This is a genomic window from Paenibacillus castaneae, from assembly GCF_002884445.1.
Classification (GTDB): Bacteria; Bacillota; Bacilli; order Paenibacillales; family Paenibacillaceae; genus Pristimantibacillus; species Pristimantibacillus castaneae.
This window is the reverse complement of the sequence record NZ_KZ614144.1, coordinates 3,006,237-3,063,907: the sequence shown is the minus strand read 5'-3', so window position 1 is coordinate 3,063,907 and position 57,671 is coordinate 3,006,237. Positions and strand designations below refer to the sequence as shown.

At 41.6% G+C, this 57,671-nt stretch carries 57 protein-coding genes and 1 pseudogene (2 of these 58 cut by a window edge); 8 read left to right on the top strand and 50 right to left on the bottom strand.

From position 1 onward, the window contains the following. The 4 genes in view from CEF13_RS13570 to CEF13_RS13555 are tightly spaced (at most 35 nt apart) and all read right to left on the bottom strand, a layout consistent with a single transcriptional unit that may run on beyond the window. A protein-coding gene (locus tag CEF13_RS13570) for a hypothetical protein (protein ID WP_102711184.1) crosses the window boundary here: on the bottom strand, window positions 1-17 show its 5' end (the start). The gene continues 571 nt to the left of window position 1, outside the view; only the first 17 of its 588 coding nucleotides appear in the window; the start codon lies at window positions 15-17; its stop codon lies off the left edge, out of view. Between the two features lie 2 nt (window positions 18-19). Then, window positions 20-556 carry a DinB family protein gene (locus CEF13_RS13565; protein WP_102711183.1) on the bottom strand — a complete coding sequence of 179 codons (537 nt, stop codon included), beginning with the start codon at window positions 554-556 and terminating at the stop codon, window positions 20-22. 35 nt (window positions 557-591) lie between these two features. Next, window positions 592-1,287, bottom strand: a complete 696-nt coding sequence (locus CEF13_RS29580; protein WP_341806281.1) for a CD3324 family protein — start codon at window positions 1,285-1,287, stop codon at window positions 592-594. Window positions 1,288-1,298: 11 nt separating this feature from the next. Next, complete coding sequence (locus CEF13_RS13555) at window positions 1,299-2,003, bottom strand: hypothetical protein (protein ID WP_102711182.1); 705 nt, start codon at window positions 2,001-2,003, stop codon at window positions 1,299-1,301. 285 nt (window positions 2,004-2,288) lie between these two features. On the opposite strand from CEF13_RS13555, the gene CEF13_RS13550 reads away from it, so the two are divergent. The 3 genes from CEF13_RS13550 (at window position 2,289) to CEF13_RS13540 (ending at window position 4,665) form a co-directional block, all read left to right on the top strand. Continuing rightward, the gene (locus CEF13_RS13550) at window positions 2,289-2,726 is read left to right on the top strand and encodes a LytTR family DNA-binding domain-containing protein (protein WP_102716373.1); all 438 of its coding nucleotides are present in this window, start codon (window positions 2,289-2,291) and stop codon (window positions 2,724-2,726) included. A 14-nt stretch (window positions 2,727-2,740) separates the two neighbouring features. Continuing rightward, window positions 2,741-3,172, top strand: a complete 432-nt coding sequence (locus CEF13_RS13545) for a DUF3021 family protein (RefSeq protein WP_102711181.1) — start codon at window positions 2,741-2,743, stop codon at window positions 3,170-3,172. Window positions 3,173-3,363: 191 nt separating this feature from the next. Beyond that, window positions 3,364-4,665 (top strand): alpha/beta hydrolase family protein, encoded by a 1,302-nt coding sequence (locus CEF13_RS13540; protein ID WP_102711180.1) that lies wholly within the window; start codon window positions 3,364-3,366, stop codon window positions 4,663-4,665. 62 nt (window positions 4,666-4,727) lie between these two features. Here the strand turns inward: CEF13_RS13540 and CEF13_RS13535 are convergent, their stop codons facing one another. The 6 genes from CEF13_RS13535 to CEF13_RS13510 all read right to left on the bottom strand — a co-directional run bounded on the left by CEF13_RS13535 (window position 4,728) and on the right by CEF13_RS13510 (window position 9,467). Further along, window positions 4,728-5,621, bottom strand: coding sequence for an alpha/beta fold hydrolase (locus CEF13_RS13535; protein WP_243864453.1), 894 nt, complete (start codon window positions 5,619-5,621; stop codon window positions 4,728-4,730). A 37-nt stretch (window positions 5,622-5,658) separates the two neighbouring features. After that, a complete protein-coding gene (locus CEF13_RS13530; RefSeq protein ID WP_102711179.1) occupies window positions 5,659-6,666 on the bottom strand; it encodes a phosphotransferase enzyme family protein in 1,008 nt (335 codons plus the stop codon). 129 nt (window positions 6,667-6,795) lie between these two features. Next, entirely contained in the window at window positions 6,796-7,299 is a 504-nt protein-coding gene (locus CEF13_RS13525; protein WP_102711178.1) for a peptide ABC transporter substrate-binding protein, read from the bottom strand. Between the two features lie 103 nt (window positions 7,300-7,402). Next, window positions 7,403-7,822, bottom strand: a complete 420-nt coding sequence (locus CEF13_RS13520; protein ID WP_102711177.1) for a VOC family protein — start codon at window positions 7,820-7,822, stop codon at window positions 7,403-7,405. A gap of 89 nt (window positions 7,823-7,911) precedes the next feature. Beyond that, the gene (locus tag CEF13_RS13515) at window positions 7,912-9,009 is read right to left on the bottom strand and encodes a VOC family protein (RefSeq protein WP_102711176.1); all 1,098 of its coding nucleotides are present in this window, start codon (window positions 9,007-9,009) and stop codon (window positions 7,912-7,914) included. 74 nt (window positions 9,010-9,083) lie between these two features. Next, complete coding sequence (locus CEF13_RS13510) at window positions 9,084-9,467, bottom strand: nucleoside 2-deoxyribosyltransferase (protein WP_102711175.1); 384 nt, start codon at window positions 9,465-9,467, stop codon at window positions 9,084-9,086. Window positions 9,468-9,774: 307 nt separating this feature from the next. Between CEF13_RS13510 and wecB the strand changes: the two genes are divergently transcribed. Continuing rightward, entirely contained in the window at window positions 9,775-10,929 is a 1,155-nt protein-coding gene (gene wecB, locus CEF13_RS13505; protein ID WP_166742782.1) for a non-hydrolyzing UDP-N-acetylglucosamine 2-epimerase, read from the top strand. Window positions 10,930-11,135: 206 nt separating this feature from the next. Here wecB and CEF13_RS13500 read toward each other — a convergent pair whose 3' ends face one another. The 8 genes from CEF13_RS13500 to CEF13_RS13465 form a co-directional block, all read right to left on the bottom strand. Beyond that, the gene (locus CEF13_RS13500) at window positions 11,136-12,818 is read right to left on the bottom strand and encodes a glycoside hydrolase family 13 protein (protein ID WP_102711173.1); all 1,683 of its coding nucleotides are present in this window, start codon (window positions 12,816-12,818) and stop codon (window positions 11,136-11,138) included. A gap of 38 nt (window positions 12,819-12,856) precedes the next feature. Next, window positions 12,857-13,675 carry a carbohydrate ABC transporter permease gene (locus CEF13_RS13495; RefSeq protein ID WP_102711172.1) on the bottom strand — a complete coding sequence of 273 codons (819 nt, stop codon included), beginning with the start codon at window positions 13,673-13,675 and terminating at the stop codon, window positions 12,857-12,859. Continuing rightward, window positions 13,675-14,541: a carbohydrate ABC transporter permease gene (locus tag CEF13_RS13490; protein ID WP_102711171.1), complete on the bottom strand. Its 867-nt coding sequence runs from the start codon at window positions 14,539-14,541 to the stop codon at window positions 13,675-13,677. The genes CEF13_RS13495 and CEF13_RS13490 overlap by 1 nt, the downstream gene beginning before the upstream one ends. A 76-nt stretch (window positions 14,542-14,617) precedes the next feature. Continuing rightward, complete coding sequence (locus CEF13_RS13485) at window positions 14,618-15,856, bottom strand: ABC transporter substrate-binding protein (RefSeq protein ID WP_102711170.1); 1,239 nt, start codon at window positions 15,854-15,856, stop codon at window positions 14,618-14,620. Window positions 15,857-16,042: 186 nt separating this feature from the next. After that, a complete protein-coding gene (locus tag CEF13_RS13480; RefSeq protein ID WP_102711169.1) occupies window positions 16,043-17,065 on the bottom strand; it encodes a LacI family DNA-binding transcriptional regulator in 1,023 nt (340 codons plus the stop codon). 222 nt (window positions 17,066-17,287) lie between these two features. Further along, on the bottom strand, window positions 17,288-17,611 hold the full coding sequence (locus tag CEF13_RS13475) for a hypothetical protein (protein ID WP_102711168.1): 324 nt from the start codon (window positions 17,609-17,611) through the stop codon (window positions 17,288-17,290). Window positions 17,612-17,786: 175 nt separating this feature from the next. Beyond that, window positions 17,787-19,076 carry a DUF4179 domain-containing protein gene (locus tag CEF13_RS13470; protein ID WP_102711167.1) on the bottom strand — a complete coding sequence of 430 codons (1,290 nt, stop codon included), beginning with the start codon at window positions 19,074-19,076 and terminating at the stop codon, window positions 17,787-17,789. Then, window positions 19,069-19,614: a sigma-70 family RNA polymerase sigma factor gene (locus CEF13_RS13465; RefSeq protein WP_102711166.1), complete on the bottom strand. Its 546-nt coding sequence runs from the start codon at window positions 19,612-19,614 to the stop codon at window positions 19,069-19,071. Before CEF13_RS13465 ends, CEF13_RS13470 begins: the two co-directional genes overlap by 8 nt. 153 nt (window positions 19,615-19,767) lie before the next feature. Between CEF13_RS13465 and ligD the strand changes: the two genes are divergently transcribed. Beyond that, window positions 19,768-21,033 (top strand): DNA ligase D, encoded by a 1,266-nt coding sequence (ligD, locus tag CEF13_RS13460; protein ID WP_102711165.1) that lies wholly within the window; start codon window positions 19,768-19,770, stop codon window positions 21,031-21,033. 63 nt (window positions 21,034-21,096) lie between these two features. On the opposite strand, the gene CEF13_RS13455 is transcribed toward ligD, so the two are convergent. Beyond that, complete coding sequence (locus CEF13_RS13455; protein ID WP_102711164.1) at window positions 21,097-22,572, bottom strand: protein adenylyltransferase SelO; 1,476 nt, start codon at window positions 22,570-22,572, stop codon at window positions 21,097-21,099. 311 nt (window positions 22,573-22,883) lie between these two features. Here CEF13_RS13455 and CEF13_RS13450 point away from each other — a divergent pair, with 311 nt between their 5' ends. Then, complete coding sequence (locus CEF13_RS13450) at window positions 22,884-23,492, top strand: zinc dependent phospholipase C family protein (protein WP_102711163.1); 609 nt, start codon at window positions 22,884-22,886, stop codon at window positions 23,490-23,492. Window positions 23,493-23,529: 37 nt separating this feature from the next. Here CEF13_RS13450 and CEF13_RS13445 read toward each other — a convergent pair whose 3' ends face one another. From CEF13_RS13445 to pdhA, 20 genes are all read right to left on the bottom strand, one after another. Further along, window positions 23,530-24,357, bottom strand: a complete 828-nt coding sequence (locus CEF13_RS13445) for a GNAT family N-acetyltransferase (protein WP_102711162.1) — start codon at window positions 24,355-24,357, stop codon at window positions 23,530-23,532. 19 nt (window positions 24,358-24,376) lie between these two features. Next, window positions 24,377-25,396, bottom strand: coding sequence for a phosphotransferase (locus CEF13_RS13440; protein WP_102711161.1), 1,020 nt, complete (start codon window positions 25,394-25,396; stop codon window positions 24,377-24,379). A gap of 350 nt (window positions 25,397-25,746) precedes the next feature. Continuing rightward, a complete protein-coding gene (locus CEF13_RS13435) occupies window positions 25,747-26,289 on the bottom strand; it encodes a GNAT family N-acetyltransferase (protein ID WP_102711160.1) in 543 nt (180 codons plus the stop codon). A 56-nt stretch (window positions 26,290-26,345) separates the two neighbouring features. Continuing rightward, window positions 26,346-27,353, bottom strand: a complete 1,008-nt coding sequence (locus tag CEF13_RS13430) for a phosphotransferase enzyme family protein (protein ID WP_102711159.1) — start codon at window positions 27,351-27,353, stop codon at window positions 26,346-26,348. 378 nt (window positions 27,354-27,731) lie between these two features. Next, entirely contained in the window at window positions 27,732-28,334 is a 603-nt protein-coding gene (locus tag CEF13_RS13425; protein ID WP_102711158.1) for a histidine phosphatase family protein, read from the bottom strand. A 546-nt stretch (window positions 28,335-28,880) separates the two neighbouring features. Then, a complete protein-coding gene (locus CEF13_RS13415) occupies window positions 28,881-29,786 on the bottom strand; it encodes an NAD(P)/FAD-dependent oxidoreductase (RefSeq protein WP_102711156.1) in 906 nt (301 codons plus the stop codon). Window positions 29,787-30,141: 355 nt separating this feature from the next. Beyond that, the gene (locus CEF13_RS13410; RefSeq protein WP_102711155.1) at window positions 30,142-30,426 is read right to left on the bottom strand and encodes a DUF2277 domain-containing protein; all 285 of its coding nucleotides are present in this window, start codon (window positions 30,424-30,426) and stop codon (window positions 30,142-30,144) included. 61 nt (window positions 30,427-30,487) lie between these two features. After that, window positions 30,488-30,949, bottom strand: a complete 462-nt coding sequence (locus CEF13_RS13405) for a GNAT family N-acetyltransferase (protein WP_102711154.1) — start codon at window positions 30,947-30,949, stop codon at window positions 30,488-30,490. Window positions 30,950-31,113: 164 nt separating this feature from the next. After that, window positions 31,114-31,542: a pentapeptide repeat-containing protein gene (locus CEF13_RS13400; protein WP_102711153.1), complete on the bottom strand. Its 429-nt coding sequence runs from the start codon at window positions 31,540-31,542 to the stop codon at window positions 31,114-31,116. Between the two features lie 89 nt (window positions 31,543-31,631). After that, window positions 31,632-33,893 carry a type IA DNA topoisomerase gene (locus tag CEF13_RS13395; RefSeq protein WP_102711152.1) on the bottom strand — a complete coding sequence of 754 codons (2,262 nt, stop codon included), beginning with the start codon at window positions 33,891-33,893 and terminating at the stop codon, window positions 31,632-31,634. A gap of 205 nt (window positions 33,894-34,098) precedes the next feature. After that, complete coding sequence (locus CEF13_RS13390) at window positions 34,099-35,217, bottom strand: lysozyme family protein (protein WP_102711151.1); 1,119 nt, start codon at window positions 35,215-35,217, stop codon at window positions 34,099-34,101. 51 nt (window positions 35,218-35,268) lie between these two features. Next, a complete protein-coding gene (locus CEF13_RS28795) occupies window positions 35,269-35,406 on the bottom strand; it encodes a hypothetical protein (RefSeq protein ID WP_166742781.1) in 138 nt (45 codons plus the stop codon). Window positions 35,407-35,548: 142 nt separating this feature from the next. Then, window positions 35,549-37,036: a glutamate synthase subunit beta gene (locus CEF13_RS13385; RefSeq protein ID WP_102711150.1), complete on the bottom strand. Its 1,488-nt coding sequence runs from the start codon at window positions 37,034-37,036 to the stop codon at window positions 35,549-35,551. Window positions 37,037-37,284: 248 nt separating this feature from the next. Further along, window positions 37,285-37,773, bottom strand: a complete 489-nt coding sequence (locus CEF13_RS13380) for a dihydrofolate reductase (protein ID WP_102711149.1) — start codon at window positions 37,771-37,773, stop codon at window positions 37,285-37,287. 33 nt (window positions 37,774-37,806) lie between these two features. Beyond that, window positions 37,807-38,763, bottom strand: a complete 957-nt coding sequence (locus CEF13_RS13375; RefSeq protein WP_102711148.1) for a thymidylate synthase — start codon at window positions 38,761-38,763, stop codon at window positions 37,807-37,809. A 56-nt stretch (window positions 38,764-38,819) separates the two neighbouring features. Next, window positions 38,820-39,308 carry an acyl-CoA thioesterase gene (locus CEF13_RS13370; protein ID WP_102711147.1) on the bottom strand — a complete coding sequence of 163 codons (489 nt, stop codon included), beginning with the start codon at window positions 39,306-39,308 and terminating at the stop codon, window positions 38,820-38,822. Between the two features lie 112 nt (window positions 39,309-39,420). Continuing rightward, entirely contained in the window at window positions 39,421-40,836 is a 1,416-nt protein-coding gene (lpdA, locus tag CEF13_RS13365) for a dihydrolipoyl dehydrogenase (RefSeq protein WP_102711146.1), read from the bottom strand. A gap of 3 nt (window positions 40,837-40,839) precedes the next feature. Next, window positions 40,840-42,174, bottom strand: coding sequence for a dihydrolipoamide acetyltransferase family protein (locus CEF13_RS13360; RefSeq protein WP_102711145.1), 1,335 nt, complete (start codon window positions 42,172-42,174; stop codon window positions 40,840-40,842). A 16-nt stretch (window positions 42,175-42,190) separates the two neighbouring features. After that, a complete protein-coding gene (locus CEF13_RS13355; RefSeq protein WP_102711144.1) occupies window positions 42,191-43,168 on the bottom strand; it encodes an alpha-ketoacid dehydrogenase subunit beta in 978 nt (325 codons plus the stop codon). A 20-nt stretch (window positions 43,169-43,188) separates the two neighbouring features. Then, on the bottom strand, window positions 43,189-44,256 hold the full coding sequence (pdhA, locus tag CEF13_RS13350) for a pyruvate dehydrogenase (acetyl-transferring) E1 component subunit alpha (RefSeq protein ID WP_102711143.1): 1,068 nt from the start codon (window positions 44,254-44,256) through the stop codon (window positions 43,189-43,191). Window positions 44,257-44,543: 287 nt separating this feature from the next. Between pdhA and CEF13_RS13345 the strand changes: the two genes are divergently transcribed. Next, window positions 44,544-45,281 (top strand): alpha/beta hydrolase, encoded by a 738-nt coding sequence (locus tag CEF13_RS13345; protein WP_102711142.1) that lies wholly within the window; start codon window positions 44,544-44,546, stop codon window positions 45,279-45,281. 67 nt (window positions 45,282-45,348) lie between these two features. Here CEF13_RS13345 and CEF13_RS13340 read toward each other — a convergent pair whose 3' ends face one another. Further along, on the bottom strand, window positions 45,349-45,852 hold the full coding sequence (locus CEF13_RS13340; RefSeq protein ID WP_102711141.1) for a low molecular weight protein-tyrosine-phosphatase: 504 nt from the start codon (window positions 45,850-45,852) through the stop codon (window positions 45,349-45,351). Then, window positions 45,852-46,337, bottom strand: a pseudogene (locus CEF13_RS13335) (trimeric intracellular cation channel family protein). The gene CEF13_RS13340 and the pseudogene CEF13_RS13335 overlap by 1 nt, the downstream one beginning before the upstream one ends. A gap of 228 nt (window positions 46,338-46,565) precedes the next feature. Here CEF13_RS13335 and CEF13_RS13330 point away from each other — a divergent pair. Continuing rightward, window positions 46,566-47,204: a thiamine diphosphokinase gene (locus CEF13_RS13330; protein WP_102711140.1), complete on the top strand. Its 639-nt coding sequence runs from the start codon at window positions 46,566-46,568 to the stop codon at window positions 47,202-47,204. Between the two features lie 772 nt (window positions 47,205-47,976). On the opposite strand, the gene CEF13_RS13325 is transcribed toward CEF13_RS13330, so the two are convergent. From CEF13_RS13325 to CEF13_RS13285, 9 genes are all read right to left on the bottom strand, one after another. Beyond that, complete coding sequence (locus tag CEF13_RS13325) at window positions 47,977-49,938, bottom strand: endonuclease MutS2 (protein WP_102711139.1); 1,962 nt, start codon at window positions 49,936-49,938, stop codon at window positions 47,977-47,979. Between the two features lie 537 nt (window positions 49,939-50,475). Further along, entirely contained in the window at window positions 50,476-51,252 is a 777-nt protein-coding gene (locus tag CEF13_RS13320; protein ID WP_102711138.1) for an MBL fold metallo-hydrolase, read from the bottom strand. After that, entirely contained in the window at window positions 51,249-51,920 is a 672-nt protein-coding gene (locus CEF13_RS13315) for a GNAT family acetyltransferase (RefSeq protein WP_102716371.1), read from the bottom strand. Before CEF13_RS13315 ends, CEF13_RS13320 begins: the two co-directional genes overlap by 4 nt. Window positions 51,921-51,937: 17 nt before the next feature. Continuing rightward, a complete protein-coding gene (locus CEF13_RS13310; protein ID WP_102711137.1) occupies window positions 51,938-52,600 on the bottom strand; it encodes a GNAT family N-acetyltransferase in 663 nt (220 codons plus the stop codon). Between the two features lie 41 nt (window positions 52,601-52,641). Then, window positions 52,642-53,502, bottom strand: a complete 861-nt coding sequence (locus tag CEF13_RS13305) for a carbon-nitrogen hydrolase family protein (protein ID WP_102711136.1) — start codon at window positions 53,500-53,502, stop codon at window positions 52,642-52,644. A 23-nt stretch (window positions 53,503-53,525) separates the two neighbouring features. After that, window positions 53,526-54,884 carry a HAMP domain-containing sensor histidine kinase gene (locus tag CEF13_RS13300; RefSeq protein WP_102711135.1) on the bottom strand — a complete coding sequence of 453 codons (1,359 nt, stop codon included), beginning with the start codon at window positions 54,882-54,884 and terminating at the stop codon, window positions 53,526-53,528. After that, entirely contained in the window at window positions 54,881-55,579 is a 699-nt protein-coding gene (locus CEF13_RS13295; RefSeq protein ID WP_102711134.1) for a response regulator transcription factor, read from the bottom strand. The genes CEF13_RS13300 and CEF13_RS13295 overlap by 4 nt, the downstream gene beginning before the upstream one ends. A 179-nt stretch (window positions 55,580-55,758) precedes the next feature. After that, window positions 55,759-57,306, bottom strand: a complete 1,548-nt coding sequence (locus tag CEF13_RS13290) for an ABC-F family ATP-binding cassette domain-containing protein (RefSeq protein WP_102711133.1) — start codon at window positions 57,304-57,306, stop codon at window positions 55,759-55,761. An 87-nt stretch (window positions 57,307-57,393) separates the two neighbouring features. Then, window positions 57,394-57,671 carry the end of a serine/threonine protein kinase gene (locus CEF13_RS13285; protein WP_166742780.1) on the bottom strand. Its footprint extends 1,342 nt past the window's final position, so the window shows 278 of its 1,620 coding nt (coding positions 1,343-1,620); its start codon lies off the right edge, out of view; its stop codon occupies window positions 57,394-57,396.

The following is a 57,671-nucleotide window of genomic DNA, read 5'->3' as shown; positions in this document are numbered from 1 at the left end:
ATATAAAAAAATCTCATTATCACCTCTTCCCCCCTACCTGTTCGTTTAAATACCACTTTCTAAGCTGATTAATGTGAGCCTGATGATAGCGACTATGGTCTGCCATATGCCATAAGCCCCAGCGTATGGTTGCTCGCTTTTCGTTTCCATGTCCAAAGGCGACAAATTTATCCAGATCAGCATCTGTTAATTGTGTACATGTTTCTTTCAACATTGTGAATACACCTTCATAGTTAGACATAAGTGTGATCAAAGACGACCCTTTGACCATCGGAAGCCTATTATTTACATCTATCATGGGGCCATATTGCTCTTTGAACGAATCTGGAAGTGGTTGTTCTTTCATTCTATATACCCAATTGAGATCAACATACGTGATATGTCTGATTAACTGAGCGGTACTATTAAAGTTGTTATCTGGACCCTTGTAATCTACTTCTTCTTGCAGCATGCCTTCAGTGATTGATTGTAGTCGTTGGCTATTCTCTTTCACTGCGGAATATAATATTCCCACAATAGGTGACATATTTGCTTCACCTTGTAAATCGTAAAGCATCCTAGCTCATCCTCCCTCGTTTTTATTTCACACAATCATACTTTATCAACAAAAAATAATATGTTTCCATAGTTTTTCATAAATCTTTTATAATCGGCATTTCCTTTTAAAACGATTATGGTAGGATAAGCATTTACTTTGCGTCGATTTAATGCGGCCAACAAATCTTTCTGTACGATACAATAAAATTTGCCTTCTTCATACTGAATCAGAAGCGGTGGAGTTGCGGCTACATCATTATCTTCATCTACATGGTTTTCCTCAATCTCTATTCCATCACGCTGAATGAGACGCAGTGGAAACTTAACGACTCCGAAATAAAGATGCTCTTCCTTGATGAAATCATTCAAAATGGGAGCAACTTTTCGAGTAAGCAGCACATAGCATTGAATCCATTCTTCTAACATACCGGCATTCGCATATTGTACAGCTGATTGTAAAGCAGGAAAATAGGTTAAATTTCTATCATTTTTCTTCGAATAGATAATTTTCTTAATGGAATCCAAAGATAACAGATATTCGTCCGCAAGTTCCGAAACCGTCACCCCATGGGCATACTTATTGCGAATCATTAGGTTGCGCCTTTGCAATTGATCTCGGTAACCGGACGTTTCGCCCCAAGCCTTTTTTTCCTCCCCTGAAGGAATATAGAGAAGTTTTCCTGCCGCGTATTTCTGGATTTCTTTCAATAATTCCTCTGGTAATACATCGTTGGCGTTTTCATATTTCATATCATCACCATCTATAAGACGTCTAGTCGATCTTTCAGTTCACTGATTGATTTCATTATGGACATGCAGGATACCGTGTCATCAATCGATGCATGCCAACGCAAGGTATCGATTCCTTTATAATAAGCCATACATAAGAATCTTTCTTTAAAATTGGGTATGACGATGTCCCTTTTCTTGCAATACTCAACCAACAATTCCGGTATGTTTAAGTAAGGTTTATTTAAGTCCATAATGGCAAAATCCAAAAGGAAATCGCAAATGCCGGATCTGCTCCAGTCAGGGAACCCGACCATTGTTTTTCCATCGGTGATCATATGGATGAAAAACGTATTATTATTAACCAAATCACGTTTTCCTTCACAATAATGGATTCTGTCCTCCATTTCCTTGAAGTATTTTTCGAAAAATTCACGCTCCAAAACCGTTGTTTGAAACATTTCCTTCCAGTTAAACCAATACCCCTCTTTATCTTCTGCAAATGTATCGATCAGAAATTCCCTGCAGCTCCCATACTCCGTTTTACAATCATCATTAAACTGACCATAGCCATCTACTCCCGCTATATCTGATGAACTGATTTCTAAAATGTTGTCAAAAAATAATTCATAGCAATCTGCGAATTGTGTTGGGCTTAATTGATCTGCAACAAATCCACTTGGTGTCATACTTACCTTATCAGAAAGCATCGATTTAATTAAATTGTCTTTGCCCATTTTTTTATCCCCTTTTCCATTTTCATATCCTGTTAACATCAGCTGCGCATCTGACATGTGAAAATCATAGCATAGGAAATGTCTGGGATATAGGCAGCGAATATATATAATCAACTTTACACAAATGATAGGAATCCTTGTTGATGATAACACCATTTGTGTCATAGATTACTTTATTAACTCGAATTGTATATCGTTGTACTATATTTTTAATTGTTTTGTTATAATCTTTACTGATTAGAATACGAAATGAAGCATCAATTATTTGAAACAGTGGGTGAGGATATGAAGGTTTCAATAGAAGAAATAAGCAAAGAAAAGGAAGAGGAAATCCTCATCAGATGTCATGAGGTAGATGACGAAATATACGAAATAGTAAATAAGCTGGAAACAGAAAACCTCATTCTGATCGGATATCATAATGATATTATTAACCGTATAAAACTTAGTGATATCTACTATTTCGAAGCAGTTGACGGAAAGGTTTTTATGTACAGCAAGGACAACGTCTTTGAGATAAAGCAAAAGCTGTATGAGTTAGAGGAATTATGCAAGGAAAGGAACTGCTTTCGTGCATCCAAATCAACGATTTTGAACATAGCTAAGATCTCTGTTATTAATCCGTCAATAAGCGGCAGATTTGAATCGTTGCTGGATAATGGGGAGCGTGTAGTAGTATCCAGACAGTATGTGCCTGTGCTTAAAAATATGCTCGGATTGTAAGAGGAGGAACGAATATGAAGCTATCTGAATTTGTAAAAAAGACAATAAATAATGCCTTGATCATCTTCGCATCCATAATCATTATTATTACTGTTTTGAGACAGTTTTTTTATCCCGAAATGGTCTTTGATGTGAAATCAATTTATATCATTATGTCATTTTCACTTTTAGGTGCATTAACGGGATTTATTTTGTATTCTCCTAATGATATAAGTGAGAAGAAAATGCGTGTAAGAATTGCTATTCATTTTTTGGCTTTAGAAATAATATTGATTTCCCTTAGTATTGTAAGTGGTATTGTGAATAGTGTATCAACGTTGCTCATTTTAGCATTGGAAATAGCTGTAGTCTATGCCGTCGTTCGTCTGTTGTCATGGCAAAATGATAAAAAAGAAGCACAAAGGATTAACGAAAAACTAAAGAAGTTAAAAAAAGAAAGCATTTGAGTTTCATCAACAAATTAATAAAGCAGCTGTTATCTGCAACCAATTATGCGGTAAGCTTTTTAGCTTACCGTTCTTTTTTGCAACTTATTTGCCTGTAGATACAGCTTATTGTTTTTCTATTTACTTCCTTTCAGCAGTTTTTTATGATGAAGCCATAAAAAATGAATAAATAAAGGAAGGAAGTAACAACTATGGGAACGTTGTTATTTATTATTGCTTTGATTATGGAGATTGCTTTTGCGTTATATAGCATTGTAAAAAAGCAAAACCATCAAAGAGCAAGGAACTGGGCTAGAATTGCTGTATTTATTGCATTTACAATTCTCATCTTATTTTCGGTTATTATTTGGAGTTTCCGCTGGATCTTACTTGCAATACTGCTATTCATACTGGCAGTATTCGGAACGGTTTCGCTTATCCGCAACAGAAATACTAAGGAATACAAAACCTCTCGTATCGTCAGAAACACAATTTTTATGTTAGTTGGATTGGCAATTGCACTTGCACCTGCACTTGTTTTTCCTCAGTATAAATTGCAAAAAGTGACGGGACAATATGAAGTCGCAACCGCTGCTTACACCTACGTTGACAAAAATCGCATTGAGGAATTTACTGACACGGGGAAAAACAGATTTGTTAATGTGGAATTTTGGTACCCCCAACATGCAGAGGGCACTTACCCACTTTTGGTATTCTCGCACGGGGCATACGGAATAAAGTCAAGCAATGCCTCCACCTATACTGAACTTGCAAGCCATGGTTATATCGTAGTGTCAATCGATCATCCCTATCATTCCTTTTATACGGCTTCAGATGATGGGACGACTGCTATGATTAATGCACAATATTATGAGGAAGTAAGCAATGTTAATAAAGATGGCATTTACACGATAGAAGAAGCCTATGGACTCATTCAAAAATGGATGAAGCTGCGAACAGACGATATGAATTTTGTCATTGATACGATACTTGAGAAATCCAAAAGTGACAATAACCCCATTTATCAACATATCAATACAAATAAAATAGGTGTGTTCGGGCATTCCATGGGTGGCGCAGCTAGTATTTGGCTTGGCAGAGAGCGTGATGATGTACGTGCAGTTGTCAATATTGATGCCCCGATGTTTAGTGAGATTCATTATGATAAGGAGACTAATGATTTAGTTGCAAATGGAAGCACCTATACGACCCCCATTCTTAATATCTATTCTGACGATGTTTGGGTACAGCTTGATAACAGCTCCACTTATGCGGCAAACAAAGCGGCTGATAAAATTTTCTCCGAGGTTTATAACGTTCATTTTCAAGGTGCAAAACATTTAAGCCTAACGGATTTACCGCTTTTTTCTCCTGTTCTTGCAAATATGCTGCAAGGTGGAAAAGCAGATATTGATAAATATTACTGTATTGAAACCGAAAATCAAATTATTGTTAATTTCTTTGATTATGTATTAAAGGGCATTGGTAGTTTCTCTCCCAAAGCAACATATTAGAAGAAGTATAATACAAGCTATGGCCAAGCAAGCATCTGCTATCTCGGTCATTGCTTGTTAGACTAATAGTTGACGCTGAGGAACTGTTTTATATCTATATTCATTTTCTTCAAAAATTGCTCTGATGGGAAGTGACCCATTTCATAAGTCGTTGCCGTTACTAAATTGGGAATGATTGCTTTCGCTTTTTCAATCGTGATTTTACCCGGGAAAAAAATATCTCTTTCACCTGTCACGACCATCGTAGGAGAGTGATAATTCAAAAGCTCTCTCTTTTCGGTTAACTTTGGCATGTCTTGTTCTAATTTTATATGCGTAAAAATTTCGCCGATAATATTTTTATCCAATTCTTTCATGCTATTAAACGACATCACATCCGCGATTTTTTGCAATTGTTTTTGTGACAAGTTCATATTATATAGGATCATTGGGATCAAAATCTTTTGTATCATTTTCATTTTTGAGCCTAGCTTTAATCCAGCCGGTGACACCAAAACGGAGCAAGCCATTTTCTCCGGCATAAAAGCTGCTATTCTCAGTATGATTCCCCCGCCATATGAGGGACCTATAAAAGCACTTTTTTCGACGTTAAAATGTTCCATTAAATCAGAAGTCCATAAAGCAAAGCTTTCATCTTGTGCAGAAACTCTCGTTTCCGCACTGTAACCAGGATGCCCGATAGTGTCTGGTGCGTATATCCGATACTCATCTAATAATGAAGAAAACCAGGATAATGTCATTGGATTTATGCAGTTGCCGCCCTGAAATATAAATATAGGCTTTCCGTTAACAGGTCCCGTCACTAATGTATGGGTTTTACCAAAACGCGTGTTTACAAACACCCTTTGAAATTCAACGTCAAATAGTTTTAAGTACGATTCATAATAATCTAGGATCTTTTTCTTTCCTTTTTCACTTTTATAAATTGTGTGTTCGCTCAGATCAGCACCACCCATAATTATCCAATCACTTCACCTTCGTTGTTTTCTGTAATTATGGGCTTCTCTCGTTTGTTAAGCCTACTTGATTGATATAATAAAAAACCGTCTTGCCTTTAAGCAAAGATTTACAAAGTTCAATCAGACTTGGTACATGTTCACGTATCCACATATGCTTTTCTTTTATACTTACCAGAAATGCGTAGTATTCGCATATATTCAAAAACATCAAGTCTTCTAGCTGAGCGATGTCAATTCTTCCGGAAATTATATTAGTGTAGCCGGAAAGCAGGTCATCCCGTAATTCATTTCTAGTAAAAAGGGCACCCAAAGCGATATCCATTGCATAATATCCAAACCCCGATAATCCAAAATCAATGAATGAAATTCCCCTTGGTGTGCGGATTAAGTTGCTATAGTGAATGTCGGCATGGATGAATCCCCATGTCTCGAAACTTCTGCTCAACCCTTTCATACGATCGGTTACCATCGAAAATGTATTTTCAAGGATTATAAATTCCTCGGTTGTGAAAATACCCATTTTTTCGCCTGCTCGCAATTTGGTCAACATGTTATTTATCCACTCTATCCCATATTCGGGTCTTAGAAAAGTTGATCCATGTTTAAAACTTCGCGAAAACTGATGTAAATATGCAATATTCTTCCCCAAGGCACTAACCATTTCCTCACTGATGAAATCTCTCTTGGACATGGTTTCCCCGAAAATCCATTTCAAGACGGAACAATACACTTCTTCGCATTCAATGACAACGCTTGTTACTAGTTCACCGTTTAAATTCGGTACAGGGATTTGAACAGGTAATTCGGAATGGGATGACCAAGCTAACAAATATTCTAGTTCCGCTTGAACCGCCTCACGCATGTTTTGTACACCCTGCATGTTTTTTGTAATTGGTTTATGTATTCGCAACAAGTAAGTATCTTCAGATCCCTTTTCTGTTACTTTGTAAGTAATGTTTTCATTATGACGAATCAATTCCACAATAGGGTCGATAAAAGAATATTTCAGTATAACTTCCTTAGAACACTTCGTATAATCCATAGAATGGAATGTCACTCCTTAGCTTAGTAAACATATCCCTGCGATTGAACTAGCCCTTTAGTTCAATGAAAAAGCAACAATCATTCACTGTACTTATCGTGTCCTGTCAGCGTAATGGAGTTTCCTTACTTAACTTTTCTGAGTCACTTTTGTATCTTTGATTACCCATTTTCCATTATGGTACTGTACAATACCCTTAACTGTAACAGAACCATCACCAGCTCTGTATTTAGATCCTTCAAACATAAAATCATTAGACACAAAATCAACTTTTTCAATCCTAAGAAGTACACCATTTAAAACCATCGTATCAGGATTGTATAAGCCTTTTTCTATCAGATTTTCATATGAAGCGTCCATTGCTTCGACTTTATATTTCCCTTCAAAATAACTTAAAATTTGAACCTTATTTGGCTCATTCAATTCTTGTTCATTCAACTCATCAAAATTACTCATATCAATAGCAATGAACTCCATATCGCTACTTAATGCTTCATCTTTTTCCATAATGGAATCCAGTGCAATGCTGTATATTTCCCCCAAATACTCCTTCGAATTTATTTCATTATTGTTGCTACAAGAAGTCAGTAATAGTAATGGAATCAATAGTATAGCAAAAAGACTTATCTTCAACTTTAACACCACCTTACTTGTATCGACGTTAAAGAGTCTGATTATGTTTCGTATTATTAAACTATCTACCATAAATCCTATAGCTCGAAGTTCTGCTGAACTATTATCCTTTATAAGGTGTGACAACAGAAAACTTATGCCCATCCAAATCTTTAAAGTGAAAGCTCCTTCCACAGTTGCCTCCATCCATAAGATCGGTCACTTCTACCCCATCCTCTTTCAATCCCTGGTACAGTGAATCAATTGATTCGTCATCTACTTCAAAATTTATTGTAAACATTTCGAAATCTGATCCATCTTCTCCTTTAGTGAGGAAGTTTAACGTTTTTCTATCCTTAACGGGTATTAAAAAAATTGCACCTTCACGCATGTATAGCATGGCACTGCTCTCTGGACCCGCTTCACCATCCCAATTAAATTTAAAATGTTTTACGTACCATTCAGCAGATTTCTTACAATCGGTGACAGGAATATAATTACAACACACCCTTCTAATTAGTCTCTCTTTCATAGGTTCGTGCATTATTTTTCCTTACTCTCACATTCTTATTTTCTTCTTTGAAAGCACCGACATATATAATCATTTATAAACCTCAACCAACTTTCACAATTTCATTCCCGATAAACGACTGTTTGTTCGGTGTCATACCAGCCTTCGCGCAGGAGAACTTGAAACGCTCGATCAGGATTTTGTTCGCAAAATTGATCTAATGATTCTAATAGTTTCTGTATTCCTTCAGGATCTATTTCGAGCATTTTATTATAATTCATGATCTGTACAACAGTTACAGACTCACGAAGATGATGCCCATTAAGCGTTTCCAAATACTCGTCCATCAGGCGCTCACCGAAATAATCGCAAAATAGGTACCGTTCTTTCCAATTAGAACTATCTGCTCCTTCATCCCTCCAATGTACCATCGTTTGCCTTTCCCAAATGTCCCACTTGTTTCCGTCCGGATCATATAACTGAAACTGTCTTCCACACCCTCCTCTATCCTGAATTTGATAAGATACTTTTAGTCCTTGATCAATCATTTGTCTATGCAGCTTGGAAAGCCCATTTACTTCAAACATGGCAAACGCCATATTCCGAATACTACTCGTCGCTGGTGTCTCAAAATTATACGTTTTGGGAGTTAGGGATTGAATAAAGTAAATTTCCTCACCTGCTTCTGTTACTGGTTGTCCCTTTTCATTCACTGGTCCCCCTAATGTCTCGGTATACCACAAATACGATGCCTCTGGATTACTGGATGGGAAGAATAGAGCTGCCACTCTAATAAAAGCATTAACTCCTTGCCGCATCGGTTGTGTTACGGTTTTAGAATTTTGCCACACTTGGAACTTGTGACCCTGCGGATCTTTAAAACAAAACATAAATCCTTTATTATCTACATCTATTAATGGCTCCACTTCCACGCCAGAACTGGCAATTCGCTCATACAGCTCCTCAATGCAATCTGTCTCAAAGCGTATAGAAAACATCTCGTAAGTTTCCCCAGGAATCCATTCATCGGTCAAGAAAGTGTTCGTCAAACCTTTCTTCTCGACTTCGTCCATAAATATATCCTGTTGCCGAGTGCCTGTTCCCGTTCTGGTTAAGGTGTTTTCATACCACGGCCAGACAATGTTCACTCCATCATCCACTGGCATGTACAAGCAACCTAATCTTTTGAGCGCAACTTTCGCAACGGTTAGCTGATTCATTGAAATCTTCCTTCCTATTTTTCAAAATGTTGTACTCCATTTTGTTCATTTCATTAACCTTTCGAATCATCTTCTCAGCTTGATGATACAATGGATATTAGTTCCTCCAGTGGACCAATGCACTGTTTAACTTCAGATAGATGATAAAAAGTACTTGTCGTTTCAATATCGTTGAATTCATCTGTTGGGGAGTACAAATATATTTTCTTTTTCGATCCTAGCGCTATTCCTAACTCTACATGGCTGCCATTCCCCGCTGGCATCATTACGATTACGACATCTGCCCCCAATACAGCAGCCATCTCCTCCTGTCCAATTATTCGAAGATTAGATATTGAATCTACCTTGGAGTGGTTTGTCCAATCGTATGTCTGTTTAAATCCACTAGACTCCAAAGCCTTGGCAACAAACCGAACGTTATCAACATTTTTAAAACTTGACGCTATGTAAAAATTCAAATGTTCTCCTCAATTCGTTAGGATCTTGATCAATAATTTCTTTAATAATAATGCCTTGTCAATTGAATAACCTTTAACTTATTTGGAATTTTATGATACATAAATTTTACCATAGCTATAATCTGATGAGAATAGGTTTTCCTTTTTCTAAATAAACACGAATTAACGGCAGCCAGATTCATGGCTGTCGTTTTCTTAACTCACAGGCAGTAGAGTGCAACTTTCTGACCAATACTTCGTCCAATTTTATAGGAATAGTGATATTTGCTAGTTTTTGGAGAGTATTCCTAAATTGGAGGGTTCATTGTTGAACAAAAAGAAGATTATGGTCATTTTTGGTACAAGACCGGAAGCAACGAAAATGTGCCCAGTCGTACAGGAACTAAAAAGGCATCCGGAATGGTTCGAATCAAAAGTTGTCGTGACAGGGCAGCATCGAGAACAGCTGCATCAATCGCTTTCGCATTTTGACATCCAACCAGATGTTGATTTAGCACTGATGAAAGACAACCAAACGTTAGCCTATTTCACTTCTTCGGCTATAGCCGGCCTTGATCATATTGTAGCAGAGGATCGGCCGGACTTAATATTAGTACACGGGGATACTCAAACTGCATTATGCGGCGGGTTGGTTGCTTTTTTCAATAAAATACCAGTTGGTCATATTGAAGCAGGATTGCGTTCCCATAATAAATATTCACCGTGGCCTGAAGAGGCAAACCGGCAAATCGTTGATGTCGTAACCGATTTATTATTTGCACCTACATCAATAGGTAAGGATAATTTATTGCGGGAAGGGTATCGTGGCAATCATATCTTTATTACAGGTCAAACCGCAGTTGATGCAGCAATACTAACTAATAAAACAGACTACCAATTTAAAGAGCATAGGTTAATTAGCTTAATTCAAAGTGAAAAAAGAATTGTTACCATGACAGCACATCGTAGGGAAAATTACGGACGCCCCATGGAAAATATGTTTGCAGCGATACGTCGCGTTGTGGACGAACAGCCGGATGTATCGGTTATTTATCCGGTTCATTTAAGCCCTACAGTTCGTGAACTGGCTTTTAAAATGCTTTCTGGGCATGAGAGAATTCATTTGCTTGATCCCTTGGATTATCCAGATATGATTAATCTCTTATCCCGGTCCTATCTCATATTAAGTGATTCGGGCGGGCTGCAAGAAGAGACAACTGTTTTTAATAAGCCGCTTGTTTTAATGCGTGACACTACGGAACGACCAGAAGCTATTGCCGTTAATGCGGTCTATCTAGCGGGAACCGAGGAGTCTTCGATTTACGAAATTACATCTAGACTACTTGGGGATTCAGACTTTTATGATAGGATGACAAAGGCAAGAAACCCGTTCGGAGACGGACAAGCTTCAAAACGTATTGTGAACATACTTGCACACTTCTTCGGGTTTATCTCCATCCTTCCAGCCAAATTCGAGGGATAGTCTAGATAATTAATAGTTGATCTTACTCTCTAGCTAATGGAGAAGTTGGCACTTAAAACGAAAATACAATGACTGGATTCTTTATCCCTCTGTGCAATTTTAGTAAATCAAGAATAAGAAAGAGGCTACCGTCCCCCGGTAGCCTCTTTCTTAAAATCCATTATAATTCATATCAACCTGTCATCTATATAATAGTTCACGTTCAGCTATTTCAAACGATAAACCCTGGCTTCATAGGGTTTCAGGTTAAAGGAAGCTATCTCTTCGCCAGAATCAACCTCGTAGTTGGCAATAAGCAGCTCCTTTTCCTTAAATGTGATGTCTGCCGGTAAGTCAAAGCGGACTATTTCTTGTGAAAAGTTGCAAATAACTAGGATCAAATCATTATCCAGACTTCGGGTAAACGCATAGATTTGTTCGTCTTCAGCCAGAATTAGCTGATATTTTCCATATACGATATTGAGGTGCTGCTTACGCAGTTTAATTAACCTTTTATAATAATGATAGATTGAATTGGAATCCTTGACCGCATCTTCCACATTAATTTCTTTATAGTTCGGGTTTACGGATATCCACGGCTTTCCTGTAGTGAAGCCAGCATTGTCATCCTTAGACCATTGGACGGGAGTCCGTGCGTTATCTCTGCCACGTTCATGAACGGCATGCATGATCTCTTCCGGGGTAAGCAGTCCCGCTTCCGTAAAATCCTTATACGCATTCAAGGTTTCAATGTCCCGGTACTCCTCAATCGCTGAAAAAGCTACATTGGTCATGCCGATTTCTTCACCCTGATAAATGTAAGGCGTTCCTTTCAGCATATGAAGGCAGGTGGCGAGCATTTTTCCAGAAAGAACTCGGTACTGTTCCTTATCATTCCCAAACCGCGAAATGGCCCTTGGCTGGTCATGATTGCTCCAGTACAAGCTGTTCCATCCATCCTCTTCAAGCCCGACTTGCCATCTGGAGAAGATCGTCTTGAGGTCGGTCAACTTCCATGGCTCCGGTGTCCATTTACCGAATCTGCCACTGCCGACATCAACGTGTTCAAAGTGAAAGACCATATTCAGTTCATTACGCGCCCCGCCTGTGTAGAGCTTCCCCTCTTCCGCGCTGACGCCAGGCATTTCACCAACGGTGATAGTATCGTATTTGGATAGGACCTCATGGTTCATCTCCTGCAAAAATTCATGGATACGGGGCCCGTTCATGTAATAGGGGCTGCCGTTGCCATACAAATTGCCCGTTACCACTCCATCCGGAAAACGTTGATCCTTGGAAATAAAATTAACCACATCCATCCGGAAACCGTCGACGCCTTTGTCCAGCCAGTACAACATCATATCGTAAACAGCTTTTCTTAAATCCGGACTTTCCCAATTTAAATCAGGCTGCTTTTTGCTAAACAGGTGCAAATAATACTCATCCGAAGATGGATCATACTCCCATGCACTGCCTCCGAAAGCCGCGCCCCAATTGGTCGGCGGCTTTCCTTCTTTCCCCGGCCTCCAAATGTAGTAATCACGGTAGGGGCTATCCTTCGACGAACGTGATTCCATGAACCAACTATGCTCATCCGAGGTATGATTCACGACCAGATCCAGCATGATTTTGATCTCTCGTTTATGCGCTTCCTCCAGCATTTCCTCGAAATCGCCCATTGTCCCAAAATCATCCATAATACCTCTGTAGTCACTGATATCATAACCGTTATCATCATTTGGGGATTGATATACAGGCGACAACCAGATGACATCAATGCCAAGATCCTGCAGATGATCCAGCTTCTGAATAATCCCTTTAATGTCACCAATGCCATCACCATTGCTGTCCATAAAGCTGCGAGGGTAAATTTGATAAACTACACTTTCTTTCCACCATTTTCTCTCCATCTCTAGCCTCTCCTGACCTTAAGTATTAGAAACTTTTATTATTTAATTGCGCCTTGGGTAATACCGTTAATGATCCACTTCTGTGCGAACAGATAGACAACGACCATTGGCGATAAGGCCAGCAGGTATGAAGCGAAGGCCAGATTGAAATCAGTGCCGAACTGTCCCTGGAACACATACTGCACCAGTGGAAGTGTATAGGAATTCTGATCGCCCAGCAGAATGAGCGGCAACATGAAATCATTCCATGATGACAGGCAGGATAAAATTCCGATCGTAGCGTTGATTGGGGCAAGCAGCGGAAAAATAATTTTCCAATAGGTCCCCCAGACCGATGCTCCATCAACGTTTGCCGCCTCTTCAAGCTCGTAGGGAATGGAGCGAATATATCCAACATAAACAAAAACATTAAATGCTAATCCATATACGATATACAGAATGATCAGACCCGCCACATTGTTCATATGCAGGTCTGTCGTCACCTTGACCACGGGCAGCATAATGATCTGGAACGGAATGAACATAGCGCTGATAAAATAAAAATACAGTCCTTTGAAAAATTTCATATTCATATTTCTCGCTATTGCATAAGCCACCAAAGAGTTAGTCAGCAAAATGACTACTACTGATATAGCAGTCACCATCGCACTATTCTTAAAAGCATTAAAGAAATTCGTTGCCTCAATCGCGCGAGTGAAATTTTCAAAATGCAGTCCCGTTGGTAATGCAAAGATCGAGGCGGCCATTTCCTCGGAATTCTTCAGCGCAATGCTGATCGTCATATACAGCGGAAACAAAATGAGCAGTGAGCCAAGCGCAATGAGTACAGTCAGAAGCCAATTCGTCGGTTTTCTCATCACAAATCCATCTCCCGTTTCTGTAAAAATTTAAGCTGGAGCACGGAGATCACGACAATAACGATAAAGTAAATCACAGCATTCGCCGACTGATAAGCAAATTCCCCACCCTGAAAGCCTCCTGTGTAAATAAGGAGCGCAATAGATTGCGTAGACCGTCCTGGTCCGCCTCCTGTCAGAGCAACAACCTGGTCGAACACCATCAAAGCCCCTTTCATCGCAAGCACCATGTTAATGGTAAAAGACGGAGCTAGCAATGGGAAGGTGATGCTCCAGAATTCTCTCCAGCGGCTGGCTCCATCCAGACTTGAGGCTTCATACAAGTCTTGGGGAATGGTCTGGAGTCCTGCGAGATATAGAATCGTGTTAAACGCAATCCCCTGCCATACGGCTACTATAACAATCCCGACCCACGCCCAATTGGCGTTTCCGAGAATATTTTGCGATAGAAATTCACTTCCAAGCTTGGCTCCCCATACGGTAAATACGTTAGAGAACAAGTAATTGAAGATAAATCCAACGATTAGCACGCTCAAAATATTCGGCAGGAAATACACCCCGCGGAAGAAGTTCTTGAATTTGATCTTGGAGTTCAGTCCCAGCGCAATCATTAAGCTGAGAATATTAATAAAGATGGTCACAACAATAGAGTACTTAAATGTAAACATATACGAATTAATTACATTATCGTCTTGAAAGATATTCACAAAATTTTTGAAGCCTACAAAATCGTAGCTGCTGCTGAATCCATCCCAATTCGTAAACGAATAAAAAATCCCCTGAAGCGCGGGGTACGTATGGAACGCAAAAAACAACAGCAATGCTGGTATGGTCATCAAATAAAAGGCGGTACGGCGTTTAGCCATGAGCAAATCTCCCTTCTCAAAAGCAGAGAACAATAGGACAGATCAGTTTCCGCCCTATTGTTCGCACATGTTCGTGTTATTTGCGATTAGCTACTTTATCCCATTCGGTATCCAGTTTGGTTAAGTAAGCATTGATGTCTTTCTTTTGCATGAAGTCCTGAAAGATCGTCTCCACTTTCATCGCTGCGGGGATATAATGATCGGCAAAGTCGACTAGGTTTCCGCTTTCCAACGATTCCTTAAGGTCAGCAACACTGGCATCGTCTTGCGTAACTCCCGTCACAGCCGAAAATGATTTTTGCTCGGAGATGTATTGTTTAACATTATCCGGTTGCAATAGAAAGTCTACAAACTTCTTAGCTTCCTCTTTATGTTTCGAGCTCTTGGCAACGGTCAACAGCGTATCCACACCGGATACAAGCTTGTTCTTGGCTGGGTCATTTGTTCCAGGGAAGGGGAATACCCCTAGATCTATATCTGGATTGGCCTTTTGAATTTCCGGAATAGCCCATACGCCCTGCAGGTACATTGCTGATTCACCCTTAGCAAATGCGGTATTGCCATCATTATAGCCTTTTCCATACATATCCTTTTGAGCATAATCCAACAACTTCAACTGCTTTTCGGCGACCTCACGATACGTATCCTTGAAAGTTACAGTGCCTTGCGCACGTTCCTTGAAGAAATCAAGGCCTACAACGTTGCTCTCCAGAGCGTTAAAAGCAGGCAGCGTTGTCCATGCATCCTTCAGGGTCAAATAAAAGGCATTCTTGCCGGAATCCTTTACCTTTTGCGCAACAGCAATGAACTCATCCCATGTTTTTGGAATTGTAAGGTTCAGTTCCTTGAAGATCGCTTTGTTATAAATTACACCGTTCGCATTCGTGGAGAATGGAATGCCGTTAATTTCAGTAAGTCCGGTCATGCGTTTCAGCATATCGAGATAAGCGGGCTGAATGTTAGCAATGAGCGGGTCCTGTGAGAAATCTTCGAATAGTCCGCTTTTGGCAAGAGTCGAGAATGTATCGGTTGCACCAAGTCCAACTACATCGGGAATGTCTTTTTTCGCTACACGTGTCTTGAGAACGGTCTCCGCATCCGGCGGATTGACCTGGGATACCTTGATATTGGGATTTGCCTCATTAAACTTGGCAATCAGCTTGTCGAAGGACGCCTTGGCTTCAGACTTGTTCTGGAAGAACTCAATCTTTACCGTACCAGCCGCAGCGCCTTCCGAAGCCTTGTTATTTCCGCATGCACTAAGTAAAGAGGTAGCCAGTAAGCCAGCCATAATAAGTTTAAATCCTTTTTTCATCCTTGAATCCCCCTAAGAGTTTTTTGGGTTTTACCTTATTATCTGCTATTAATCACATTTCATGTAGGGAAGGTAAACGTTTACGTAAATTCAATAAGCCATCCCGTATATTACACGCCCCCTCTCTGTCATTTGATAAAATTACTTGATGTGAACGTAAACGTTTACTCAATATTGAAAAAAGACTCAGGTAAGTCTCCTTACCGTTTGTCTTTCGACAACCCTGTGAGGCACGATGGTACTATCTGCAACATGACCACTGTTAATCATGTAAATAAGCTTTTCTGCAGCAGATTTGCCCATTTCATAAAGTGGTTGATTCATTGTGGTCAACGGTGGCACAACCATTTCCGCAAGCTTTAAGTTATCATAGCCGATAATAGAAAGATCCTCTGGCACCTTCAATCCATGCTTGGCAGCCACCGTGAGAACACCAATCGCCATCTCGTCACTGGCTACAAATATTGCTGTCGCTTCCGGCGCAGTCTGCAGGAGACTCTCCATTGCAACACACCCACCATGAAAATTGAAATTTCCATACGCCAAATAATGCTCCCTAAAAGGAATCCCATTATGCTCTAATGCCTTTTGATATCCTTTTATTCTCGGTGTTCCAGCCACTTCATCTTTCTTTGACCCACCGATCATGGCAATCTCCCGGTGGCCGTTGTCAATCAAATATTCCACTGCATCATATGCAGCCTGCTGATCGTCCACCTTAACATATGGTACGGAAGCATAATCAGCCTTAGTAGAGACTAGCACTACAGGGATCTCCATCGCTTGCATGACATCATAATACTCCTTCTTCAGCTTCTCGCTGGAGAAAACAATACCGTCCACCTGCTTTTCCCGCAGCACCTGCAGGTATTTCATCGTTCGCTTGCCATCTTCATCGGTATTGCAGACGAAAACACTGTAGTTGTTATCATTGGCATACTCTTCGATACCATGCAGAATTTCCGAAGAGAAATAACTTGATACACTCGGAAACAATACGCCGATTGTCTGAGTACGCTTATTGATGAGACCGCGAGCGATTGCATTGGGCTGATAACCCATTTCCTGAATAACGTGATTCACCTTATGCTTCGTCTTGTCCGAATACCCAGAAAGATTATTAAGCACCCTTGAGACCGTGGCGATAGAGACATTGGCTCTCTTAGCTACATCTTTAATCGTTGGATTGTTTGGATATTTGGGCTGCATATCAATCCCTCTTTTATCCGTCATAGATACCGCAAACGTTTATAGCGAGATTTAAATAACAAATCCGATTACGTAAACGATTACTCAAAATATAAATGCTGCAGCTTTTTTTGTCAACTCTCAACATTTTTATTTGTTGTTCCAAACACGAGGACAATAAAGCAGACCGAATATTATGCTAATCCCACTGGTAATCCGAACTGCTTTATTTTCGTTTCAAAATTAGTGACTTGTTTTTGGTTCCCATACTTTAAACTTATTATTATCAAGATCATAGAAATCAAATTCAACAAACCATCCGTGATCCTGCAACTCTTCAGTGCGTACATCATTTAATACCAAGTCATGATAAAGTGTTTGTATCTCTTCTGCGCGGAAACAAAATGCTGGCATGACAAAGTGATCGTTACCCAATGACCAGTCTTTCGTTAATATATTTGTAGTTGAATCATCTAAAGTTTCTAAAAAGAACACTTCTACATGCCCAATCTTTAATCTGTTCTCATCATCTTGTTCCAAACAAAAATGTTTTTTAAACCATTCCATCGATTGTCTTCGATTATGCACAGCCAGATAAATGCTATCAACATGAGTAAGACGTGGTTTCAGAAGAAAACCTCCTTTAAAAGTGAATTTCCGCTAAAAAATGATACATTCGCGAAAATGAACTAATAACCTCTTTTTAGGTGGTTTCCTTCTGCTATTTCCACAACTCCCGTTATTAATCTACTTTTAATTTAATTACGTTATTGTATGCTTTCATGTAATGCATACCTTTTATTAGAAGATATTCCGGCTCAATTACTGTATCAAATAACAAAGTACGTTCCTTCATTAATTGCCCGTTTTTTTGCTCCGAAACGTTCTGATTTACTGTCGTTTTTAAAGACGTTATCTCGTTTTCCGTTTCTATAGATACACCATCAAGCATCACATCCTCAGCAGTAGCGATTGTGATTTCAACTCCTTTTGAAGTCGTTGACACCTTCTTCACCCATAATTCTTTTCCATCAAGTATTAACGGTTCATCGCTTAAGGACGCAAGTGATATCCTTTCGTTTAGCTTCTCGTAACCTACAAACTGTTTCATTACAAGTTCTAATGAATCCAGCTGTTTGGGCAATGTATCATAGCTAATGTCAAACTTCATTCCTCTAAATGAAGATTGAATGCCAGAACCGATTATTTCGATAGGAATTCCATTAGCCTTTAATTCAATGCTGTCTAACGCCAATCTGACTCTATCAAAATTTGCTACATTCAACGTTCCATCTATTACGGTCATTGTTGGAGTAGCTGTTATCGAGCGAAATGTGATCGAACCTTTGTCGACTTTAAAGCTCTTATTTATCGACTGTTTAATCTTCGTTTGCAACGCAGCATTTGGATTATAAGGAAAAGTAATCGTACCCTCAGCCATCTGACCGTTCTGTACAATCTGCCAAAAGTGCAGCGTTAATTTTTTGGAAAATGGACTTACGCTATCGAAAGACATTGTGCCTTTCATCTCCGTATGATCCTCATTGATTAATGATGTGCCGCCTCCTACGTTTGAATCTGTAAGAAAACCACTGATTTTTGATAGTCGAAAATGGTCACCCTGCTGTTCCTCAATTCCATTTGGATTGGTTAACGTGTAATACATGATTAGTTGATTGGCATCTGTCATAATACCGTTAATGATAAGTTCGGTTCCATCTTCTAAATGGGTCCTTTCATCTACGATTTGTCCCATGCCTTCATCATTTAGTTGTTTTAAAGTACCATGAATTAATTCATCAAATCCAAGCAGCTGCTTACCGTAATAAGCAAAAGCATTGTAATTATTGCCAGATAAAACGACAACTACTAATATGACTGCTGCAATCTTCCATACTGCTGCTATTCGTTTCTTTCTTTTTGGTGCAGCCGTATTTAAAGCACTTCTTAATCTCATTTCTAATTCATCAGGTACGGTTATGGACTCCATTCGCATCCTCTCTTCAGCTAATCGTTTCTCGATGTTATTCATGAACATCACCCCTATAATGATCTCTCAGCCTTTTCAATCCTTGAAAGATCCTAGATTTAACGGTCACAATCGAAACATTAGTTATGCCAGCTATCGTTTGGTAATCGAGATCATGCAAATATTTTAATTGGATCGCTTCTCTTTGATGGTTATTGATGTGCATTAACAATGCTTGCATATCCATTTGCTGATCGCTGCTGCTATAAGGATCGCTGGTCAAGGCATGAGGGAGTACCTTCTCGTTCGTCGTATTCCAATCATCGAATAACACCAGCTTATTTCGCTTTTGAAGCAAGCTTTTGCAGCTATTTACCAAAATGGTTTTACTCCAGCTGTAAAAAGCTTCTTCTTTCTTCAACTGATCGATCTTCTCATATAATCTAACAATCATATCCTCCATCGCATCCAAAGCATCATGCGAATTACCCATATAGGTGAAAGCGAGCTTATAATAAACGTCTTTTTCAGACATTATTAATTGAAGTAATGCCTCTTTACTTCCCTTTTTCGCTCTTCTCACCAATCGGACTACATTCATGCCTTCACCTCTCTCCCCTATAAGAGTAATGATAGTGAAAAAAAGTTCATTTTCAAAATAATTAATTTTAATATGGTTAAGGAAACAGCATTCTTTTGTATGTAGAGGGGCAATCTAAACACATATGCGATGAAATGGATGAGGAGAAGATTTATGGAAGAGAATAGAATCGCTAAGTTTCTGCTTCCCAGAAGAGTGAGCTTGTATCAGGGTGTTTTTATTGTAATGGGCTATCATACCTTGGATGAAAGCTTTATGGTTGGTCTCCATTTTGAGGATGAGGTACAGCCGTTTGGAAGCTTTATTCACGGAATTAAGCAGGCCGAGAGGCAAACCTTGAAAGAGACTGTTCTAGCCAATTCCGTTCGGACTCAACATCCTATGGTTTGGGTTAGCCCTGGCATTTGTGTTGAATTAACGTTTGAATCGATTGAAAACGGAAAGCTAATGAACCCTGCATTTCAAGCGTTCCGCTTTTCTATGGATTGGAAGGCTTGTACGTGGAATAAAATGATAATTGAAAACGCCGCCGTTCAAGAACCATTCAATCTAACTCATCCCGATAAAGTGATATGGGATAATCCACGAATCGATAAAGAAAGCTTTGTTGCTTATCTCATACAAATTTCCCCATACATGCTGCCCTTTTTGCAGAACAGAGCTTTAACTACGATTCGTTATCCGAAAGGAATACACGGAGAATCCTTCTATCAGCGGAATTGCCCAGATTATGCTCCAGACTTCATTAAAACCTCGGAAAGAAACGGCATTGTAAATATTGTTTGCAATGAATTATCAACATTAATCTGGCTGGGCAACCAATTGGCGATCGAATACCATATTCCATTCCAAACGATTGATACGGATTTGCCCTTGGAAATCGTTCTGGACCTGGATCCTCCAAGCCGTGACCACTTCCCTCTTGCTGTGAAGGCAGCTCTGGAATTGAAAACCGTATTCGACAGCTTCGGCTTCATCAGCTACCCCAAGCTGTCAGGCGGCAAAGGGCTGCAAATCCATATCCCGCTCCCGAGAAGCTCTTCCCTAACTTATGAAGATATAAGAATATTGACATCCTTCTTAGCGGATTATTTGGTACAGAAGCATCCTGAGGATTTTACGATTGAAAGGCTGAAAAAAAACCGTGGTGCTAGGCTTTACATTGATTATGTTCAGTTTGCGGCAGGGAAAACAATCATTTGCCCTTACTCCACTAGAGGAAATGAAGAAGCGACAGTGGCAACTCCACTTTACTGGCATGAAGTGAACGACCAGTTAACGGCTGGAAAATTCAATATTCCCAATGTATTGAATCGATTGGCAAACGGGGATTGTCCGATGAGAAATTTTTTCCAGACAGATAATCGTTCTTTGTTTCCAGTCCTATCCATGTTGAAAGATAAGGTAAAGGTGAAATAAAAAAGGAAGCAGCTATGACTCGTTCAGTCATAAGCTGCCTCCCTAAATTTAATAAAGTAGCAATCAGGTTCCGCAAAAGGTTTGGTAAGGACGGCTTGATAACGCAGGCAATGTAGTATAATCAGCTTGTTCTGTAGAGTGCGCATACGGGGTCGATAGAGCATGAAGAAGCCGCTTCATCACGCTGTAGTCTCCTTGCTTAACCGCGGCATCTAGTGCTTCCTCCACCCGGTGATTGCGCGGAATTAGCGCGGGATTGCTGCTGCGCATCAGCTGGTGAGAGGAATCTCTTGATTCCTGCTGCCTGTCTAATCTCGACTGCCACAGCTCGTGCCACTGAGCAAATTCCGCGGCACCAAACAGCTCCGTATCCTGACACTGATCAAAAGTTAATGCGCGAAAGGTATTCGTATAGTCCGCTCGATACTTCTCCATCATAGTGAGCAGGCTTTTGACGAGGGATTCATCCTCTAGCTCTTCGTTAAAGATTCCCAGTTTCTCCCTCATACCCGCGAGCCAATTACGATCATACAATTCGGTAAATTCTGAAAGTGCATCCTCGGCCAGTTTAATCGCCTGTTCCTCGTCATCATGCAGCAGCGGCAAGAGCGTTTCAGCAAATCTCGTGAGATTCCATCCCGCAATATGCGGCTGATTGCCATAGGCATAGCGCCCTTGGACGTCAATGGAACTGAATACCGTTGCTGGGTTATAGACATCCATAAATGCACAAGGACCATAATCAATCGTTTCTCCGCTGATAGACATGTTGTCTGTGTTCATCACTCCATGAATAAAGCCGACGAGCTGCCATTTGGCAATCAGTCCAGCTTGACGCTTGATTACTTCCTGAAGCAGGGAAAGATAGCGGTTCTCATCAGCTTCCATTTCTGAATAATGCCTCTGTATTGTGTAATCTGCCAGAGCCCGAATGTTCTCCTCCATTCCCCATCTTGCCGCGAATTGAAAAGTACCCACGCGAATATGACTAGCAGCCACCCGGGTCAGAATCGCACCAGGCAGCTCGGTTTCACGGATTAATGACTCACCGGTTGTTACTACAGCTAAGCTGCGCGTGGTAGCAATACCTAGCGCATGCATAGCTTCACTGATGATATATTCGCGCAGCATCGGTCCAAGTGCTGCTCGACCATCTCCACCGCGGGAGTATGGCGTTCGACCTGAACCTTTAAGCTGAATATCAACTCGCTCACCCGATGGTGTAATTTGTTCACCCAGCAGCACAGCCCGGCCGTCCCCTAGCATATTGAAATGCCCGAATTGATGCCCTGCATAAGCTTGGGCAAGAGGCAAAGCATCTTCAGGAATCAGGTTTCCAGCAAATACCTCGACCCCATCATCGTTTCGTAGTGCTTCAGCGTTCAAACCTAGTGATGCAGCTAAGCTGTCATTTAGAATGATCAATTTCGGTGAACGTACAGGGGTTGGACCCTGCTTTGTAAAGAAGGAATCCGGAAGACGCGAATAGCTGTTGTCAAAGTTCCATCCTTTATCATTTAATGCTTTTGTCTCTGTCATTATATCTCCTTCAATCTTTTGTCATTTTATAAAAAAAGCATAGGCATTAAAATATTTTAAGTTCTTTATCACATAAGACAGCCCATTTAGTGTTTGCTTTTGCCAATTAATTATACTCTTTTCCCATAGAGAACGTGCACTTTATTCTAACTGATAAATACTCTGCTGATAGTTGAACTCGTTATATAATGAGCATGTTTTCAATAAATTCTACCTATGATAAACTAGATTTGTAACAATTTACAATAATGTTACTCAACTAACAGAGCAGAATAGTTATAGAAGAAATTTATTGAAGGGTGCGGGGAATTATGGGTTCAAGAATTATGCACTTGCTTATTGCTAATAGAATTGCAGAGTGTTTATCGATAGAAGATCGAACAGCATTTTTACTTGGAAGCATTGCTCCAGATGCTGTTTCACCAAAAGAGCTATCACATTTCTTTAAAGGTGAAGTACGAGATTATTCAAGATACATTGATTATAAAGGATTTTTACATAAATATCGTTCACAGGTAGAAAGTCATTATATATTAGGATATTTTACACATTTAATCGCTGATGATATATGGCTGAAAGGTTTTAATCTTCCTTGGTTGAAAAACAGAATGGAAGCTAATAATGAATTATATCAGTTATCCCATAATGATTTCAGATTGCTGAATGGAAAATTATTAGAACACTATGGTTTTACAGATCAGTTGAGAACAATGCTCAGATGTCTTCCCGAAATCTTTGATTTGCAAGAGGTGAAGTCCAAGGATGTTGAAGAATTCATTCCTTTTGTATTAGGCGACATGGAATACGATAAGGAAGTGCTAAATGAGAAACTTAATGTTTTTACGTTTGATCAGATCGTTGGTTATATCGAGACATCAGTTGATTTGGGCTTATTGCATGTAAAACCTATACTTGCTTAATATATTTGTATGGGGAACCATGTACATTCCACTAGTTCTAAAAAGGAAATTTATGTACAACATAATTAAATACATTCGTAAATCCAATATTTTCTGAAACCGCCTTCGAAGGCTTATTTGACTCCATGCAATCCCAATAAGCAACGATCCCCTTCTCTAAACACTCTTTCACAACATAGTGGGCTATTTTTAGAGCTAATCTATTACCTTGATGAGTTTCTAATGTTTCTATGTCCATACAGTGCACATTTCCAGCTACAAATCCTGAATAACATACACTTACAATACTATTGTCGTAAACAACACAATAACCAATCCCTTTATTAAAGAAACTCTCGGGTGAAGACCAAAACCCTAATATTTTGGAATGTAAAAATTCAATGTTTTCAAGTGAGTTATCATTGTTTATATAAAGAGCTTCATTTATTTTTAAAATAGTATAATCTGGTTTAATCGAAGGCTCTGCGTTACTCTTATAATTACTTTTTTCCAACTTATATACTTTTTGATTCCATGTTTCCACTTGACGATGTTCAAATATTTTTTCGAAAGTTTTATTCCATCTTTGATGATTGCCAATGCCAATAAAACAGTTTAATTGCAGCTTCTTTGCTTCCGGAATAATTACATGATCTATAATATTGTTAATTTCATCATTAAACCTATTATTTTGTTCATCGCCAATAAAGAAAAACCCATCATTATTACCTAACCAAATAAGCCCCGTTGCAGGTGAATCGCTATTGTCTACGAATACCCGGCCAGGATTAACTCCTTCAATGACTGCTTTCACTTCTAAATGTCCTTGCTCATTTAATAAACCTCTGCACTTATAAAAATCTTTTGGATCTAATTCAGAAATCAATAGGATTCACCCTTTCCACTCAATCATAATCCAACATAACAAGCCATTCTTCTAATTCAGAAATCATATCAGCATAACGTCTAATAGCGTTTATAGTTCCCGTTACTTGTTCGGTTCCCATCTTCTGTTCTTCTTCATCTGTACATTCAATCCATAATGACCTTTTCAAACTATATTCCAGCCACCCTAATTTGCCTAAAAAACCATTATTTAATACCATTCTCCAATTCGCTTGTACATTTCCGTATCTTTTTGTATATCCAGCTATTAAAGCCAAAAATCTTTCTTTGTCAATATTTCCTCCTTCCTCTTCAGACCAGTAAATAGCAGTTTCAGTCATGTCTTGCATTGGATTAATATAGCCAGCTGATTCCCAATCAATAAGAATAGGATTGTCTTGGTTCCACAAAATGTTTTTCGGATCTAAATCCCTATGACTAATAACCATATCGGATGCAAGCCGTTTTGCTGATTCATTCGCCTTTGTATTCCATTCATAAAGCTTATCGATATGATCAAACAGTAGATTAACCCAGTCACAATTATTTTCTTTTCCTTTTTGCAAATAGTCATTCCAATCTGTTAGCTGATCGTTATATGACCATTCATTAATGATGCCTAAATCTGAAAAGTCCGTCTTATGTATTTCCGCAAGAAAAGTACCTATTTTTTTACAGTGGGTTTTATTGATTTCATTAGGCTTAAGACTTTGACCGTCTACCCAATCGAATATAAGATAAAACTGATTATCTAATTGTTGAATAGTCGAGCCACGATAACTCTTAGCTGGATGAGCAGGAATCTTATCGGCTAAAAAAGCAACAATCTGTTCTGATTGGATGAAATTGTTCATGGCCGCAGGTCTAAGCATGATTTGAGGGTTTAATGCTTTTATCGCATATTTCCCTTGAGTAGTTTGGATAGCATACATTCTGTGTAAAAAACCGCCTACCAGTTGTGCAGGCTCGTTGACTAACTCACCTAGCTGCAAACTATGACATAATTTTTCAAATTGCAAATTATATTGAATATCACTCATTTTGTTACTCCTCATTTTGTATATATAAATTATTTAACGTCATAAACAATATCCCCTTAAATGAAAACGTAAAGAACATTAATTTCCACAGCTATGTAATTAAATTATACTCCATCTATCTACAAGGATATGGTTAACGTTAGCTATAACTGAAAAATACCCTCCTACTTCTTTATTGAGCTATCAGCCCTATTTTTTAACTGATTTCTTAATAATGTGATTCCAATGATTTATTTTGAATACGCTCCACAGAAAGGTGTAAATGTTCTTTCTATGACCTTGAATAAGATGTTACTTAACTAAAAAAATCCGCTTAAAAAAAGCGGATATCAATGTACGTATGTTTGAACCTATTCAAAAAAAACAGAAGGATATTCAACAACTCCTGAAACCTTATCGAGCGAATTTTCTTGCAGCTCTAATGCCATAAATACATCATCTGTCACATCAAAAGGTGCCCTTATTCCCCATGAAGATGCACGTTTGAAGCCGAATTTCGGATAATATTGTGGATGTCCGAGTACCACAACAGAGTGGTATCCAAGTTCTTTAGCTATTCGTAATGCTTCGAGAATCAACAGTCTTCCTATTCCTTTTCTTTGGTAATGGGGTAATACAGAAACAGGAGCAAGAGCAAGTGATTCTGCACTTTGATTGTCATTTATAATTTTTATTGTAGATAAAAGAATATGTCCCACGATTTCGGTACTATCACTATCTTTAGTAATGGCTACTAAAGATAATTCAGGGATGAAAGTGTCGGATTTTCTAATTCGAGATACTAATTCATGTTCTGCTTGATCACTGAACTCCATATTAGCAAATGCATTCTTTACTACTTCTTCGGTGGTTTTATAATCATCAAATCGTTCTTGTCTGATTGTAATTTCCATATTCAACACCTCCTAATTCGTAATTTGCAATTGCTCGAATTTTATCACATAAATGGTTACCCCCAAATATTCACAATAGGGATTACGTTTTCTATTCTTTGTTTGCTTTCTGCAATCCAATCCTTAAACCATTGGTTATCTGAGCTGCTGAATGATTCATCCCCGTCCCAGTTTCTAAACGAACCAATATATACAATTAATTCTCTCAGTCTTAGAAATAATGGTATTTGTTTAATCCAATACTCATCTAATGAATGCTCCAGAATATAGCCTTTCATAAAGTGATTCATGAATCGGTGGGCTTGTTCCACTCTGAGCTCTTTTCCGTCATCACCGCCAAAAACATAAACAAGATAATACAATTGTATCGCTATATCCTCTACAAACCAACTGTACTGAGCATCATCAAAATCAAAAAGTGTAATTTCTCCCTGTTCATCTACTCTAAAGTTTCCAACATTGATGTCTCCGTGTATAAGCCCATATGAGCTATTATCTTTTGGTAATTCACTTATCGTTTTTAACAATTTGAAGTAACTATTACGAATGCAAACTTGTGATTTTGGAAGCAAATCTATGTTTCGTAGGAACCAATTTTCGCTCCATTCATGTCTTCTGACAATATGATCTTGAGGTTGATACATTTTTGACAAATGATGCAGTTTCCCATTCAACCGACCTAACTGCTCATACAGAGTATGATCCTGTAAACACTCCGGGTACTCGCTCCTTCTTCCTCTAGCCTTTTCAAAAGAAACACAGGTATAGTAACCATCTGGAAATTGTATCTGCTCTGTCAATTGACCGTTCCTCGAGAGAATAGGTTTTGAAACTGAAATGCCCTTACTTACCAGAAATCTAATCCAATCCAGCTCACTCTGGACTAGACATTCTGGCCGATTTTCACTTGGAGTTAATCTCAGAATAAAAGCATTTCCATCCTTTGTATACTCGTAGACAATGTTCTGACTTCCTCCAATATAAGAGGCTTGGCTGCTGCTAATGCCAAAAAGTTTTGCTGCACTCTCAAGCATCTCATTGTTTAAAGAGAGCCTACTTTTCATATATTATACCTCCACTGTTTTAGATAAAAGATGAGATGGAGGCAGGGAATACAAATAGCCCAAGAATTTGACGAGAAGTACCCCATCTATTGCTTAGGCATACGCTTATTAATGGGCAAAGAAGTCCCCGTACCACTAATTTGGGCATACAAAAGCCTCCATCTCATTAGTTGATAAAAACGCAAAATGAAATAAACCCTAATTTCGGGATAAAAAATCATATGCGTCTTATTTCCTCTACTAAATGAAACGAAAGCCCGGTGACATACTTAAGCCTCTTTTCGAATTGAAATATTATGAATATGGTACGATCTTATCCAGATGTTGGGTAATTGTCAACTCATTTACCTTACCATAGTTCATGGTACATTCGACTACTCACAATAAGTGCTCAACACATCCAATGTCATCTAAAATAAAAATACCACCCTCGCAACGTACTTTTGTTATTGAACACTCTTTGATTAAATAACTTTGCTCCGCTATAATATTCGGGTTTTTCCTTCTTAATTCTTCATCGGAGATTACATTCACCAAGAAATCAGTTATCAACCCACCATGGGTGAGAATGATGATAGTATCCTGTGGATTTTCATTTGCCAATTCTAATAAACACGTAGATAAACGCTCACCTGCCATTCTCGCCGAATCACCTACTGGAGGTATAAAGTCACGATCAGTTGTGCATCGCTCCCACATCTGAACAAATGCCTCAAATGTTTGTCCAGGTATGTCTCCCCAGTTGGCACGCTCACGCAAACGAATATCCTCTGAAATAGCTGCGTTTGATTTGTTCGCAATGATTAAGGCTGTTTCTCTTGCCCTTTTAAGTGGGCTGCTGACGATCTTCTTTACCGGCAGCAGCCCACTCAAATGCCGTGCCGTCACTTGAGCTTGTAATATGCCATCGGACGATATAGCGACATCTCCAATTCCGTTTTGTTTGTTAGCATGTCTGACTAGATAGAAATTTGTACCCACTACACCAACTCCTTACTCCATTCTAGTTCGGCGTATGTCTAATTAGATATATATCTAATAAAATTATATTGCATCGCAAATTAAAATACTAGAACTTAAATAATGAACTAGCTATTAGTCAATAGTGGCAAGCATTTCTTGCTTGGTTCCGCTACTTAGCTAGCAAGGAATATGAGAACACAACGTCGAATAAGCAAGATAAGCTAGTCACTTCTTTCTTGCTTACTGTAAAAGAGACTAAGCTTTGAGATGAGGGATTTCGTGAGTACAGGTAAAATATTTTCCAACATAATGGTTGGTCTTTTATTCTCTATTTTATGGATATTAATTGGGAGTATTCTTTATATCGATTATCTGTATAACATTGGAATGCAATTCTTACCTTATTTCTTGTGGGGCATTCCCTTTTTAGCAGCTTTATTTAGTGTCATTTTCGCAAAAAAACGTGGTTATAAAATTTCTTTAATCACTTGCTTTGTTGGAAGCATACTTTTCACTTTAATGGTCCCAGTCCTTTTAGAATAAAGCTGCATCCGCTTAACCCATTCAGAAGCGTTCCAGAATAAGATCTGAGTTAACGGAAATTGCTGCTTTATTACCATCGGCAGCTGCAATGATTAAAGAAGTTGGGCCTGATTTCTCCGTTTCACCAGCAATATATATATTTTTTTGTGTTGTACGGCCGGTCCCATCTGTTACAACTACTCCATTTTCTTGAATTTCACATCCTAGCTTTTCAACAAATTGGTTCGGGCGATAAAAAGAAGGCACTACAAACCCACCTGATCTTAAAATCATTTCTCCTGATTCCAATTCAATTTGTTGTAGATAACCGTCATCACCAATTAAGTTTTTTATGGGTTCCATTTTTACAGTTATATTGCGTTTTGTTAGCTCTTTTACTCCATCGCTGGAAAGCTCATTCCCGTTTGTCAAAACTACTAAATCCTTTGACCAGTTATAGACTACTTTCGCCATATGAAGTGCTTGCTCTTCCTTTTCTGCTAAGACAATTAATGGCTTATCCTGCAGCTCCCACCCATCACAATAGGGACAGCTAAAAAGGCTTTTACCATAATAATTTCTTACACTCTGAATAGGAAATACCTCTTGAACACCTGTCGCTAATATTATTTTTTCGAAAAAAAATGATTGTCCATCTACGGTTTTGGCAATAAATCGGTGATCAACTTTAGGTTTGATTATTTCAGTAATGGTGTGATTAAAATAAGATACAGATGGATATTTTTTCACTTCATTTAGCCCTATTTCTTTGAACTCTTGTGGTTTAATCCCATCACGAGTAATGAATCCATGCGATTCATGTGTAACTCTATTCCTATTCGTTCCATCGTCAAATAAGGCAACTTTCCTTCTTGCTCTCCCTAAAGTTAGACAAGAACTTAATCCAGCTGGGCCTGCCCCTACAATAATGCAATCGAAATTATTCATCATTAATCACCCTTTTTATTTAGAATGTATACAACTATTAAGGATCTTTTATATCTTTAATTTTTGTGTAAAAAAGATAACTATACCATTCATACCTGTCCTTCAGATGAACAAGAATGTTCTGTAAATCGTATAGTAGCTTTTACGAATTATTCATCGTTTTCACATCCCAACTATTAAAGAGTTCAGATATCTTTAATATCGATTATAAATTCAAATGTATGGATAGTCAACCAATGCTGTGTAACACGAAAGTTCTGTATTCTGTGAAGCAAAAATAAACCTCAGAAAAATCCGAGGTATATGGTGTGAATAGTTTCTTAAATTATTCGTTTTATTAAAATAATGAAGACTCCTAAGTTTCGGTTTCCAATGTACCGAACCTTTTGGCATTTCTTGCACGAGCACGCTCAATTTCTACCTCTCGATCACGCGGCTCCGCTTGTGTTACGAGGGAATCCAACAATTTCTGAGCTGCCGCTGCTACCTCTTGTATTGCAATATTGAACACCTCTTCATTTGCTTTCGAAGGTGAATGATAGCCCGATAGTTTTCGAACAAATTGGAGTGAAGCTGCTGCAACTTCCTCTTCTGTTGCTGGAGGATCGAAATTAAATAATGTTTTGATATTTCGGCACATCACAATCTTCCTTTCATCATCTATTGGTTACTTTGAAAACAGCACTAATACAATAATGTAATCACCAATGTTTTTCCACAGCTTCTTCACTTGGAGAAAAGCCATTTTTCGAATAAAACGGTACACTGTTACTGCTCGGCCAAAGTATTAGAAATTCGACATTATTGTCTTTTGACCATTCTTCCATAGCAATGTGAATCTTTGTTCCAAAACCTTGGCTTCTGAAGGCAGGACGAGTATAAACATTAGTAACATATCCGTAATAAGGGTCTGGTGATTTACCTGGTCTCGGTACTTTATGAATGAGTTGCAAATACATATGCGACACAATGTTTTTATCCGCTTCTGCAACCCAAATAAACCAATTTCCGCTTTCAATTGCTTTAACCAAGAAACCTCTACAAGTCTGGTGAAACTCCTCAAAGCTAACCGTACTACCGGGATAATCCTCTTCGGAGAAATCCCAACGCATTTGTACAAGCTCATCAACATCGTCTAACGTAGCTAAACGTACACTTGCCATGAATACGCTCCCTTGTTTAAAATATATTCAATTAGAATTTAATTATCGAATCAAACATATTCCTGCTAGTTCATTCATGTAAGGATATTAAAACGAGCAGACTGTGGCAGTCTGCTCAGAAATAGGCATGCTATTTAACTGGGTTAAATATGTACCCTGGTTTGTTATTTCTGTTCAGCAGCCGCATGCTGCTTCATTAAGTTTTCGATATTAATGCCATTAATAACTAAACCAGAAATGTCACACATCTCCAAACGAATATTTTTTAAATTACAATCCGTAAATACGGCTTGCTCTAAGTTACAATTAGTGAATCGCACAGGGGTTTTGTTGAACTCAACATCTGGCTGGCTTGGGTTGCCAAATCCTATGCTTTGAAAGTGTGCGCCGCCCCATTGTGCCCCATCAATCAGAAGCTCAGTCAAATTAGCATCAGAAATATTCAATCCTGTCAAATTAACATCATTCATACTCATTCCACTCAGATTGCAGCATTGAAGTGTGAACTGCTCTGCACAAACATTGTTGAAGTTGGATTGACTAACATTTGAATTAATGACTGACAGAATCTCTTTTTCATTTTCTAATTTCATTTTTTATCACTCCCAAATGTAGATAGATGGACTTTATTCCATTTTAAAACAGTGTCACCAGTCTGTCCATCTTAATGTTGGAGTTGCTCCTATTGCTCGACAGCGAGCTCACCTGTATCGATGTTCTTGATCGTAATTTTGCCATCAACAGTCGATCCATCCTCAAGAACCAGCTTCAGCTTATTGGTTTTCCCCTTCTCCACCAATGATTTCACCTGTGCATCCGTCAAGTTCCGTCCATAGCTTTGCTTCCATATAACAAATTTGCATCCTTCTTTATAATGAGAACAGCCATAGCCTTTTCTCCCCATAAAGATCGAACCGCCGCAGCCAGGACGCGGACAAATTGTTATGACAGTCGGTCCATCGGACGAGGATGAATCCTTGTCTGTACTGCCCTTCACTGCAGCAGCAGACTTTGGCTTCGCCGCCGCAGCTCGGCTGCGTGTAGCTGTAGTCGTTTTGCCGGAAGAACCTCTAGAAGAAGGCGCTGCCTCGCTCTCGAAGGAGGTTTTCGCTGCACGATTTTGAATTCGTACCTTATCTACAATCATCGTTGCGAATTTTTTTACATTTTCCATAAATTGACCATCTGAAGCTGTTCCTCTTGAAATTTCCGTTAAGCGCTTCTCCCATAAACCTGTCATTTCCGGCGAGGTTAGAAGGTCAATTCCAGCTCCTCGGATGAGCTCGATCGCTGTCCGGCCTTTTTGTGTAACAAGTATTTTTTTTCCTTGCATCTCTACATAACCTACGTTTTTCAACCGCTCAATCGTAGCTGCTCGCGTTGCAGGCGTACCCAGACCCGAATCCTTCATAGCATCGCGAAGATCCTCATCTTCAATCTGCTTGCCTGCGCTTTCCATCGCTTTCAACAGCGTTCCCTCCGTATAATGCTTGGGAGGCTGCGTGTCCTTCTCTTTCACTATCGCATCTGTACAAGTAATACCATCATTTGACTGAATAGAGAAAGGCTCGCTTACTTCGATCTCCTCATCCTCAGGCTCGTCCTTATCCTTGCTCTTGGAGGACTTTGACTTTTCCTTCTTCTGGTCAGCATAAATGACCTTCCAGCCTAAGCTAAGCAGCTCCTTCACTGTCGTTTTGAACGTCTCATTCTCCACTTCAGTCAATACCGTATGCACCTTATACTCTGCTGCAGGATAGAATTGTGATAGAAAACGCCTGACGATTAAATCATATAGCTTCTGCTCATCAGGGCTAAGTCCATTTGCCTTTCGATTAGTGGGCAATATGGCGTGATGGTCCTCAACCTTAGTCGGGTTGCATATAAATTTATTTCCCTTGTGAACAAGTCCGCGATTTGCACCTTTAACAAGGTCATCATAAACGGTCCCTTGGAGTGCATTTAACGTTTTGTGCATTTCTGGAATATTTTGCTCCGTTACATAGTTGGAGTTCGTTCTAGGATATGAAATGACCTTATGCTTCTCATAAAGAGCTTGTGCGGTATCCAACGTCTTTTTCGCTGAAAAAGCATACTTTCCATTAGCTTCCCGCTGCAGCAAGGTTAGGTCGTACAGCTTGAAAGGATGCTCCTTCGTTTCTTTAACCTCGTAAGAGGAAATCCGCCCAGCCTTTCCTTTCACTTTAGCTGCTAGCGCCTCCACCTTTGCTTGATCGGTCATGCGCTCACCCTGCCACATACCTCGGTAAGTCATTTCATTTTGTGAGAAATGTCCTTCCAATTCAAAAAACTTCAGGGATGAGAACGCTTCGATCTGCTTCTGTCGATCATAGATTAAGGCAAGCACAGGCGTTTGCACTCTTCCTACGGACAACAGTACATTATGCTTCGTTGTAAAAGCCCGAGATCCATTCATCCCGATCAGCCAGTCCGCTTGACTTCTCGCTGTAGCGGCGCGTGTCAAATTCTCATATTCCGCACCCTCCTTCAGCTCCGCGAATCCTTTGCGAATCGTTTCTGGAGTTAAATCGGATATCCATAGCCGCTTCACCGGCTGATTGAGCTTCAAGTGTCGCTGGATGAGCGAGAAAATATATTGCCCTTCACGTCCGGCATCACAGGAGTTGACAAGCATATTGCTTCGTTTCGCCAAGTCGCTAATGACCTTTAACTGATCAATCGTTTTTTTGTTTGGCACAAGCTTGAATTGGGTCGGAATAATCGGAAGATCATTAATATTCCATTTTTTGTAACGATCATCGTATGCATCCGGCTCCGCTAGCCCGATTAAATGACCGATCGCCCACGTAATAATGTACTGCTCGCCTTCTATGTAGGAACGGTGATTTTTTGCTTTGGGATCTATTGCGGCTGCTATATTTCGTCCCATATCGGGTTTTTCCGCAATGATGAGTGTCTTCAAAAGATTATCGCTCCTTCAATAGCCATTTGCATGCGTTTTCGGCTTATAGTTTACCTTTACTTCAATAGCCTCTACGCTCGAAAAAAGTAACGTCTACCTAACATTCTACAGACTTCTTCGTCAAAATGGAACCTTTACGCTAATCGCATCACATGAATTTCACTAAAAAACCCAACAGGAAGCTTGTCCTGTCGGGCTTAGGTCATTATTTAATTTCCTTTATAATTGCGGTGAAAATGGAGCGAACACCATCTGACCATTTCGGATCCTCTGCATATTTGCGGTTAATCCATGTGAAAGGATCTGTATCCGCTGGTCTATCCTTACTTAAATTGAAAACCGTTCGCGCGGCTATTTCTGCCGATTGTTCAATCGTCGTATTGAATTCTTGCCAGCTATGAAAAACATTAAATGGATTATTCGCGATTTGTAAGTGCTGCTTGTTTGTCTTCGGTACGAAGGCTTGTTCTTGGCCCGTAATTGCAAACAACAAGGCGGGATGAATATCAAATTGCTGAGCAGCAGCTACAATAGCATCGAAATAAGGTTTATCTGCCAAAATGGATGATTTGGTATCCAAAAAATGCTTAAGCTTGGATTCGTCGATATTATGGAAACGAAGCTCGGCTGGCAAACCATCAACAGGCACAACGATAGGTTGAAACGGTTTCGCTGCCGCTGGCGGTTGAAGCACTTGAGGAGCAGGCTTCGTTAGCGACCAACCATATAATAATGATGCGCCGATAAGAAATAAACATAAAATGCTATACATGAACGCTCTAGCTCGCAGCCCGCGTATGAAACCGGTCTGCGGCGGCGCAGATAAAGGAATAATCTCGGCAGTAGTCAAAGGAATGGTGTCCCCAAGCACCTGAATACCTTCCGCCTTCAAAAGACTCTCGAGATCTCCCCAGCGGCTTCGGCCGTCACCAGCCAAGGATTGCTCATTATCCGCGAGCTTGTCCAATAGACGCCGCATGACGGTCTTCTCGCAGCTGATTCGAAGCTGCTCTTCCATCCATTCATGAAAGGGATCATAAATAGCAGCGTTAGACCTGTCCATATCCAAGCATGCTTCAAAAATATCATCAGCACGAACCGGTCTTTGATGCTCCATGACCGCAGTGCGAATGAGAATCGACGTTATAGATCGTTTGATGTTGTCCGCGAAATTCGGCAATTGCTTATGTATGATTCGATTAACGGCATCCGCAACAATTTCAGCACGCTTCTCTTGCGGCATTGCTGCATATTTATGCTGGACATAGCTGCGAATGTTTCGAACGTCCCTCGGTGATAGAACGTATGCTTCTTCGGCTGGCATGACGAATCACCCCTTTTGCGTCATCTCAAACCGATTTTACCACAACTTTCCTTATTCAGGCGAGCTTGTTTTTCTAATTTCCGATTGGATATCCGAATGTCTAATAAATTGCTCATTTCTGCGTTCTATAAGAGGTTGAAAGGATACAAATTTCAGTACCATTATTCGATCTAATCCATATTTGATCATGCCATGTTGTCCCCCATTCTAAGTTTTGCAACCCATTTTCGGATTGCTAAGAATTATGTGCCCGCTCAGCAAGAAAAGCGCCTCAAAGGCGCTTCTCTCCATGCTTATTCAGCTAATTCCATACAACCATTAACTAAAGTGTTTATGGAAGCATTGATGTTCCCATCAAGTATTTATCTACTTCACGCGCAGCCTCGCGGCCTTCATTAATGGCCCAAACGACCAAGCTTTGTCCGCGGCGCATATCGCCTGCAGCGAACACTTTATCAACATTCGTTGTATATTTGCCGTAAGTCGCCTTCACATTCGTCCGACGATCCTGGGCAAGGCCAAGCTGATCGATCAGCGTTGTCTCAGGACCTTCAAAGCCGACTGCAATAAATACAAGATCAGCAGGCCAAACCTTTTCCGTCCCTGGTATTTCACTGTATATTTTGCGGCCCGTCTCATCGACTGTACGTTTAATTTGAACGGTGTGCAGCTCTTTTAAGTTGCCATTCTCATCACCAACAAATTTTTTAGTCAGAACAGAGAATGCACGTGGGTCTTCACCGAACAACGCCTTTGCTTCTTCTTGTGCATAATCAAGCGTATATACATTCGGGAACTGAGGCCAAGGATTATTCAAGCTGTCACGCTCAAGCGGGGCTTTAGCATGTGTGCCGAATTGAGTAACGGATTTACACCCGTGACGCAACGCTGTAGCCACACAATCTGTACCGGTATCCCCGCCGCCGATTACGATAACATCCTTATCCTTCGCAGAGATGTATTGGCCATCTTCTAGGTTGGAATCCAGATAGCTCTTAATCGTGCCATTCAAATAGTCCATTGCCAGATGAACGCCTTTCAAATCACGGCCCTCGATTTCAACTTCACGCGCTCTTGTCGAACCGCCGCAAAGCACTACAGCATCAAAATTTTGTACCAATTCATTAGCCGTAATATCTTTGCCGATTTCAGTATTCACGATGAATTCAACGCCCTCTGCAGCCATTAAATCGACTCGGCGCTGCACGACATGCTTCTCCAGCTTCATCGTTGGAATCCCGTAAGTTAGAAGACCGCCGATCCGATCGGCACGTTCATATACCGTTACGGTATGTCCAGCCTTGTTTAACTGCGCGGCAGTCGCCATTCCTGCTGGCCCCGAACCAACAACCGCAATACGCTTTCCAGTACGCATCTTCGGCGGCTGTGGTACGACCCAGCCTTCGTCGAAGCCGCGGTCAATAATGGCTTGTTCAATCGTTTTAATGGTAACGGCGTCGCCAATCAATCCAACGGTGCATGAACCCTCGCATGGAGCAGGACACACGCGTCCGGTAAATTCGGGGAAATTATTTGTTTTATGCAAACGATCTAATGCTTCACGCCATAACCCGCGATAAATCAGGTTGTTCCACTCTGGAATAAGATTATTAACGGGACAGCCCGATACGGAGCCAGCTAGCTCAATTCCGGTATGGCAGTAAGGCGTACCGCAATCCATGCAGCGAGCGCCCTGAGTTTTTAGCTGTTCGTCCGAAAAATGCTTATGAAATTCTTGCCAATCTTTAATACGCTCCAGCGGGTCGCGATCGGCCGGCAATTCGCGTTGATATTCCATAAATCCAGTAGGTGTAGACATGATCGCAATTCCTCCATCCATATTTCCCGTAACCATTTAATGATCTATATCAAAACTATATCGGGATTTTATTCATTGTTCAATAACAAACATTTGCTAATCCAAAGCTTCCTTACACCCATCGCTTGATTACTATTTTACAATATCCTAGCATTCTAGCGCTTATGTCGTTAATGGATTATCCGTACAATCTTTTGTACTATGTTACATATCGTTCGTTAGAAAATGAATTCGAGCCCGTTTGTTCGTTAGATCTTCTTTTTAAAGGTTTGAAATATAAAAGAGTACGCATTCTTCTCATCACTTGCTCTGCTCTCGCTATCGACCATTTCCCAGTCAGACTCAGAGAACGGCGGGAAGAATGCATCGCCTCCCACAATTTCGGTATCCACTTCGGTTAATAGCAGAGTATCCGCGAATGGCAGCATTTGTGCATAAATATCTGCACCGCCTATGACCATAAGCTCCTGGTCCTTCGATAATTGTAGTGCCTGCTCTAATGTATGCACGATTTCGCAGCCCTCGGGCTTATAGTCCTGCTGTCTAGTCAAAATGACATTCCTACGATCCTTGAGCGGCTTAGGAAGCGACTCGAAGGTTTTCCGTCCCATAAGAACCGTCTTGCCCAGCGTATGTTTTGTAAAATAAGCCATCTCAGCAGGCAAGCGCCACGGCAGATTGTTTCCGATTCCAATCGTCCGGTTCCGGTCCATAGCTGCAATAAATGTAATGGACATCTAAAATCACTCCTCTCCAAAATGTATATCTGTCTACACTGCAACAGGCGCTTTGATGCCGGGATGCGGCGCATACTGCTCAATCGCGAGATCGGCAACTTCAAAGTCAAATATAGACTTTTTATCAGCGTTTAGCTTGAGCTGTGGCAAAGCTTTCGGCTCACGGCTAAGCTGAATATTAATTTGATCTAAATGATTTGTATAAATATGTGCATCTCCAAGCGTGTGAATGAATTCACCAACCTCTAAACCGCACTCATGCGCAACCATATGCGTTAGAAGCGCATAACTGGCTATATTGAAAGGAATGCCCAGAAAGATATCAGCACTTCGTTGATAGAGCTGACAGGAAAGCTTGCCGTTCGTTACATAAAACTGAAACATCGTGTGACAAGGCGGCAAGGCCATATTTGGCACATCCTCCGGATTCCATGCCGATACGATCAGCCTTCTTGAATCAGGATTGCACTTAATTGTTTCGATAACATCCTTCAATTGATCTATGGTGTCTCCCTGTGTCGTTTTCCACTGGCGCCATTGTTTGCCGTACACATCACCTAGTTCCCCGTATTCTGCGGCAAACTCATCACCGCTTAAAATCCGCTGCTTGAATAATTCCATCTGCTCATCGTATACAGCTTGAAAGGCCTCGTCTGTTTGTGATCGAAGACCGAAATTCGTCATATCAGGGCCCGTATAGGAAGCGCTCTCTACCCATCTCTTGAATGCCCATTCATTCCATATATTGTTATTATGCTCAAGAAGAAAGCGAATATTTGTATCGCCTTGAATAAACCATATTAATTCGCTGGCAATTAAGCGGAACGGTACTCGCTTTGTTGTCAGAAGCGGAAAGCCTTCATTTAAATTAAATCGCATTTGATAACCGAATGTCGAAATCGTACCGGTACCTGTTCGATCTTCCTTTTTTGTACCATTCTCTAATACATATTTCAACAATTGCAAATAGGACTGTTCATTATTGCTCATTCCGATATGCCCCCTTGTTATGATACAGAACATCATGAAAATAACAATTAATTATATCATTTTCCTCCTGCTCTGTCCTGTTTCCTTTTTTTTCTTAGCTCATGCCGTTCAGGCGCTGATGCGTGAAGTTTTAATTCTTCCTCCGTCTCCGGCAGTACAGTTGGAACTTGTGCAGGCCTCCCATTATCCCCCAGAGCAACAAAGGTGAAAAATGCCGTTACCGTCGTTTTACGTTCCCCGCTCATTAAGTTTTCAGACTGAACCGATACGTAAATTTCCATAGAGCTCCGCTGCGTCCATGTAACAAAAGCTTCAACCTCGATCACTTCTCCCACCCTAATTGGAGCCAAGAAGTCAAGGCTGTCCGTAGAGGCCGTCACAACCTGCATTCGGGCATGCCTCATTGCTGCGATAGCTGCAACTTTATCCATATACTCCATCAGCTTGCCGCCAAACATCGTATCATAATGATTCGTATCAAGCGGGAAAATGAGCTGAGTCATCAAAGTTCTGGATTCTTTAGCGCGCTTTGTTATTTGCTCCATCCGGTCATCACTCCTCTATAGTTATGTGCGTAAGGGTCCCATGAAGCGAAAAGAGGCCCCGTCGGCTGGGTAAGCCGCGTGACCTCTAGTGTAGCTAAAGTATATTTATCATTTATTTAATAAATGTGTGGATTGGGTGGCCTAACGCAACTTCTGCTGCGTCAAGAACGATCTCGCCAAGTGTAGGATGCGCATGAATCGTAAGTGCGATATCCTCAAGCGTTGCGCCCATTTCGATTGCAAGAGCAAGCTCAGCAATCATATTGGAAGCTTCAAGACCGATAATTTGTGCGCCCAATACAAGACCTGATTCGGCATCGGACACGAGTTTAACAAAGCCTTCGTTAGCATTTAGCGACATAGCGCGTCCGTTGATTGCGAACGGGAATTTGCCAACCTTAACGTTATGGCCTTTGTCCTTCGCTTCCTTCTCGCTATATCCAACGCTTGCGCATTCTGGATCGGAGAAGCAAACAGCTGGAACACATTTGTAATCAATAATGCTAGTTAGACCAGAAATTGCTTCTGCGGCAATACGGCCTTCGTACATTGCTTTATGAGCAAGTGCAGGTCCAGCAATAATATCGCCAATGGCATAAATATGCGGGATGTTCGTACGGCATTGCTCATCAACCTCAACAAGGCCGCGGTCGGACATCTTAACATTAATAAGGTCAAGACCAAGTTCGCCATCGGTATTCGGACGACGTCCAACTGTTACCAGCAAGTAATCGGCTGTTACTTTCTCTTCTTTGTCGCCAACTGTATAAGTTACTGTTACGTCTTTATCCGTTTGCTCAGCGCCTTTTGCTTGTGCGCCAGTAATGATATCAACGTTAGTGTTTTTCAGTTTCTTAGCAACAATGGAAGACATATCTTTGTCGAAGCCTGGCAGAATTGCGTCAGAGCCTTCGATTACCGTTACTTTTGTTCCGAATTTGGAATACATTTGACCAAGCTCGATACCGATATAGCCGCCGCCGATTACGACAAGGCTTTTTGGAATTTCAGGCAAGGACAATGCGCCAGTTGACGAAACGATACGTCCGCTGAAAGGGAAAGCTTTAAGCTCGATCGGACGTGAGCCCGTTGCGATAATACAGTTTTTGAAACGGTAGCGCGGTGCTTCTTGATCATTGAAAACACGAGCTTCGGTTTCGTTGATGAACATCACTTCGCCTTGGAAATATTCGACTTTGTTTGCTTTCAACAAGGAAGCAACGCCACCAGTCAACTTCTTGACGATTCCGTTTTTAAATTGTTGTACTTTCGTGAAATCAACCTTCGCCTCGCCCACTTCGATACCGAATGCGGAAGCGTGGCTGATTGATTCATATTGATGAGATGCAGAGATTAGAGCTTTCGATGGAATACAGCCTACGTTTAAGCATACGCCGCCAACATGTTCTTTATCCACGATAAGCACTTTTTGACCAAGTTGAGCCGCACGAATAGCTGCGACATAACCGCCAGGACCCGCACCAATAATTAGAGTGTCAATATCTAGGGAAGCATCACCTACAACCATGTCTTATACCTCCATTATGAACAATTCCGGCTGACCCAGAAGTGTTTTGATGTAATTCATAAAGTTTTGTGCAGTTGCGCCGTCGATTAGACGGTGATCAAAGCTAAGTGAAAGAGCCATAACTGGAGCTGCAACGATTTCGCCGTTACGGATAATCGCTTTCTCCGTAATTCTGCCTGTACCAAGAATAGCAACCTCAGGGAAGTTGATTACTGGCGTGAAGAACATACCGCCTGCAGAACCGATATTTGAAATGGTAATCGTGCTGCCTTTGAGCTCGCTGCCCGAAAGCTTGCCATCACGTCCGCGAACAGCTAGGTCACGAATAGAATCGGCAATCTTGAACAGGTTTTTGCGATCTGCATCTTCGATAACAGGAACAATCAGTCCGTTATCTGTATCGGTAGCAATACCAATGTTGTAATATTTGCGCAATACAATTTCTTGATTGGTTTCGTCAAGCGTTGCGTTCATAATTGGGAACTCACGGCAAGCAGCTACGAGTGCTTTAACGATGAACGGCAAATACGTAAGCTTGGAGCCTTTTTTCTCAGCGTAAGGCTTATATTTCGCACGAAGCGCAACGAGCTCCGTTACATCAACTTCATCCATAATCGTTACATGCGGTGCAGTATAAACCGATTTGGACATCGCATTTGCAATAATTTTGCGAATGCCTTTGAAAGGTACACGCTCTTCTGGACGATAAGGGGTACCAGAAGCTGTAGGTGCAGGCTTAGCTTCGCTTGCGCCTTGCGCTGCGACTGCTGCATTGTCTTGCGTTTCAACAGCTGCTGTTGCGCCAGCTTCTGCTGCTGCCGGAGCACCGCCAAAGCCGTTTACATCATCACGAGTGATGCGGCCGTTTTTGCCTGTGCCGCCTACTTGTGTAAGATCAACGCCCTTCTCGCGAGCAAATTTACGCACGCTAGGCGTTGCAAGAACAAGACCGCCTGCTGCTTTAGGAGCAGCGGCTGCAGCTGGTGCTGCTGTCTCTGCCTTAGGAGCCGCTGGTGCTTCTGGAGCCGCAGCTGGTTTCGCTGGAGCCTCTTCCTTCGGTGCTTCAACCGCAGGCGCAGATTGCTCTGGCAATTCTCCTTCTGCATCAATGATCGCAACTACCTCGCCAACATGGCAGACTTGTCCGTCCTTCACAAGAACTTCAAGCACTTTGCCGTTTACTGGACATGGTACTTCAACGATCGCTTTGTCGTTTTGAACTTCCATAATAATATCATCATCTGTAACCGCGTCGCCGACTTTGATATGCACTTTAATAATTTCGCCTTCGTGCAAACCTTCGCCGAGCTCCGGGAAACGATATTCGAATTTAGCCATCGCTAGTTAACCTCCTTTAAAAGTTCAGTACTTTTTGAACCGCTGCCGATACACGAGCTACTGAAGGAAGCCACGCGTCCTCAACTTGAGCAAACGGATAAACCGTATCCGGACCAGCAACGCGAAGAACTGGCGCTTCTAAGTGCAGGATTGCTTTTTCATTGATTTGTGCAATAATTTCAGCTGCAGCGCCGGACGTTTTTTGTGCTTCTTGAACAACAATCGCTCTGTTTGTTTTTTGGATCGAAGCAACGATTGTATCGATATCAAGCGGCAGCAATGTGCGCAAATCGATAACCTCTGCACTCACGCCTGTTTTCTCAAGCTCTTCTGCAGCCTTAACAGCCGTATGAACCATCATGCCGTAAGAAATGATCGTAACGTCTGTACCTTCACGCACAATGTTAGCTTTGCCGATCTCAACGGTGTATTCGCCCTCAGGCACATCCGCCTTGAATGCACGGTAAAGATTGAGATGCTCCATGAAAAATACAGGATCATTATCACGAATTGCCGAAATCATCAAACCTTTGGCATCGTAAGGATTGGAAGGGATAACCACTTTAATACCTGGCGTTTGAATAGCCAGACCTTCAAGTGAATCCGTATGAAGCTCAGCTGCTTTCACACCGCCGCCGAATGGCGTACGGAATACGATTGGCGAGTTATAGCGTCCGCCGGAGCGGTAACGCATACGAGCTGCTTGGACAAACATTTGGTCTAGTGCTTCATATATGAAACCTACGAATTGAATTTCTGCAATTGGACGGAAGCCTTGCAGGCCCATCCCTACTGCCATACCCGCAAGTGCCGATTCAGCAAGCGGTGTATCAAATACGCGGTCTTCTCCAAACTCATTTTGCAAACCTTCAGTCACACGGAAAACACCGCCGACTTTACCTACGTCCTCACCGAAGATGACAACGTTCGAATCACGTTTAAGTTCTACACGCATCGCATCGCGAATTGCTTCCAACATATTCATTTGAGCCATGATCGTCTGTTCCCCCTCTATTATTGAAAATCGGCTTTTTGCTCTTCCAGGTGTTGCGGTGTTGTTTCGAACATTGTATCGATCAAGCCTGCTACAGTCATTTTCTCAACTGCTTCAGCTTTTTTGATGTGCTCATTTACAGTTGCTTTTGCTTCTTCTTTCACACGGTTTGTGTCTTCTTCCGACCACAAGCCTTTTTTCTCCAAATATTTGCCAAAGCGAACGAGCGGATCTTTCAAAGCCCATTCCGCTTCTTCTTCTTTAGTCCGATATTTAGTTGCGTCATCCGCCATGGAGTGTGGACGGAAACGGTAAGTGATCATTTCAATCAAAGTTGCACCTTCGCCATTGCGTCCGCGCTCAGCAGCTTCTTGAACAGCTTTAATTACAGCAAGCACGTCCATTCCGTCTACTTGAATACCTTTGATACCAGCAGCAACCGCTTTGTGTGCAATTGACAATGCGCCTGTTTGCTTAGCGAATGGTGTAGTAATCGCATATCCGTTGTTTTGAACGGCATAAATAACAGGAAGCTTATAAGCACCCGCAAAGTTCATGCCTTCATAGAAATCGCCTTCTGAAGAGCCGCCGTCACCTGTATAAGTGATTGCAACACGTTTTTCGTTCTTTTTCTTAAATGCCATTGCAACGCCTGTAGCATGCAAAATTTGTGCGCCGATAATAATTTGCGGCATAAGCACGTGTACGTCTTGCGGAATTTGTCCGCCTGCTTGATGACCACGGGAGTAAAGGAATGCTTGGTAAAGCGGCAATCCGTGCCATACGATTTGTGGCATATCACGGTAGCCTGGGCAAATGAAATCATCTTTATTAAGAGCGTACTCACTGCCGATCATCGATGCTTCTTGACCAGATACTGGCGCGTAGAAGCCGAGTCTTCCTTGGCGTCCAAGGTTAACAGCACGCTCATCCCACGTACGGGTAAATACCATGCGGTACATTACTTCTTTTAATTGTTCGTCGGTTAGTGCCGGCAATAAATCAGGATTAACAACTTCACCGTCAAGAGTTAAGACGGATAGCGGTGTTACCGGTTCCGTTTGAACCTCGTATGGTAATTTGCTCATTTTGAACGCTCACCTCAATTGAAATATTTGAAAAACATTTACCTCTGTTATAGAATTATTATAAACCTGTTTAGCGAATATGGTCAAAGCAAAAAACAAAAAAACCGTTGTTTTTTCGCCGATTCTCATCTTTATCTGATAAATTGTATATGCTACAGACTCATTTTTCCACTATAACAGCATAATACAACAACGGAATGAAATGAGATATACAGGATTGCCTTACTATTGTTTACCCACAACAGTCCCATTCCATTCAGTTATTACAAACGATAGGAGATAAAGATATGACAGATGAAAGATATTTGAAACGCACTATTGTGAAAGAAACGGTGACTAGCCGTTTGCTTCCGGAGCAATCGCGAAATTTACGCATTTTTTTGCCGCCTGGTTATAATGAAGTACTTAGTTATCCTGTAGTCTATTGCCAGGACGGTGAAGATTTTTTCAATTTCGGACGAATTGCTACAACCGCAACACGTCTAATTTTAGACGAGGGCTTGGAGCCTTTTATTATAGTAGGAGTCGATGTCGACAAAAAGTTGAGAACTGCGGAGTACACACCTGATGGTGATCGATTTATGGCTTACACCAAATTTTTCGCAGAAGAGCTTGTACCATTCGTAGAGGAACGATACTCCGTCCGGCAGGAGCCTGAACATCGATTGCTTGCAGGTGACTCTCTTGGAGGATCGGTATCGCTGCATTTAGCACTTTTGTACCCACAATTATTTACTCGCGTCATGTCACTATCGGGTGCTTATTACGGCATTTCTCAAAATATAATTTCAGAAGCAATCGATTTAAGCTGGCTCACCATTTATATGATTGTCGGATTGCAAGAGGATGCCTATGAGACTGATCGCGGTGTATTTGATTTTGTTGCGCTGAATCGGAATGCAAAGGCGCTGCTGGAGCTGAAGAATGCGAATATTTTTTATGAAGAAAAGGATGGCAAGCATCAATGGGGCTTCTGGCAGAAGGAAATGGATAAGGCTCTCTCCTATTTCATTGAAGTAGAATAAGAAATAAAAAATAGCTGACCTAGAAACTCATTTGAGCTACTGGGATCAGCTATTTTTTGTATTCTGCTTAAGCTTGCTTTAAATCCGTTTGAATTTTCTCTAACAAAGCTTTACAGCCATTGTCCATCAGTTCATATACATACGTAAAATTACCATCATAATAAGGATCAGGCACGTCCTTGATGCCCTCGTTCGGAAGCAGCTCCATAAACGTAAATAATTGCTTACGACCAGCCTCGCTCTCAGCCGCCTTCAAGCCTGACTCGTCCAGAAGCTTCTTTACATCTCGAAGATTATTGGAATCCATGCATACGATATAATTAAACACATTGAAATCCTCAGCTGTTACTAAACGCGCCTTCATACCCTCATACGAAATGAGGTGTTGATCCAGCTGTTTTCGAGTGCCTTCATGCGGGGGGTGCCCAAGATGCCAATCGCCTGTTCCTGCCGAATCCACTTCAATCTGTTCGGACAAGCCAGCTAGCTGCACCTGGTGGCGCATAACTGCTTCAGCCATTGGAGACCTGCATATATTGCCTAAACATACGAATAATACACTTGCTTTCATTACATCTCTCCTTTCTTCTGCCCATGAGCCGCAGCGATTCCAAGCGAACGACGCGGAAGCTTCCATTTGAAATAAACAGACTGCATCCGAAAACTAATAATAACAACAAACAACAATAATAACTCAATCGTCGACTTAAACCAACCCATACCAATGGCAAGACCTGCAAGCATCGCCCATACGGCTTAGATTTCATCCTTTAGAACAAGTGGTTTGCGGCCCGCAAGCACATCGCGAATAATACCGCCCCCAATTCCGGTCAACATAGCAGCTACGAGGACTATTTTCAGCAAATTCCTTTGACTCCACAGCGAGGTGACTGGTTTTCCAATGAATAGGTTTCGCACAACCCCTCCACCAAAAGCACTCACCTATCCAAGAACGAAAACACCTAAAATATCGTACTCTTCCTCCATTGCTACAATGTCGCCGCTGACGGCAAATGAAATTGTGCCTATGTTGATCAGTATTCCGAAAACATCCATGTCTACCACGGCTCTTGCTCCTCGCTTCCCGTTCCTTGTATCAATTACTAACCTTGATATTGTCTTTCCCATTTTAGCTGGGGGGGATCAGGTTTCGCAACGACAATTTTCGCGGTATAGTAGAGCATGAAAAACACATAAATTCATTTCCTCTAGTTTTTATCTAACAGGAAGCTTTATACTTGTAAAAGTTACATATGATCTTCAATCAGAAAGGATAATTTCATTATGCAGCCTCGTATTATCATCTGCACAGGCGGCCAGCTTGGCGCTTGGGCACTTGAACATATTTCATCAAATGATTTACTCATAGGCGCAGACAGCGGCGCTCGTTTTCTTCTAGCACACGGATTGAAACCAGACATCGCAATCGGCGATTTCGATTCCGTTTCTGAGGAAGAAATGCTGTCCATCCAAAGCAGCAGCGGTCAAACCATCGCTTGCGACCCCATAGATAAAGATTATACGGATACGGAAATGGCTGTTCGACTTGCACTTGATATGCAGCCTTCTGAAATCGTTCTGCTGGGAGCGCTTGGCACAAGGTTCGATCATTCGCTTGCCAATGTTCACTTACTGGCGCTTGCGATCAAACAAAACGTTCGTGCAACTATAATTGACGATCATAATAAAATAACACTCATCGCGGATAATTTAACGCTCAACACGCAGCATTATCCAAACGTTTCCCTGCTTCCGCTAACCATGCATGTAAAAGGGATTACGCTGACTGGCTTCCAATACCCGCTGACCAATGCGGAATTAACAATTGGACAATCTCTTGGCATTAGCAATGTATTGGTTGCTGCAGAAGGCAAAATTCGTGTGAGTGAAGGGCTGTTGTTGGTGATCCAAAGTCGGGATTAACCCCTTGCCCCTATTAGGGGATTAAAACCAACCTTTAAAGGCTTTCGAACCCACCTAAGCCCTCCCTTCCAAGGGAGGGCCCCAAGGGTTGCACCCTCTGGGACACGCTTTAATGATTTTCGAACCCACCCAAACCCTCCCTTCCAAGGGAGGGCCCCGAGGGTTGCACCCTCTGGACACCCGCAATTGAAGTAACGTTGGAGTTTCAGTATAGGCTCAACAGTTTAGCTAGAGCATGGAGCGCTTTCGTCCCTCTGGGTCACGCTTTAATGTCTTTCGAACCCACCCAAACCCTCCTTTCCAAGGGAGGGCTCCAAGGGTTGCACCTTCTGGACACCTGCAATTGAAGTAACGATGGAGTTTTAGTATAGGCTCAACAGTTTAGCTAGAGCATGGAGCGCTTTCGTCCCTCTGGGACACGCTTTAATGCGAGAAGGAATAGTTTGTTTAAAACATATTCGGTTGCCATGGAAATTTGGGCGAGATAGCAGCAGATTGGTTGGATTAATTTCACTTTCTGAAAATAATTCGAGATAATTGGCATGAATGCTCAGTTTAGTTGGATGTTTTGAAACTAATGAGCTATTTCGGCGAGAAATATCGGTAATAATGGGGGTTAGTTTCAATTTGTGAAACTAACCCTTTCCTATTGGGTGCCACGTACTTTTTAGTATCAATATTTGATACTAATTTCAATATTTATCCTCAAAGCAGCTAAGCAGCTAATTCAGCACCAGTATTTATTAATAGCGAGTGATGATTTACTGCTACTTTAATAAATATCCTCCTCCGGTGTTATTATCGAAAGGCCCTCCACATGTTTACGACTCATAAGCTTACGTGCTTTTCTGTTTTGCTTGGTTTCAAATACAATATCCATATCATATTGCTCATCCGGGTACAGCTTTGTTTTAGCGATATATAATTTAATTCGTTTCTGATTGAAGGTTAATTTCTGACCCTGCACCTGAACAATTACATTTCCTCGCTCGTCAGCAGTTCGAAACACAACTCCAATTCGCTTCAACGGGAATATCCATACAGCATCCCCCTTTTCAAAGGGTTTGGATTTGGGAGGCTTATCTTTAGACTCAATATGTGATCCTTCATTTTGAGCTTTAACTGTAGATTCAGCCTTTAATTCTCTTCCTTCATCTATTGATTTCATAGTTAACAGCTCATTATCCAATGAGCTAAGCGCACTCTCACGCTTTCGCACTAGCAATTGCTCCGCACGCTGCATGACAACTTCCGGCAATCCGTATCTTCGTGCAATTGCAAATGCATGGCTGTCTCCTGCCTCTCCGATTTCCAGCACATAAAGAGGCTTTAGCGTATCGGCATCAAAAGACATTTTCGCGTTTTGACAGCCGGTTGTTTGTGAGGCGAAGGTTTTGATTTCATTAAAATGTGTCGTGGCCGCTGTTAACGCTCCCAGACTGAGGAGCTGTTCCAGCAGCGCAATGGATAATGCAATTCCTTCCGATGGGTCGGTGCCTGCTGCCAATTCATCGAGCAATAATAATGCACGTGGACCCGCGTTTTCAAGCATATCCTTCAGCACAGTCACGTGAGAGGAAAAAGTGCTGAGAGATTGCTCCAAGCTTTGCCCATCTCCTACATCCGCGATAACATGCTTGAATACTCCAATCACACTGCCTTTCTCCGCCGGTACTAGCAAACCGGACTGGACCATTAGTACAAACAATCCGATTGTTTTTAAAGCAACAGTCTTGCCTCCCGTATTGGGACCGGTTATGATCAGCTGCTTCCATTCGAAACCAAGCTCAACATTAAGCGGTACACTGTTTTGCCCTAGCAGAGGATGTCTTGCATGAACAAGCCGAATGACGGGTTTGGCTGACAGCTCTATTCTTTTCCCGCCGAAGGAATGTGAAAGCTTCGCTCTCGCAGTAATGAAATCGAATGCAGCCATTACTTCTACATTCCGATGCAGCTCGTATGAGTATGATTCAGCGAGCTCTGATAATCGAGCTAATATGATCGTGCGTTCACGCTCCTCCTCTGCTTTCCATAATTGCAGTTCTGACTGAAGCTCTGATACATCAACAGGTTCAACAAATAAAGTTTGACCGCTTGCGGATTCATCCCATACTGTTCCGGGGACTTGCTTCCGCAGCTCTTTCTTTACAGCGATAACGAATCGGTCCCGTCTTTTGCTAATGACCGGGTCTTGAAGCGAAGTACGATACTTGTGAAGGGAATGCTCCATTTTTTTCTGAATTTTGTCCTCAGCAGCATAAATATGTCTACGAATAGATGCAAGGTCAGCGCTTGCTTGATCGGTCAATTGCCCATATCGCAAACAACGATTCAACTCCTCGCGCAGATTGGGACAGTCGAACATGGACTCTGCATATGCAGTAATGGTAGGAGCGATATGCTGCTTGCTGTGCATATATTTTTTCATTTGCACGACTGAGGCAAGCCACACCGAAAGCTGCTCCAATTCCACTTCATTGTAAATTCTCCCCTTGCCAAGAAGTGCTAGAAAAGGCTCGATCCCATCCATAGCCGAAATCGGTATGCTTGCTCCGCTTGCGAGCAAATCAACTGCTTCTTCTGTTTCAATGAGCCAAGCTTCAACCTGTCGATGATCCATGCTGGGTTCCAGCTTATTCGCTAACAAGCGTCCAGCGGGGGATAAGGTTAAGCTGATTAGGCTGGCTTTGATCTTGTCGTACTCTAATCTTCTTCTTGATGCTTCATTCATTTTTTAACAGCCTCCTCCTATTTTCTTCTGTAACATAAGCTGAGATTTTCGGTAAAAGCTTGTGAACAAACTGCATACATCTTCCTGCCTTTCATCAACAAAATTGAAGAGCTAATCCAGTAAATAGGCATAAAAAAAAACAGGAACAGAACGCGGGCGCGTTCCATTCCTGTCGTGATCGACATAAGCTCCAATCCCCATTTTCGCGTTTAGTAAACACAAAAATGAATATAAAAAAACCGTGCTGCGAGAGCACGGTGATTGGGCCGCTGTCGAATTGCATTCAGGCGGAAATCCTCATGTCCAGAACTCTTGGCGTCAGATCACGAAACAAAGCCTTGCCGCAAGGTGCTTTTTGCACCGAGCTGGATCGCAAGACCAGCGTTAATCTGACCATATCCAATTTATGAGTTAAGGACACCAGCAAACATCAAAATTTCCCCTTTAAATGATTCATTAGTCAATATCTGGTTTTACCCTTTAAATGTACAAAAAGTACAACTGCTTTGTCAAGCCTAATTAGATAGCCATTAACCATTAAATAGTAATAGTCATGCCTGTCTTTGCGAAATGCATATTTTCCGGTAATTCATATCTTTTATTTAAATCGATATCATGCGACATATGAGTAAGAAAAATTTGTTTAGGTCTCCATTTTTCTGTCAGTGCGATCGCTTCCTTCACATCATATACGGATCGTGTTTCATAAGCGAACGGCTCCTCATAGAAACTTGTTCCAAGCACAAGCAGATCAAGCTCATAAAGCGGCTTCTGCTGCTGCTCCGTCAAGCCGATTGAATCCGAGCAATATGCCCACTTATATCCACTTTCCGTATGCTCAAAGTGAAATGCATAAGCATAACCATTCTTGCCATGATGGACACGCCAGCTGAAAGCACGCCATTTCCCAAGCATAATGGGCTGGTCAAAGGAGTGAAATTCGATTTGGTTGCTGAGCCAAGGGAATCGATCTAAAATTTCTTGAATAACCTCAGAAGGGGCATATGCCCTGCCCTTCTTCCGGAGCCAGCGGCAAGCATCCGCCCATTCTACCAAGCCACCGATATGATCAAAATGCGCATGTGTAATGAGCAGCGTATCGACTGTTCGAAGCGCTGCTGCTTCCATTTGCTTCGCCCAATCTGTACCGCAGTCGATCCATATGACACCTGTCTCTGGATCATCTATTTGTACAGAGGATCGAAGCCTGCGATTTACACCAGCAGACCTTGCTTCTTCACATACGGCGCACTCACAATAAACACGGGGAACCCCCATGGAGTCACCCGTTCCTCTGAATATAAGACTGGTCATAGAGGCAGCAGCTCAATGCTCTCTAAAGCGCGGATTTTCTCGATCATACGGGTCCATTCCTTCGGCTTATTCGTTAGAAACGCATAGTAGCCCTCCAAGAATTCAGCTACAAGCGAAGCATCAATCGTCGATTGATTCTCATCAGCCGGCAGAAATCCTAGATCTAGCTCGGATACGGCCATACCTTCTAAATCCCATGACGGATGAACATAGGCAAGATTTAAACGTTTGTAGCCAATATGCGACAGCACCTCGCGGCGTACAATAGGGTTCATAGGTGAAACACCGCCGAATGTATGCTCCGCTGCACGGTATGGATCATAGATTTCTGCAAACATGCCGAGCGATTCCGTTCCAGACTGCTCAGCCAGCTTTTGAAGATCACGCTCGCGATTCCTCAGCAGAAATCTTCCGATTCCAAGTGATGGCTTGCCGATTATAGTGAAATCCGTCATTGCTACTTGAAGTTTGGGATAATAACGATATTCTGTAGAACCGACAACTTCACCATTATGTATAGCTACATACACATGTATTGAAGGATCTAATAATGGTTCCTTCCATAGCTCGTATGCTAACACTTCCTCAGGAGGAAAAATAGTTTGAAGCTGTTTATGCAAGGCAGCAAAAAAAGGGTCCTCTATTGAATGAATACGATGATAAATCAACATAATGACATTCTCCTTTATTTAAATGGGTTTCGCCATTCCATTAGCACAGCAGAGTGAAGAGATTGCTCGTCTTCTAAATAGTGATGAGCGATCCCGATCGGCATACGACCGCAGTTCAGAAGAAACGTAATAACGGGGTCCTTCCATTCGCCTTGCAGCACCTTCTCCAGGTAAGCTTCCGGTGTTGCCTCGTGCGCATGCAAATGATAGCCGGGCATCCTTCCTCCGCCAAGCAATCTGCTTAGACCAAGCTCGACAACCGTTTCGTACATGCTCTGCATAAGCCATTTGCCTATCCCAGAGCCCCGGTACTCCGGTATAACACAAATATCAACTACATATAACGTATTTCCGTTTCCGTTATGATTGCGTATATAGCCGCTGTCCGTGATCGTCTCCCAGTTATGCGCATGTCCATAATCATCCATATTTACAATTAGGCTTGTCATCGAACCGATTATGCGGCCATCAACCTCCGCACATAAAGCTCCATCTGGAAATCTCGTGACATGCTGGAGAAGCTGCTCTTCGTTCCACCAAAGCTCCTCTGGAAACGGCGGTGGAAAGCTTACCCTCTGCACGTCAATTAAAGCTTGAAAGTCAGCTTTCTCATAACGCCGGATGATCGTCCTTTGAGGCTTGCCATCAACAAACAAATAAAGTTCTTTCCTCATCATCGACCGCCTCTCTGCACATTCCTTGGCCATAATAAGCAGATTCAGCTCCAGTCTGGATACAAATCCGTTCGACGATCGCGCCAGGTCGTAACCGAGCCCTTTGCTCTTACTTCTTCCAGCAGAGCTAGGTCCAGATCCGCAACAACGAGCATATCGTCATTTATTATGCCTTCACTCAAAATACCTGCTGGAGGAAATGGAATATCATTAGGTGAAATAATGGCTGCTTGACCAAAGTTTGAACGCATGAAATCAACCTTGCGTAGGGAACCTACTGTCCCCGTTGTTACGATATACACTTGATTCTCAACTGCTCTTGCATGGCAGCAGTATCTCACGCGATAGAAGCCATGTCGGTCATCCGTACACGAAGGACAAAAGATGACGTCTGCTCCCTTCGCACGGGCCATCCGAACGATTTCTGGAAATTCAATATCATAGCAGGTTAACATCGCGATTGTACCATATGCAGTCTTGAATACTTCCAGCCCATCGCCCGGCGACATGTTCCAGTCCCCGACTTCAACTGGCGTTAAATGAATTTTATGCTGCACATCAACTTTGCCATCGGGATGGAAAAGATGCGCAGCATTTCGAAGCTTACCATCGGCAATTTCAAGCACATGTGTGCCGCCTATAATATATACATCATACTCTGCAGCTAAGGAGCGAAATAATTGAATATAATCCGTTGTAAAATCAGGCAATCGCTCGATCGGAAGAGCTTTGCCTGTCTCATCCCCGATTGAGAGCAGCTGCGTAGTGAAAAACTCAGGAAACAAAACAAATTGTACCCCATACTCAGAGGCATTACGCACATAATGCGTGACTTGCTCGGCAAATTGCTCAAAAGAGCTAATGTCCGCTAGCTCATATTGAACAGCAGCCGTACGAAACTTCATACGCATAAACCCCCATTTATATATTATTGCTTACGCTGCTTGAATTGAAGCGTGATGGTCGTTCCGAGGTCAGGCAAACTAAATACATCTACTTTCCCCTCATGCAAATCCACAATCCGCTTCGCTATAGACAAACCGAGTCCTACTCCGCCAGTTGTTCGGCTTCTCGCTCCGTCAACACGGTAAAATCGTTCAAACAAATGAGGGATTTCATTCTCGGGAATGCCCATTCCTTTGTCCTTGACCTCGATCTTGACAATATGCCGAACAAGCGTAATCGTCACATCAATCGGGTCCTTCGAATATTTAATAGCATTATCCAGCAAAATGACTAAGAGCTGCCTTATTTTATCCTTATCGCCAACCATTCGTACAACCTTTGACATTGCCTTTACCCGTATAGGGCGTTCAAATGTAGTTTGCAGCATAGTTGCCAGCTCATCTACTACCTGAACCACATCGAACAGCTCTTGTCTCAGCCAATCCTCTTGCTCGGCTTCAGCCAGCATGAGCATAGACTTCGTCAAGTTTTGCAAACGATGTGATTCCTTATCAATCGCTTCGATAGCCTCATTACGCAGACTTTCGTCATCACGTCCCCATCGCTTCAGCATCCCCGCATAACTGCTAATGACGGTCAATGGTGTCTTCAACTCGTGGGAGGCATCTGCAACAAATTGCTTTTGCTTCGCGAAAGTGCGGTCGAGACGTTCAATCATTTGATTGAATGCTCGAACAAGCTGCTGCAGCTCTGCAGATTCCTCGCGGCTATGCAGCTCTATTTGTCTCAGCTTTCCGCTCCTGTCAATCTCACGCATCGTATTGACCATCTGCTGAATCGGAGCGGTTAACCTGGACGTGAACCAATACGTACCAAATATCGCAAACAAAATAGCCCCACCGGTTGTCACGCTCAGAGCCGCAACAAGCACTTGCAAGTAATTATCCAATTCATCCAGAATTCGATTCACTTCCAGCATCGCTATGACGCGGTTTCCTTCATATAAAGGCACACGCATATACAAGATGCGCTCCCCGCTTTGCGAGATCATTCCTGTATGATGCTGAACCTCAAAGGTTGCAGGCAGCTTCTGGAGAAGCGGATCAGAACCCGTTATATTTACGACTCTATTATTGGGAGCAATAATTCGAATCATTTCATTCACATTATAATATTCATTTAGCAAGTCTGGTGAGTTCAAACCTCGTCCGCTCTGGATACGAGGGTTATCAAGCATCAGATTCACTTTGTTGGATATGACTTCTTCTTCACTTTTAGTCGTAATCTTGATCACATAGAAATAAACAAAAATATTAAACAAAATAAGAATGAATATTAACCAAAAAATGGTGAAAAGAGTAAACCTTTTGCGCAGTGTCATGCGTCAGGCTCCTTTACCATATAGCCTACGCCGCGAACCGTATGAATAAGCTTATGGCGATAGCCTTTGTCGAGCTTTTGCCGCAAATAACGAATATATACATCAACGAGATTTGTTTCACCTATAAAATCATAGCCCCAAACTTCCGACAAAATATCTTCACGAGACTTCTCTACATTTTTGTTCTCAACAAGATAGACAAGCAGCTCAAATTCACGCGGCGTCAATTCAATTACGATATCTTTGCGGAATACTTTACGCGTCCGCAGCTCAATCGTAAGATCGCCAACTTTAACGATATCAGAACCTTCAGCCTCACGGGGATGCTTTTGGAATATTCGCAAAATGTTGCGTACGCGAGCAAGCAGCTCCTCCATAGCAAAAGGTTTTGTAATATAATCATTAGCGCCGTGCTCAAATCCGCTTACCTTATCAGGAACGGTATCTCGAGCCGTCAATAATATTATGGGGACGGGATTGCCAGCTTGACGGAGCAGCCTCAGTACTTCTATGCCGCTCATTTCAGGCAGCATGACATCTAGCAGCACGAGATCCCACTCACCAGTTGAAGCCATCTCATAGCCTGTACGACCGTCTGCAGCCGTACCTACTGTATAACCTTCATGCTCAAGCTCAAGCTGCAATATTCTGGATATTCCTTTTTCGTCTTCTACGACTAGAATATGTTCTTTCATCTTAGAGGTTCACCTGCTTCCGAATTTCATTTATCTCTTTAATCCTATTTAATCATAGCGTTAATTTGAAAGGTTAGATTTATTTTCATCATAATGAGTCTGATGCTCAAATGCAAGCAAGCCGATCTACAGAGACGTAGATCGGCGGCTGCACTAATCAAAGCATGAAACGTTTTGAACTAGCTTTGCATGGACCAAGCTTCTACATCCCATATTTTCGTAACCCAATCCTCGTAGAAATCCGGTTCGTGAGATACAAGTACAACGGTACCTTTAAAGGCTTGCAGCGCACGCTTCAGCTCTGCCTTTGCTACCACATCCAAATGGTTGGTCGGCTCATCGAACAGAATCCAGTTGCTCTCACGCATCATCAGCTTGCAAAGACGAACCTTAGCCTGTTCTCCACCGCTTAATTGATTAAGAGCACGAGTAATATGCTCGTTCTTCAAGCCACAGCGCGCAAGCGCGGCTCTTACTTCATGTTGATTCATAAAGGAAAACTCATCCCATACATCTTCAAGCGGTGTCATCGTTGGCGCTTTGGCTTCCTGCTCGAAATAAGCGGGGCTCAAGTAGTCTCCCCGATAGGTGTTGCCGTCAAGCGGCGGAATCACACCGAGAATCGTCTTTAACAGCGTTGATTTACCTACGCCATTGCAGCCAACGATTGCAATCTTGTCTCCACGCTCAATAAGCACATCCATCTTAGGCAATAGCGGCTTGTTATAGCCAATGACCATGCCGTCCGCCTCGAATACAGTCTTGCCGCTCGTTCTCGATTCCTTAAAGTTAAAGGTAGGCTTAGCAGCCTCCTCCGGCTTTTCGATACGGTCAATGCGATCCAGCTGCTTCTCACGGCTTTTGGCACGGCCTGAGGTTGAAGCACGCGCTTTATTCCGAGAGATAAAGTCTTCTTGCTTCTTAATATAATCCTTTTGCTTCTCGTAGGCATCGATATGTTGGCTTTTGTTCAAATCGGCCATTTCCAGAAATTTCTCATAATTTGCAGAATAACGTGTAAGCTTCGTAAATTCCAAATGATAGATTACATCTACAATCTGATTCATAAAAGCTGTTTCATGTGATATTAGAACAAAAGCGTGTGGATAATTTTTCAAATAATTCGTCAGCCAGTTCACATGCTCTTCATCTAAATAGTTCGTAGGCTCATCAAGCAGCAGTACGCTAGGCTTCTCCAGCAGCAGCTTCGCAAGCAGCACCTTCGTCCGCTGTCCACCGCTTAACGCGGTTACGTCACGATCAAGCCCAATCGCGCTAAGACCTAAACCATTAGCCATTTCATCTACTTTAACGTCAATTAAATAAAAATCGCCTATCTCGAGCTCTTCTTGAATTTCACCCATTCGAATGAGCAGTTGATCAAGGTCTGCGTCTTCTTCACCCATCTGAGCAGCAATATCATTCAGCTCCTGCTCCAAAACAAGCAATGGCAAAAAGGCGTCCTTTAATACATCGCGAATCGTTTTTCCCGCTTCCAGCTTCGTATGCTGATCTAAATAGCCGTAACGAACGCGCGGCGTCCATTCAACCTTTCCCTCATCCTTCAATAGCTTGCCTGTTAATATATTCATTAGTGTGGATTTGCCAGTACCATTAGCTCCAACAAGTCCAACATGCTCACCTGCTAATAACCGAAAAGATACATTTTTGAAAAGTACGCGATCACCAAACGTATGTGATAAACTCTCTACTGTTAACAAACTCATTTCTTTTTATCTCCATTCATATATATACAATAATAACGGAATACGAAATTTCTCGTTTTTACCCGTATTATTGTACCACACTGAACGTCATATTGTGCTAATTTCATTGTTCAGCATTGTAAAAACAGGCTTTAAGGCACGTTGAAGCCTTCTGGAAAGTCGAGCATCGTCCGTAATGGAGCGTCCACCCCATAGCAAATTTAGCATCATATCCGGTGAAAATAATGGAATTACAGCATCAGGTATCGCTGGGAATAAGCTCAACCATTCATTCCGGCCTCGAAATCTGATGTCCTTATTGGCAATCCAGCTCATTGCTGCACCGTTCTTGAGCAGCTCAACCTTTATTTTTTCAAGTTTTCTCA

Bases quoted from the DNA above. Each gene is read 5' to 3' on its own strand.
- CEF13_RS13565 (WP_102711183.1), bottom strand. From the start codon at position 556: ATGCTTTACGATTTACAAGGTGAAGCAAATATGTCACCTATTGTGGGA.
- CEF13_RS29580 (WP_341806281.1), bottom strand. From the start codon at position 1,287: ATGAAATATGAAAACGCCAACGATGTATTACCAGAGGAATTATTGAAA.
- CEF13_RS13555 (WP_102711182.1), bottom strand. From the start codon at position 2,003: ATGGGCAAAGACAATTTAATTAAATCGATGCTTTCTGATAAGGTAAGT.
- CEF13_RS13550 (WP_102716373.1), top strand. From the start codon at position 2,289: ATGAAGGTTTCAATAGAAGAAATAAGCAAAGAAAAGGAAGAGGAAATC.
- CEF13_RS13545 (WP_102711181.1), top strand. From the start codon at position 2,741: ATGAAGCTATCTGAATTTGTAAAAAAGACAATAAATAATGCCTTGATC.
- CEF13_RS13540 (WP_102711180.1), top strand. From the start codon at position 3,364: ATGGGAACGTTGTTATTTATTATTGCTTTGATTATGGAGATTGCTTTT.
- CEF13_RS13535 (WP_243864453.1), bottom strand. From the start codon at position 5,621: ATGGGTGGTGCTGATCTGAGCGAACACACAATTTATAAAAGTGAAAAA.
- CEF13_RS13530 (WP_102711179.1), bottom strand. From the start codon at position 6,666: ATGGATTATACGAAGTGTTCTAAGGAAGTTATACTGAAATATTCTTTT.
- CEF13_RS13520 (WP_102711177.1), bottom strand. From the start codon at position 7,822: ATGCACGAACCTATGAAAGAGAGACTAATTAGAAGGGTGTGTTGTAAT.
- CEF13_RS13515 (WP_102711176.1), bottom strand. From the start codon at position 9,009: ATGAATCAGCTAACCGTTGCGAAAGTTGCGCTCAAAAGATTAGGTTGC.
- CEF13_RS13500 (WP_102711173.1), bottom strand. From the start codon at position 12,818: ATGGAGAGAAAATGGTGGAAAGAAAGTGTAGTTTATCAAATTTACCCT.
- CEF13_RS13495 (WP_102711172.1), bottom strand. From the start codon at position 13,675: ATGAGAAAACCGACGAATTGGCTTCTGACTGTACTCATTGCGCTTGGC.
- CEF13_RS13490 (WP_102711171.1), bottom strand. From the start codon at position 14,541: ATGGCTAAACGCCGTACCGCCTTTTATTTGATGACCATACCAGCATTG.
- CEF13_RS13485 (WP_102711170.1), bottom strand. From the start codon at position 15,856: ATGAAAAAAGGATTTAAACTTATTATGGCTGGCTTACTGGCTACCTCT.
- CEF13_RS13480 (WP_102711169.1), bottom strand. From the start codon at position 17,065: ATGCAGCCCAAATATCCAAACAATCCAACGATTAAAGATGTAGCTAAG.
- CEF13_RS13475 (WP_102711168.1), bottom strand. From the start codon at position 17,611: ATGGAATGGTTTAAAAAACATTTTTGTTTGGAACAAGATGATGAGAAC.
- CEF13_RS13470 (WP_102711167.1), bottom strand. From the start codon at position 19,076: ATGAATAACATCGAGAAACGATTAGCTGAAGAGAGGATGCGAATGGAG.
- CEF13_RS13465 (WP_102711166.1), bottom strand. From the start codon at position 19,614: ATGAATGTAGTCCGATTGGTGAGAAGAGCGAAAAAGGGAAGTAAAGAG.
- ligD (WP_102711165.1), top strand. From the start codon at position 19,768: ATGGAAGAGAATAGAATCGCTAAGTTTCTGCTTCCCAGAAGAGTGAGC.
- CEF13_RS13455 (WP_102711164.1), bottom strand. From the start codon at position 22,572: ATGACAGAGACAAAAGCATTAAATGATAAAGGATGGAACTTTGACAAC.
- CEF13_RS13450 (WP_102711163.1), top strand. From the start codon at position 22,884: ATGGGTTCAAGAATTATGCACTTGCTTATTGCTAATAGAATTGCAGAG.
- CEF13_RS13440 (WP_102711161.1), bottom strand. From the start codon at position 25,396: ATGAGTGATATTCAATATAATTTGCAATTTGAAAAATTATGTCATAGT.
- CEF13_RS13435 (WP_102711160.1), bottom strand. From the start codon at position 26,289: ATGGAAATTACAATCAGACAAGAACGATTTGATGATTATAAAACCACC.
- CEF13_RS13430 (WP_102711159.1), bottom strand. From the start codon at position 27,353: ATGAAAAGTAGGCTCTCTTTAAACAATGAGATGCTTGAGAGTGCAGCA.
- CEF13_RS13415 (WP_102711156.1), bottom strand. From the start codon at position 29,786: ATGAATAATTTCGATTGCATTATTGTAGGGGCAGGCCCAGCTGGATTA.
- CEF13_RS13410 (WP_102711155.1), bottom strand. From the start codon at position 30,426: ATGTGCCGAAATATCAAAACATTATTTAATTTCGATCCTCCAGCAACA.
- CEF13_RS13405 (WP_102711154.1), bottom strand. From the start codon at position 30,949: ATGGCAAGTGTACGTTTAGCTACGTTAGACGATGTTGATGAGCTTGTA.
- CEF13_RS13400 (WP_102711153.1), bottom strand. From the start codon at position 31,542: ATGAAATTAGAAAATGAAAAAGAGATTCTGTCAGTCATTAATTCAAAT.
- CEF13_RS13390 (WP_102711151.1), bottom strand. From the start codon at position 35,217: ATGCCAGCCGAAGAAGCATACGTTCTATCACCGAGGGACGTTCGAAAC.
- CEF13_RS28795 (WP_166742781.1), bottom strand. From the start codon at position 35,406: ATGATCAAATATGGATTAGATCGAATAATGGTACTGAAATTTGTATCC.
- CEF13_RS13385 (WP_102711150.1), bottom strand. From the start codon at position 37,036: ATGTCTACACCTACTGGATTTATGGAATATCAACGCGAATTGCCGGCC.
- CEF13_RS13380 (WP_102711149.1), bottom strand. From the start codon at position 37,773: ATGTCCATTACATTTATTGCAGCTATGGACCGGAACCGGACGATTGGA.
- CEF13_RS13375 (WP_102711148.1), bottom strand. From the start codon at position 38,763: ATGAGCAATAATGAACAGTCCTATTTGCAATTGTTGAAATATGTATTA.
- CEF13_RS13370 (WP_102711147.1), bottom strand. From the start codon at position 39,308: ATGGAGCAAATAACAAAGCGCGCTAAAGAATCCAGAACTTTGATGACT.
- lpdA (WP_102711146.1), bottom strand. From the start codon at position 40,836: ATGGTTGTAGGTGATGCTTCCCTAGATATTGACACTCTAATTATTGGT.
- CEF13_RS13360 (WP_102711145.1), bottom strand. From the start codon at position 42,174: ATGGCTAAATTCGAATATCGTTTCCCGGAGCTCGGCGAAGGTTTGCAC.
- CEF13_RS13355 (WP_102711144.1), bottom strand. From the start codon at position 43,168: ATGGCTCAAATGAATATGTTGGAAGCAATTCGCGATGCGATGCGTGTA.
- pdhA (WP_102711143.1), bottom strand. From the start codon at position 44,256: ATGAGCAAATTACCATACGAGGTTCAAACGGAACCGGTAACACCGCTA.
- CEF13_RS13345 (WP_102711142.1), top strand. From the start codon at position 44,544: ATGACAGATGAAAGATATTTGAAACGCACTATTGTGAAAGAAACGGTG.
- CEF13_RS13340 (WP_102711141.1), bottom strand. From the start codon at position 45,852: ATGAAAGCAAGTGTATTATTCGTATGTTTAGGCAATATATGCAGGTCT.
- CEF13_RS13330 (WP_102711140.1), top strand. From the start codon at position 46,566: ATGCAGCCTCGTATTATCATCTGCACAGGCGGCCAGCTTGGCGCTTGG.
- CEF13_RS13325 (WP_102711139.1), bottom strand. From the start codon at position 49,938: ATGAATGAAGCATCAAGAAGAAGATTAGAGTACGACAAGATCAAAGCC.
- CEF13_RS13320 (WP_102711138.1), bottom strand. From the start codon at position 51,252: ATGACCAGTCTTATATTCAGAGGAACGGGTGACTCCATGGGGGTTCCC.
- CEF13_RS13310 (WP_102711137.1), bottom strand. From the start codon at position 52,600: ATGATGAGGAAAGAACTTTATTTGTTTGTTGATGGCAAGCCTCAAAGG.
- CEF13_RS13305 (WP_102711136.1), bottom strand. From the start codon at position 53,502: ATGAAGTTTCGTACGGCTGCTGTTCAATATGAGCTAGCGGACATTAGC.
- CEF13_RS13300 (WP_102711135.1), bottom strand. From the start codon at position 54,884: ATGACACTGCGCAAAAGGTTTACTCTTTTCACCATTTTTTGGTTAATA.
- CEF13_RS13295 (WP_102711134.1), bottom strand. From the start codon at position 55,579: ATGAAAGAACATATTCTAGTCGTAGAAGACGAAAAAGGAATATCCAGA.
- CEF13_RS13290 (WP_102711133.1), bottom strand. From the start codon at position 57,306: ATGAGTTTGTTAACAGTAGAGAGTTTATCACATACGTTTGGTGATCGC.